Here is a 57,671-nt window from a genome sequence, read left to right as displayed (position 1 = left end):
ACATTTTAATGTCATGCTTTTTCCAGAACCAGACTCACCTAAAAAGCCTAAAATTCCTTTTTCTTGTTCAATTTTTACCTTTAATTTAAAAGAGGATAAATCTTTTTCAATATCTACATATAAACTCAATTATCTACACCTCTTTCCTATAATTTTTTGCTGAAATTCAGACCAATAATTTAATAATAAAATCATTGCTATAGATATTACTACAATAATCATAACCCACATCATAGCTTTATTCATATCTCCACCCTCAACAGCAAAAAATATAGCTATTGGCATAGTTTGAGTTTTTCCAGGTATATTACCAGCTATCATAAGTGTTGCACCAAATTCTCCAAGGGCTCTAGCAAATGACAACACCAATCCACCAATTATTCCAGGCCATGCCAATGGAACTGCAATCTTAAAAAACACTTTCCATTCATTAAGACCTAATGTTCTCGCAGCTGACAACATATTATTATCAATCTGTTCAAATGCTGACCTTGAAGTTCTGTACATCATAGGAAAAGACACCACTACTGCTGAAATTACAGTTGCTGTCCAGCTAAATATTAAAGTCTTATCAAAACTTAATAAAAATTTACCTACAAAACCATTTTTCCCACATAACAATAACAAAAAGAATCCTACAACTGTTGGTGGTAAAATTAATGGGAGTGTAAATAATCCATCTATAAGACCCTTCCACTTGCCTCTATAATTAGCCATAATATATGACACAAATATTCCTATTATAAAAGTTATTACTGTTGACAAAAAAGATGTCTTAAGTGATATCCATAAAGGTGACCAATCTGTTCCCATCTTTCCCTCCTTAATTTTAAATGGAAATAGTGAAATTAATATATCTATTAATTTCACTATTTCCATTTTATTATAATATACAATTATTTTCAATTTTCATTTATTTATATATAATTTATATTTAAATATACATACTTTATTTGTAAACTTACTCTACTTTTTTGTATCCAAATTCTTCAAAAATCTTTTGACCTGCATCACTTAACAGAAATTCTTCAAATTTCTTAGCGGCATCTGCATTTTTACTAGCTTTAATTACTGAAACTGGATATGTAATAGGTGAATGAGTTTTTTCATCTGTTTTTTCAACTACTTTTATCTTATCATTATTAACAGTATCACTAAAGTAAACGAATCCAACATCAGCATTTCCTGATTGCACCCATGCTAGAACTTCTTTTACATCCTTTGCAAATACTAATTTGTCTTTTAATTTATCTTTTAAATCCAAATTAGTTAATACTTCATCTGCATATTTACCTGCTGGAACACTTTCAGCTTCACCAACAGCAATTTTCTTTACTTTATCTGATGTTAAATCTTTCATACTAGACACATCACTATCAGCAGAAGAAATAAGAACTAAATCATTTTTTACTAAGTCTTTCATAGTATCAGAAACTAATAACTTTTCTTCATCTAAAGCTTTCATTTGTTTTTGACCTGCTGAAATAAATAAATCACATGGTGCTCCTTGTTCTATCTGTTGTTGTAATGAACCTGATGCTCCATAGTTAACTGTAAGTTTTACATTTGAATCAACTTTTTTGTACTCTTCTTCAAGCTTTGCCATTGCTTCTTTTAAACTTGCAGCAGCTGATATATTTAACTCTACTACCTCACTACTTTTATTTGTTTTTTCTTGTTTTTCATTATCTTTCTTACTTTCATTACTATTGCATCCAACTGTCCCCAAAGTTAAACATGCAACTAGCCCTAATATTCCCAATATTTTTTTCATAACAATCTCCCTTTTTGTAAATTTGATACATATTTTAACATGTTTTATTATGTTTTATCATGTTTTGTTATGTATAACTTAATTATATATACCTACTAATAAATTTTCAAGTAAATTATTTATATTACTTTTAAATATTTTTCTACATTTTTCTTTTTTTAATGTTAAAATAACCTTATATGGAGGTGTATTATGGACTCATTATCATCTTTGACGCCTGTCGAGGTAGCTGAATTATTAAAGATAACAAAAAATACTGTATATGAATTGATTAAAAGAGGTGAACTTCCTTCTTATAAAGTAGGAAAAAAAATAAGAGTTGATATTAAAGATGTTGAAGAATATATCAACAGTCAAAAGACTGGTAAAATAAAAGATACACAATTTAACAACAAAAATATATCTATAAATAATAATTTTAAAGTTATTATTTCTGGTCAAGATGTAATATTAGATATTTTAGCTAGGTCTGTTGAAAAAAAATTAGATGGAGTAAATACATTTCGCTCTTATATAGGCAGTTATAATGCTTTATACGAATTATATAATGGCAGAGTTTCTATAGCATCATCTCATCTATGGGACTTTGAAACAGATGAATATAATAGCACTTTTGTTAAAAAACTATTGCCAGGAATCCCATGTGTGCTTATAAATTTAGCTTATAGAATGCAAGGCTTTTATGTTGCTAAAGGAAATCCTAAAGAAATAAAAACTTGGGAAGATTTAACTAGACCAAACATAACTCTTGTCAATAGAGAAAAGGGTGCTGGTACTAGAGTTCTACTTGATGGTAAGCTTAGACTTCTAAATTTTAATGGTAACTATATAAAAGGTTATGAAAATGAAGAATTGTCACACCTTGGCGTTGCAAGTACTGTTTCTCGTGGAATAGCCGATGTTGGATTAGGGAATGAAAAAGCAGCATTACAAGTAAATAACATTGACTTTATTCCTCTTCACAAGGAACGTTATGATTTAGTCATAAAAAAAGAAGACTTACAAAATCTGGTTTACCAAACTATAATTAACATAATAAACTCAGCTGAATTTAAGGCTGAACTTCAAGGTATTGGTGGATATGACTTAACTGATATAGGTAAAATCATAGCAGAAGTATAGAATTAAAATCGCAATCTATTTTATAAGATTTATAATTTTTCACAAAATTTATAACTTAAGGTCAAAATAAATTGCGATTTTTTATGTGTTTTTCAAAAGATTTACCTTATTAAGTTTAACATTTAATACAAATTTCAATATAGTAAATTTTACAGTACTATTGTATTTAATAGATATTCACATAATAGTACTTTTCCTTAACATAGATTAGCATATGATGTATTCTAACAAGCAATACTCTTCCTGTATTATATATATGTGGCAATATGTATGAATTTAATACATTATATACAATATTGCTTTCTTCTTGTATTTTTTCAACTAATAAATTATTTATAAAAGTATCCTTTTCATTTTCAATAATTTTACACCAATTTATTTTAACTTTTAAGATATATCTTCCCACTAGGTATATACATTCTACAATAAATAATAAAAATACAATATAATCAGCACCTCCTACCTGATATAAACTTCCTGATACTAATGGTTTGGCAAAGAAATTATAAAAATTTAAAGTATCCCCTGTATAATCAAAAAGTATTAATAGTAATCCTAAGCCCCTTAACACTTTCATATTCAACATATCTTTATTATTTTTGTTTTTCATATATACTACCTCTCTTTTCTTTAGATTTTATTGTAATATAATACTAACTCTTTCATTTGAGGTATAAATGAATTTAATTGGTAGTTATTTTCATTTTTACTAGAAATTAATTCACATTACTAAACATTATTTATATTTCAACATAAAAATAGCTTATCTATTTTTACTAAATCCCAAAATAAATAAGCTATTAATATACAACTAATTTTTATCACTAACAACATTACTATGTGTAAATTTTAAAATTTTATTGAAGTACACTGTTTTATCATGCTCATATCCATCAACATGACCAACACCTTCTATAAGCCATATCTCTTTTTTATCATGTTTAACTAAATCACACATGTTTTGGCTGTTTCTATAATCACAAACTTTGTCTTCTGTTCCATGTATAAATAGTATAGGAACATTAGACTTTTTAACTGCCTCATCTGGTCTTACATCATTATACCAAAATCCAGATTTAAACTTATTATATAAATCTCCACATGTTATTACATAATTGACTAATATCTTTGGTATACGCTTTTCTATTACTCCCATTCTAATAGCTTCTCTCATTTCAGAATAAGGAGAATCCAGTATATAAAAATCAACTTCTTTATTTCTAGAATTTATCTCTGTATGCATAGCAGCTGTTCCTGCTCCCATAGAAAATCCATGTATTCCTAATCTTCCATCTGGAAATTTATTTTTTACAAATTTAACTAAACTATCCAAGTCATACCTTTCATAAAGACCAAATGTATAATTATCCCCTCCACTGTTACCTGTGTTTCTTTGATTATAAATTAATACATTATAACCTTTGTCTAAATATCCATATGCTACCTTTAGCATTTCATAATGACAACTTCCTATTCCATGAACAAGTATAATAGTATCTTTTGTCTTTATATTTGAGGTTATAAAAATACTTTCAAGTTTGTAATTATTAGAACTTTGTATCATCAATTCATTGGTCTTATAGTTTTTTAATTTTTCTAATGGTTTGTCTTTTCTCTCAGAAAATACTTTTATAACATCTTCTTTTTTTATTAATTGCTCTGAACCAACTGAACTATCATAAACTAATTTACCAAATATATAAGATACAATTAATAGGATTAACAGAAACACAACTGATATAATTATAACTTTATCTCTTAAATTAATATAATTTCTAAAATTATTTTTCATATTTATTTACCATACAATTTCCTAGATTATATTTTTTAAGTAATAGAATAATTACTTATATTACTCTTATGATTTCTATTATACCCATTAACATACTAAAATTACAAATTTTATTTAGTATTAATAAATTGTTATATTATATAATAAATAGTCTTAGAATTTCATTATATAATATTATTTGAATATTCTTCTATATTTTTCTTCTTCTTCTTCAGTAAATACATTAAATACAACTTTCAAGTTTTTTTCATGATTTTCTTTTAACCATAATCTAACTCTGCTTACAGCAAGATTAGCTGCTTCTTTTTTTGGATACCCAAATACACCTGTAGAAATTCCACAAAAAACAATATTTTTTATTTCTTCAATTTCTTTTATTGTGTTTAAGCATGATTTATAGCAATGAAGAAGTTGCTTTTCTTGTTCTTTACTTGGTTGACCACCAGATACAATAGGGCCAACAGTATGTACTACAAATTTTGAAGGTAGGCAATAACCTCTTGTTATTTTAGCATCTCCAGTATATTCTAAATGACCTTGTTTTTTTATTATTTTATCACAATCTTCTCTAAGTCTAGGACCTGCACATGAATGTATTTCATTATCCACACATAAATGTAATGGTTGTAAACATCCTAACAACTTATTGTTTGCAGCATTCACTATTGCATCTGCTTTTAAACTTGTTATATTACCTCTCCATATAGCAATGCCTTCCTCTACTTCTTCTATATCATTTACATCTACTAACTCTCTTTCTTCACATTCAATTAACAATAAATTATGTAACATACTAAGTATTTCTGGAGCAATTTCTTTTGGTGGATATACATTCAAAAGTCCTCTAAGTATATCTCTAGGCTTAATTTCATCGTTTGATAAATTGTATATTTTAGAAGGAACTTCTTTTGAAAAATATGCAATTAAAGTGTTTATATTTTTCTTTCTTTGTTCGTCAGTTAGAGGCTTGATACTTTTATCAAAATCCTCAAATAAATTTACATCATTAGCATAGTCTCTCCACTTCATAGCCATCTCTCCATTCTCATATTTTAGGATTGTAAAATAATTATGTATTATGTACATGTTTATTTATTTCTATAAACACTTACATAAATCCTGTTAAAAGTGTAAATTTTTTAATATTATTATATTTAAATACAAAATATAGACTATTTTAAATGCTTTATGGTATCTTATGAATAATATATTTTCCTTGTTTTTAATTTTATTAAATCCGAAAAGTAGAAATAAAAAAACCTATTTTGAGAATGATTTTAAAATTTATCCAAAAATAGGTTTTTAGTTCATAATTAATATAACTAGCCATTACTTAAAGTGACCTTATACTAAACAACTTTTAAATTTTCTTGGTATTTATCTATCTCTGATTTAGAAGAATATACAAAATGACCATCTGAAACTTCAATCCAGCTCAATGGCTTCTCACTTGAACAATCACATACATTAGAATTATACTCTACTCTATTTCTTGACTTAGCATATTTAGGGTCAGGAATAGGAATTGCAGAAAGCAAAGATTTTGTATATGGATGAATAGGATTATTATATAATTCATTTGAACTTGCTAATTCTACTAATTTACCATTATACATAACTCCTATGCGGTCACTAATATGTCTAACCATAGATAAATCATGAGCTATAAATAAACAAGTTAAATTCTTTTCTTGTTGTAATTTTTTAAATAAATTTACAATTTGTGCCTGTATAGACACATCTAAAGAAGCTATAGGTTCATCAGCTATTATAAAGTCTGGGTCTACTGAAAGAGCTCGTGCTATACCAATACGTTGTCTTTGCCCACCTGAGAAATCAGAAGGATACTTATTTGCATAACTTCTATCAAGTCCAACTAGATTTAACATCTCATATACTTTATTCATTCTCTCTGTTTTATTTTTACAGACACCTTGTATTTTCAGTGGTTCTGAAATTATATCTGCAATTGTCATACGTGGATTTAATGATGAAGTAGAATCTTGGAAAATAATCTGCATACTTTTATTTACATCTTTTTTTATAAATTTATATGTTTTTTTGTCTGATATGCAATTTCCTTTGTAAATTACTTCTCCACCAGTAGATTCATGTAATCTTATTATAGTTTTGCCAGTTGTAGATTTTCCTGAACCTGACTCTCCCACCAATCCAAATATCTCGCCTTTATATATATCGAAACTTATATCATCAACTGCTTTTACAGTAGTACTTTTATCCAAATGAAAATATTGTTTTAAGTTCTTTATTTCTAGTATTTTTTCTCTATTCATTAGAAATCACCCTTCCACAATTTACTCTAACTGGTATATCCACTTTAGGTGCATCTGGATGCAATAACCAAGTCGCTGCACTATGTGTATCATTAATTTTAAACATTGGTGGTTCTTTTTCATAATCTATTTTAAGAGCATTTTTGTTCCTTACTGCAAACGCATCTCCTTTTGGAGGATTCAATAAGTTTGGAGGCATCCCAGGTATATTATATAAATAATCGTCCTGTGAATCCAAAGTAGGTAATGAACCTAACAATCCCCAAGTATATGGATGTCTAGGGTCATAAAATATATCCTCTACTGTTCCTATTTCTACAATCTTTCCTGCATACATGACTGCAATTCTATCAGCTATGGTTGCAACTACACCTAAATCATGAGTTATAAATATTATTGATAAACCTATCTTATCTTGCAAGTCCTTTATTAAGTCAATTATTTGGGCTTGTATAGTTACATCTAGGGCTGTTGTAGGCTCGTCAGCTATCAATACTTCTGGATTACAAGCAAGTGCTATAGCTATTACTATACGTTGTCTCATTCCTCCAGAAAAATGATGTGGAAATTGTTTAAATCTCTTTTCAGGATTATCTATTCCAACCAATTCAATAAGTTCTAGAGCTCTTTTTTTAGCTTCACTTTTACTTATATCTTGATGAATCAATATAGTTTCTGATATTTGCTTTCCTATCGATATAGTTGGATTAAGAGATGTCATAGGGTCTTGAAATATCATTGATATATTCTTTCCTCTGATAGACTCCATGTCCTTCTCAAAGTTTTTAACCAGGTCATTTGATTTAAGTAAAATCTCTCCATTTTTAATATATCCATTATATGGGAGTATTCTCATCAAGCTCTTACACAATACAGATTTTCCACAACCAGATTCTCCAACTATAGCAAGTGTTTCACCTTTTTTTAAATTGAAAGATACATTTCTTACAGCCTGAACTTCTCCTTCTTCTACTTTAAAACTTACAGATAGATTATTAACCTCCAATAAATGTTCCAAAAACCATCAACCCCTATGCTATTCAAACCTTAGGGATATATTTTTATCCCTAAGGTTTCTAATTAATTTAACTATTATTCAATTGTCCAATCAGCTATGTTCCAGAATATACCTACACCATGATGGCCTAAAACTGTATCAGGTGTTAACCCTTTGATATTTGGTTTTCCAACATAGATTGCATCTATGTAAGCAATAAATGTATAAGGCATATCTTTAGTCATTTCTACTTGGAATTGTTTATATAACTTTATCTTTTCATCTTTATTTTCTGTTTCTCTTGCTTTTTGAAGTATTTTATCTATAGTAGGATTAGAGTAAGCACTATAATTTGCACCTTTATCTGTTCCAAACACTTTATATGTATGGTCATCTGGGTCAAATGGACTTCCCCAACCTATTAAATGAGCATCTTGATTAGCCCAATCTGTTTCAGTTACAACCACTGCTTTAACATCTACACCTATTTCTTTTAACTGTTGTGCGCATATTTTAGCCATATCAACTCTAACTTGGTCACTCTCACCTGCTGTTATTTCAAAAGCTAATTTAGTACCTTCTTTTTCATAAATTCCATCAGAACCTAATTTCCATCCTAGCTTTTCAATTTCTTGTTTAGCTTTTTTTGGATTATACTCAAACTTTTCTATATCAGGATTGTTATATGCTCCCATTTGTAAAGGTGAATATGCTGGCACACCATGTCCTAATAATACACTATCAACTATTGCTTTTCTATCTATTGCATAACTTAAAGCATTTGGCAATCCTTTAGTTTTTTCATCTTTAAAGAACTTAGAATTAAAATTGTATAATATACCTCTATAGTCTGCTGTTTTCATTATATTTACTTTAAAATTCTTTTCATCTTTTTCAAAGTTAGACATATCTTTAGGAGTTACTTGAGCTAAGTCTAATTCTCCTGATTTTAATTGCATTGCTTTAGCCTTATCATCTGGAACAATTTTAAATACTACTTTATCTAGACCTGGTTCTTTTACAAAATAATCACTATTTTTAACAAGTGTTATGCTTTGACCTTTGTCCCATTTTTCAAGTTTAAATGGTCCAGTTCCTATTGGTTTTTGATTAAATCCATCAGTAGCTATATCTTTACCTTCTAATGCATGTTTTGGTAATATTCCTACTGTCAAATAATCAAGCATTGCTGTATTTGGAGCTTTTAAACTAATTTTTATAGTAGTATCATTAACTACATCAATTTTTGTTATATCTTCATAATTTGATGCTATTTCAGAAGCATTGTCTGGCTTCATTATAGTTTCTATCGTAAACTTAACATCATTTGCTGTAAATTTCTCTCCATCATGCCACTTAACATCATCTCTTAAATTAAAAGTATATGTATTTGTTGCCTCATCAAATTTCCAGTCCTTTGCTAGGCAAGGAACCACTTTGTTGTTTTCATCATGAGCTGTTAATCCATTAAATATTAATGAATTTATTTCTCCATGTTCATATAGTGCAGGATTTATACTTGTATAGTCATTACTTCCATAAACAAGTACCTTTCCATCTTTAGATGTATCTGCTTTTTTATCTTTGTCTCCTCCACTAGAACAACCTGCCATTAGACTAAGTATCATTACTAAACTTAAAACTTTTAACTTCTTTAATTTCATGATGCTCCCCCTTTTGCTTTTTATAAAGTATTTTTCAAAGCTTTGACCCCATTTATTTAAATAGATATTTCAAATACCTCAGTATTTGTTTATTTAGTGCTCAAATGCTGATTTATAAATTACTGGATTTTTTATTATTATTTTTTCTTATATAATTCCCTATATTGGTTATACACACTAATGTAGTAACTAAAAATATACCCGGAATAAGTATTATCCACCATCTATTTGAAAGTAATGCTTCTTCTGATAAAGATAACATACTTCCCCAAGAAACAATTTCTATTGGTAAACCTATTCCTAAAAAACTAAGTGTTGATTCAGTCCCAATAGCTGCACCTATGTTTGTTACAACCATAAACATTATTGACGCCACAAAATTTGGAAGTAAGTGCTGTTTTAATGTATAGAAGAATCCTCCTCCCATACTTTTAGCTGCCAGTATGTATTCACTATTTCTTATTTGCCTAACCTCTGTTCTTACAATCTTAGATATATTCATCCAACTTGTTATCCCTATAACTATAGACATAGATATTGGATTTGAATTTCCAAGTATAGCCTGTACAAATATTATGATTAATATTGAAGGTATACTAAGTATAATCTCTGTAAATCTCATCATTGCATCATCTACAAGTTCAGACGCTAAACCACTTATACTACCATAAATAATCCCTATAGCAGTTGATATTATAGTAGAAAATAATCCTATAAACAAAGATATTTTTCCTCCATACCATATCATAGAATATATATCTCTACCCATTGAATCTGTTCCAAATAAAAAAGTTTTATTTGGGGCTAAGTTAGAACTTACTAAATCCATGTATGTTGGTTCATGTGTCATTATTAAAGACGAAAATACACTTCCAATAATTATAATTGATAAAATAATAATTGATATATATGGTAATTCTTTAATTTTTTTAAATAAAGTTTTCTTTGTTTTTATATATTCCTCTTCTGCTACTAAAATATAATTTTCTCCTACAATTTCAAAATCACTACATTGTGGCTTCATTAGTATCACCTCTATCATATTTCATTCTAGGGTCTATTTTATTGTTTATAATTTGAGCTAGCATATTCCCAAATACTACTAAAGCCCCTGTTATTAAACATAAAACTAATAACATATTATAATCATGATACTTTGCACTTTCAAAACAAAGAGTTCCTAACCCTGGGTAAGAAAAAACTTTTTCAACTACATAAGTTCCTCCCAATATGTGAGGTATTGAAATGGCCATTATACTGATATACGATGGCATTATATTTCTCAGGCAATGCTTAAAAACAATGGTTCTATTATTTAAACCTTTTGCTTTACATAACAATACATAATCTTCTCTTATTTCTTCTAACAATTTATTTCTTATCATATATGTGTAATACCATAAATGGCTTAATATCAGTACTGTAAGAGGTAAGATTAAATGAGACAACCTACTTAACATGCTGGTTTCTTCTCCCATTGCATAAGCACCACTGCTTGGAAGTATACTTAAGTTTATACTAAATATAAGTATAAGTACTAAAGCAACCCAAAATGATGGAATACAGTTGGTTATTGTCCCTAACTTACATATAATTCTATCAATGAGCTTATCTTCATGTAGTGTACAAAATATTCCTAACAATAAAGCTAGCACAAATGTAAGTATATACCCTGAACCACCCAGTATTATAGTATTTATATAGACATCATTTATAACAGAAGTAACATTTTGTTTATATTTAAATGAAATTCCAAATTCTCCTTTTGACGCATCCGAAATCCATTTTATATATTGACTATATATCGGTTCATTCAAGCCAAGCTTTTTCATAGCATTTTCTTTTTCTTGAGTACTCATTCTTTCTACTCCATCTCCATAGTAAGAGATTAATGGGTCCCCTGGAGCAAGTCTTGCCATGTAAAAAACAACAAAAGATAATAAAAACATTACTAAAATAAACTGCAACAACTTTTTAAGTATATCCTTTAACAAACCCCTATTCCCCCTTTGTTGCAATAAAAAAAACCACATAAAAGTAAACGTCAAGTAACGTTAAAACCTTCGTGGCTCTATTATCATTAAACAAATTAAATTTTCAATATTTATCTATGAATTAATTTTAGCATCATTTATTAACTGTGTAAACAAACTTTTTAAAAATTGTTAAAATTTCATCAAATTGTTTTATTTATACCTAAAATAAAATTTTTATGTTCTATTCTCTAGCATTTATTATGAAATTATAAATTTTTAGGTTGACTATATTGATAAATTATATTATATTAGTTTCTATGCAAACCATTTAAGAGGTGATTTTATTGAAAACTAATTATGATTGTTTTAGAATAGCTATGCTTTTAAAAGAACTCTATTCTAAAACTATGTACACAGTAGAAGAAAATTTTAAAGAAAATGGATTAACACATCAACAGATTATAGTTATAAAGCTAATAGCTCATAATCAAGAGCTTACAATATCACAATTATGTGATGAAATGTCTTTAGCTAAAGGTACAGTTTCAGGTATAATCAGCAGATTAGAACACATTGGATATGTAGAAAAATTCAAAAAATCTGAGGATAAAAGAAATACATATGTTAAGTTTACAAATACAGGGCTTGAATTTGCAACAAATTTTAAAACTAAAATGCAAGAAAGTTTTAATGATATATTTAAAAACTGTGATGAACAAGAATTAAATGACTTAGTAAAAAATCTTAGAAATATATTAACAAAAATAAAGGAGAGATAATTATGAATTCTAAATTAATACTTGCAATAGTATTTATAACTTCAGCATTAATTTTTTACACTATAGGTGTATTTGGAGAAAGAAAGGCCAAAATTTTAAAAAAGAAGCATGTAATCATATTTTGGCTTGGTTTAATATTCGATACATTAGGAACCTTTACTATGAGTAACATAGCTAATAGTAACACATTCTATGTAAAATCAGCTTTATCTCAAAGCCTTCATAGTATAACAGGCCTTCTTGCAATCGTGCTTATGCTTTTTCATGCAGGTTGGGCTACTTTTGTTCTATATAAAGATGATGAAGAAAAGAAAAAATTCTTCCATAAGTTTAGTATAGTTGTGTGGACTATATGGTTAATTCCATACTTTATAGGTATGTTTATTGGCATGGCTGGATAATGGATGTATAGTAAAATATTAAAATAAAGTGTGTAAGAAATTAAATATATACTTACACACTTTTTATATATCACATTTTGAATAACTTTTTAAATTGCGTTATGTACACTTGTGTATAAAATCTAATTTATTAGACACCTAATACTTGAGTTACTCCTGGAACTTCACTAACTAAAACATTTTCAATAATGGCTTTTATTGTCATAGTTGCTCCTGGACACCCACTACATGCACCTTGTAGTCTAACCAAAACTACCCCATTTTCATTTACATCTATAAGCTCTACATCTCCACCATCTCTTTGTAATACTGGTTTTATCTTTTCTTCAAGTACTTTTTCAATCTTTTCTTTCATAGTTATTCCCCCCAGAAATATTTTATTATCAAGATTATACCAATGGTTTAAATTTTTGTCCATCTAATGATTTATCAAATTCGGCTTTTGCTTCATCAATAATTACAGTATTCATAAACACATCATAAGCACTACAAGCCAAAACTTTAGCTGAATTTATCATGGCTGAAAATCCCATACTTGAACCTGCTGATGAACATGACTGCCAAGTATGACTTGCAACGCCAACAGGCCATGCTGCCATTGCAAATTGAGCGACTGGTATAACATAGCTTACATCTCCAACATCAGTAGAACCAGCTAGCCCTTTATCTTTGTCTCCATCAGCTATATTCTGATGTATATAACTCTCTACAATAGATTTATCATTTTGGAATGATGTTGCTACACCTAGTCTTTCCTCTCTAGTAAGGGTATCACATAATTTTTTCGCAAACGCTTCTTCTTCAGATGTAGGTTTAGGACAACCTACAAAAACCATATTATCATAAACTAAATCAGTCAGACATTGATTTGGTATATAATCATATATTCCATCTGTAACTGTATACTCCATTTCAGTTTCTGTCATCATTGCTGCTCCCTGTGCTACTTTTACTAATCTATCAAGAACATGCTCTGCATCCTTTGCTTTTTTACCTCTAATAAAATACCAGCTTTCAGCAAAACCAGGGACTACATTAGGTCTTCCTCCACCATTAGTTATAACATAGTGCATTCTTATAGAGTCAATCACATGTTCTCTCAAATAATTTGCTCCAACATTCATAATTTCAACAGCATCAAGTGCACTTCTACCATTATGTGGAGCTTGAGCTGCATGTGCTGTTATTCCTTTAAACTTGAACTTGATAGATAAGTTTGCTAGACTTCCTCCTCTCCAAGGTGCATTTATATCAAAAGGATGCCATGTAAATGCACAATCTACATCATCAAAGCATCCATTTACACACATGAAGGTCTTTCCTCCTCCTTCTTCTTCAGCAGGACAACCAAAATATTTTATTGTCCCATTAAATTTATTTTCTTCTATTAATTTTTTTATAGAAACAACTGCTCCTACACCTGCTACACCTAATAGGTTATGCCCACATCCATGACCTGATTCACCTTCTACCAATGGATTTCTTTCTGTACTCACAGATTGTGATAACTCTGGTAAAGCATCATATTCTCCAAGTATTCCAATCACTGGCTTACCTTTTCCAAAACTTGCTATAAATCCAGTGGGTAAATTTTCTACTCCTTCAATTTCAAATCCCTTTGATTTTAGGTATTCTTTTTGAATGTTACTTGCATACTTTTCTTCGAAAGCTAATTCTGGATTTTCCCATATTTTTTTAGATAAATCTATCAACTCTTCTCTTATTTCTTCAATATTATTTATGATATACTCTTTCATAATCCCCTCCAGATATATGTATTTTGATATACTTTACAGATTATATTATATACTAACATTCTATTTATTCATAATTTTTTGTTAATTAATTTGTTTCATATATTCTTCTATAGAGTGTATCTTGGCTTTATTTTGTTTCTTTACAAAGTCAATATATTCAATCTTCCATGATGTAGTTTCAGATTTCTGACTTACTGAAAATTCTAATAGATTAATTTCTTTCATTCTCATGTTTTCATAAAATACAACACTACCCAATATTGCCAATTCTAATTCACTTAATTCTGAAAATAACATTAAATACTCTTCTTCAAATAAACATTCAGCTTCCAAAATATCAATAAAATCTTTTTTTGCATTAATATTTTCCTTTATTATCTTTATTTTTTCAACTATAGATGTACTATCTAATATTTTATTAAATACCTCTCTAAACGATTCATCATCTAATTTACTTTCATCATCAATAATATAATTCTCTAAAGACTCATTTGAACTACTACTTACAATTATAATACTTTTAAAAGTATCATTCTTTATTGAACTCAACACAGATTCAATAAATATATTTCCATATCTTTTAATATATCTTATCATTACTTCATCTTCTATACTTAACCTTTTTATCAACACTTCAATTGCTTCTACAAGTAATGAAGTTATTTGTTTATTTTTTCTAATTTCTCTATTAATTTCTTCATAATCATCATAATTTAAATTATTATCCACCTGAATCAATTCAATTATATTATTTTCTTCATAATCTCTAGCTTCATCTCCAAAATTATTATTATATATGCTTTTAAATTGTCTTTCTAAAAACTCATATTCATATTCTGAAATCTCTAGTTTAGTTGCTTCATTACCTAAAATCGTAGAAAAAATACAATTATTTATAATAAGTTCAAATAAATTTATAAGTATGACATCACAATCTATTTTATAGTTCACTCCATAATCATAAAATAATTTTTCTCTATCTTTCTTTTTAAATAAATTACAAAACCTATTTTCTATATCTATACTCTCAATATAATTCTTTACATAATAGATACCTTGAACATCCATATCGTCTAATGCCAATGGGTAATCTATACTCACTGGAATGTCATGAGCCTCAAATTTTATAACATAATTTTTAAAGAAACCTGATAGTTCTATCAAAGTATCATTATAAGCTATTGAGTTAGTATCTAACTTTTTATTTATCATTAATTCATAAAAATTCTCTAATTCAATTAAATCATTTTCTAATATTTTAATACCTTCTATATACATATTTTTTATGTTTTTAGCAGTCAATTCTACAACTCTCTTTTCCAAATTTTCTAACTTATTTATATATGCATCAATAGCATACCATATTGAAATCAACAACCTTTCAGCTACTTCTGTCTTTACTGATGTACTTTGACCATTTGTATATTTTTTAATCAAATCTATAAGTATTAGAGATACTTCTTGCTGTATGCTATATACTTCTCTTTCATCTATTATTTTATAATTTAGACATTCCTTAAGCAAAGATATTGAATATTGATTTTTTATTAAATTATTTTCGTTTATATTAATATTGCTTAAATTATTTGACATAGAACTCTCTCCTATCATATATTAAGCTTCCCCAAACTTAAATTTCTTTGCAAATTCATCTGCTTCTCCTCTTACGTTATCGAGATTGCCTGAAAATTTTTCATAAAGTTCATCTAGCATTTCTATAAGCTCATCATCACATATCTTATCATCCGTTTCATTTTTTAAATAATAAAAAATTTCTTGCATATCATTAATAGCTTCTAAATAATTATCCATATTTGTAAACTGTGATTTGTATATATTTTCTATCAATTGTTTTGTGACTTTTATGTCCAACTCTATTCTGCCATATCCCTTTAAAGTATAATTTCTTGAAGTTATTATATCTTTTACATCTACTTCTGAAATAACTAAACCATACTCCTTAGATTCTTTATTAGTATCAAGTAACTCATTCTTTTCTATTTCTTTTAAACCTTGATGCATAGAACTCAAAATAATAGGTGATATCATTTAAAATTCTCCTTTTTTTATTTTTTATATTGACTTTTATACAGTTTTATGTTATATTTAAATTAATATAGACTATTTCATTTACTACTTATAATAATATTATTATAAGTAGTTTTTGTCAATTCAAAATTAACATCTCAATCAAATTTTTCAATAAAAAAATACCACCACTCAGACATATAATTTTCTATAACTACTTTTTTACAGTTATTTATAATTAAAATCTAAACAATGATATCTTTATTAATTTATTTATCTTTTTTAGCCCTACTTCTACTTTTCTTTACATTTGAACAATTTCTACAAGAAGGTGAACAATATTGAGATTTGGAATTTGTAGGAATATAAATTTTCCCACAATACTTGCATTTATTTAAAGAAGGAGGCTCACTTGTAATTGCAAACGCATATATAGTCTCAATTGCAGTCTTCAAAGAATCAAATTCCCATGCAATAGTTGGTTTATCCAATTGACTTATAGAAAACCCTATCTTCTGAGGATTAAATCCGCCAGACATAATAGTAACATTTTCAGTTAATAGATTTGATGTATTTTTATATACACAAACTTGATTAAAGTGTCTACACATATCCTTAGCAAAACTTACAATCCAGTCTAATTGTTCTGTATAAAACTTTGAAAATACTAAATCCAAAATTAATGGTCTCTTTCCAAAAAACTTAGGTGACTCTTCTCTTTTTGATACATCTATACCTCTTCTGTATTTCTTAAAATACACATCATCATCATTTGCAAATGGTATAAACATGTTTACATATTCATCAGTACTCAATATATTATCTTTTGTAATATAATTCTTTTCAATCATTAGCACTCTTTCTTCTCCAACTATGTCTCTATTATATACACTTGAATAAATCAAACCCAATAATCCATATTTTTTTACAAATTCAAGTACTTCTTTTTTTAATCTCATTTCTTTTGTCTCTTTTGGTATATCTTGCAATGCTTCTTGTCCTATACAAATTATATCTACTATTATGTCATCTGCGACATCAAATGGGTTATACATAGTAAATACAGCATCTTCAGTTGGAACTATATATAACTCATCATCTTCAGTAATTTTATATTCATAGTCACTATATCTAATCCAATCACTTGCAAAATTTCCTATTAATTCTATTTTTTTATTCATAATAATTGTCCACTCCTTTAAATGTAATATTTAAATATATTTTACTATTACATTTTTAGTTTATTCTATAATTTCTTATATGTCAACTTATCTTTTTACATTTATATCACATTTAAAATATATAGTAGGCTTATCAAGCTAAAATCCTTTACTAATATCAATTAACTCATAATTAATTTTATAAAAACTATTTACATCTGAAATTAATCTCTTTATAATTAATATGTAATATATTTTCAAATTTACATATTACAAACAAATTATGAAAAGAGGAATCTAAAGCATGGATAGAAAACGTGAATTAAAACAACTATATAAAGAAATGAAATTTGACATTGGAGTATTTATAATAAAAAGTGATATTACAAAGAAGATTTACCTAGGAAAGAGCAATGATATAAAAAGCAAATTTAACTCCCTCAAATTCCAGCTTAGTGCTGGGTCATGTATGATAAAAGATTTAAATAACGATTGGAAAAAGCATGGAAAACAAGCTTTTACATTTGAAGTCTTAGAACTTATAAAACATGATGATAACAAAACTGAAAAAGACTACTTAGAAGAACTAGATATTTTAGAGATGGTTTGGTTAGAAAAGTTAAAAGAAGATAATTCTTATGAAATTTATTCTATCTAAAAATTATGTAATATATTAAAGAAACGCATTTTATTTAAACAAAATGCGTTTCTTACATACTCTATACCACTATAAATGAATAATATACTAATTTTACAATATACATATTCGTTTTACTAACAACATTATATTACTTTTTTACAGCATTTAAACACTGCTCTATAATATTCTTATCGCTTATACCTATTGCTGTTACTTTATTAGCTCTCTTTAATACACTCTTATCACTTTTATTTGAAACTAATACAACAGGAGCATTTTTTGCAAGTGGTGATGCAACTAGAGTATAAACCAAATCATCTCCACTTGTTACATAAAATTCTTTTGCTCCATTATAGAACTTTTCAATTACATTTTTATTAGTTTGGTATCTATCAACACCACCAATTCTAGTTGCTCTATATCTATTCACTATGTAATCGCTTAATGTAGACTCTCCTCCAATAGCATATACTGGAACAGAAGAAACACCAAATAATGGGTCTAAATCTGTATCTTCTTCTGCTGAAGCTATATCTTTTGTCAATATTATAGGAGAACCATCTCTATACGCAACAGATGCAACATTCACTGCATCAGCTTCATCTTTAAATCCATTTACTAAAAACATCTTATCACTACTCTTGATTTTTTCTATTTCACCTGCAATTTTATAACTTGTATCTACTCTATCTACTCCATCAATTCTTATAACTTGCATTCTTCTCATAAGTAACATTTTTTCTACATCTTTACTTATAGTATTCTCTCCACCTATTACATATATCTTAGTAACTCTATTTAATCTTTGCAATGTTGCCTCTGGTATATCATTCTTATTAGTTAATAAAATAGCTGCATTATTTACTCCTGCAAGACCACTAGCAGCGATACCATCTACCATAGTAGAATCAGAGTTAATCAAAACTGCTGTTGTAAAATCTTGCTTATCTGAAATAAGCCCAGCTGTCTCATATTTATCTACCCCTTGAATATTTTCAATCTTATCTAACGCATTTATTGATACTGGAAAACTAACACTTAATAATAATGCTGAAATACCTAACGCTAATATCTTTTTACTAAACCTCATAAATTACCTCCCTAAAAACAAGTATATTTATTACTAGTATAATATAAAATCACCTAAAAATAGTATAAAAATAGTTACATTTTTTATAAATTAAATAATATTAAATCAAACATGCTTCATCCATTAAAATGACTTCGTTCATTCTATGGACTAATCCATCCCAAGTTTTTTTAGACATATCTATAGATATCCTCTCATTTGAGTGATTCAATAAAGATTGTATTCTAGTATCTATGGAAGTATACAGATTCTTCTCAAAGATATACAACTCTTCCTCTTTTGGAATACCTTCTTTCTGCATAAAAGGTAGAGGAATATACTCTATCTTTCCTGAGTTATTAATCTCACTCCCAATCCATTCTTTAACACCAAGAATATCAGTAGTAATCACATCTGTCCCACAAGATAAAGCTTCTAAAACAACAACTGGTAATCCTTCATAAAACGATGGTAACACAAATATTTGTGACATATTAAATAACTCAGCTAAATCTCTCTGTTCTAATTTTCCTAGGAAATTCATCTTAAATGGAGACTTATCTGCAAGTTTAACTATCTCGTTATATGATTCAATATCACTTCCAGTACCTGCAAAATCAACTTCTATTAAATCTTTATTATATTTTAATTTAGATATAGCTTTTATAAATGGAATTAGTCCCTTTGATTTGCATATCTTACCTGCAAATACTATTTTTATTTTATCATCTTTTCTTTTATAGTGTTTATTATAAAATATATCATCATTATAACCACTGCCAATTACAACTACTTTACTTTCACTTATTCCAAAAGTCCTTACAATATCATATTTTTGATTCTCATGAAGAGCAAATATTAAATCCAGTTTCTTTATATTTGATATTATGTATTCTTTTTCTAAATCAATAGTATTTAGTTGCCTTAAACAAGTTCCATGGCAAATAGACATTACCTTTATATCTTTTACAATCTCTCTAACAAATGCAGTTAATAGATACAAATGATGGCATATTATAATATCTGGTTTAAAATCGTTCATAACCTTATCTATATTTACTTTAAACCGATTTTTTAATCTATTTATCATTTCTATATTTAAATCTCTATATCTTGTACTTTCATATGGCATAGAATCACTCATGCCTACAACAGGAAAATTTAATTCTCCACAATTATACTTTACTGGATAAAAGCTTACATCATCTGGAAAACAATTTACATCATCATTCACATCTATCCCCGCAATTACAGCCTGCCTATAACCTACCTTTTCAAAACCTTTTATCATACCAGATAAATATATCCCACTACCTGTACTATTTGGTTTTTGTGTTATTATATGAAGAATTTTCATTTTTCACCTACCTCCTTTCTAAAATTAAATAGTTCCATAAGGTTTAATCATTATATATATCCAAATATAAGCAAGATGAATCATCTTTTACTTTAAATCGTGGAACTTTAACTGCTTTATAATCATTATCCTCAAAATCTCTTACCTTATTGTGTATATATCCTATACCAAATTTTTCTGCTATACGTATTAATTCTTCTTCTTTTATGAGATTATATCTGTCACATGCACTTGTAAAACCATCACTTGTCAACATCAATTGAAAATCTTTTTTTATTTCAAGGTATCCATATATAGAATTTTTTACAGCTTCCTCATCAAAATCCAATATCCAATATCCATCTTTTGTATTTTTCTTCAATCTATTACTTACTATTGTATCCATAACACTAGCTTTAATCTCATCAAATGTCATTTCTTCCAAGTTAGGAAGTTTACTCATCTCGTCAAATACGATATTATCAAACTTACAAATGCTTCTATCCTTTATAACTTTTGAATCACCATTTTTAATGAACAATGCACAATCTCCTAATAAAAAATACTCTACCTTATTTTCATGGAATTTTACAATAGCTATAGAACTCGATGGCAAATCTAATTTTTCTACCTTTATCCCATTTAACCTTAGCTCATACTCTTTTTTTACCTCTATTATTCCACTATTAACAATACTCTTTAATGATTCTTCTCTACTTATATTTTTATATAGATACCTATTCCACCACTGAACATACCATCTCGCATCACTTTCATTTGATATTAAGTTTTTTCCATTAAGTCCTGTAGCACCGTCTAAAACCCATGCACCGAATGGATTTATACCAACTACATCTTCATTAAATTTAGCTGTCCCTTGACTACACAATAGGCTATAGTCTCTTATATTTAAAGCCATATCAACCTCCAAATTGAATATCTAAAAATAAAGTTCTATTTAAAATTATACAGTAAATAAAAAAATCTACAACAAAACTTGTTGTAGATTTTAATTTAATTTATATTTACTTTATCTTTTAATGATGGAATAATCTATTTTTAGTAAAAGCCATAACTATATTGTATTTATTACAAGTTAATATAACATTGTCATCACGAATAGAACCACCTGGTTGTGCTATAAAGCTTACTCCACTTCTTTTTGCTCTTTCTATATTATCTCCAAATGGGAAAAACGCATCTGAACCAAGTGCTACTCCTGTTAAAGTTTTAAGCCATGCTCTTTTTCCTTCTCCAGTTAAAGGCTCTGGTTTTTCTTCAAATAAATTTTGCCATATACCATCAGCAAGCACATCCATATAGTCATCAGAAAGATATACATCAATAGTATTGTCTCTATCTGGACGACCTATATTCTTTTTAAATTTCAAATTTAATACTTTAGGATGTTGACGAAGGTACCAAATATCAGCTTTATTACCTGCAAGTCTAGTACAATGAATACGTGATTGTTGACCTGCACCTACTCCTATTACTTGTCCATCTTTAGCATAACAAACAGAATTTGATTGTGTATATTTCAATGTTATCAGAGCTATAATTAAATCACGTTTTGCATTATCTGTAAAAATTTTATTATCAGTTGGAATATCTTTTAATAAGTCTTCATTTATTAATATTTCATTTCTACCTTGCTCAAAAGTAATTCCATAAACATCCTTTGTCTCAATAGGCTCAGGAGTATAATTTTCGTCTATTTTTACAATATTATAGTTTCCTTTACGCTTTCCTTTTAATATCTCAAGAGCTTCATCTGTATATCCTGGAGCTATCACACCATCAGAAACTTCTCTTGCTATAATAGTTGCAGTTTCTTTATCACATACATCTGAAAGTGCTATAAAATCACCATAAGAAGACATTCTATCTGCTCCTCTTGCCATTGCATAAGCACAAGCTAATGGAGAAAGCTCTAAATCATCAACAAAATATATTTGCTTTAAAGTATCTGATAAAGGCACTCCTACTGCTGCACCTGCTGGACTAACATGTTTAAATGAAGTTGCTGCTGGAAGACCTGTAGCTTCTTTTAATTCTTTTACAAGCTGCCAACTATTAAATGCATCTAAAAAATTTATGTATCCAGGCTTCCCATTTAACACTTCTATAGGAAGTTCTCCATTTTTCATATAAATCTTTGATGGTTTTTGATTTGGATTACAGCCATATTTTAGTTCTAGTTCTCTTGCCATATACTCATCCCTCTCTATAATAAATTAATCATAAATTTGATTAATTCCATATTAATTAAATTATTCGTACTAATAAAATTATATGGCATATTTATCCATTAATCAACTATATTTTTTAGAACTCCTATCCCTTCGACTTTACATTCAACTACATCACCATGTTTTAGATATACTTGAGGATTCATTCCCATAGCTACACCAGCTGGAGTTCCAGTTGAAATTATATCTCCTGGCTTTAGAGTCATTCCTCTTGATAAGTCACTTATTACAGTAGGGATATCAAATATAAAGTATTCTGTATTAGAATTCTGTCTTACTTCTCCATTTACTACACTGCTTATATCCAGTTTTAAAGGATGCTCAAATTCTTCTTTATGTACTATGCAAGGTCCCATAGATGTATGTGTATCTAAGCTTTTACCTCTAAACCATTGAACATGTTTATCTTGAAGTGCTCTTTCACTTATATCATTTACTATTGTATATCCAAATATATGTTCATAGGCATCTTCTTTTGATATGTTTATACCCTCTTTACCTATAATTACTGCAAGTTCTGATTCATAATCCAACTTTTCTACCAAATCTCCATGTAAGCTTATCTTATCATCCACTCCAATTATTTTGTCTGCTCTCTTAGAAAAATAAATTGGATAATCTGGCATAACTACATTTTTTATAACTCCATCTGGGATTTCGTTAACATGGTCTCTATAATTAAGACCTAAACATATTATATCTTTTTTAGGTCTTACAATTGGAGAACATAATTTCACTTCTTCTAATTTATAACACTTCATATTTTCAAATGAATTCTTTTTTATTTTTTCTAACTCTTCTGTAGATACGTTTTCGATAAAATCATTCATATCTGTATATAATCTACTTAATCCTAAGCTATTTATTTCATATATACTATTTGTTTCTGAATTAAGTACACCTATTTTTTCTTCATTGCTACTACAAAAAGTCACAAATTTCATTTTTATTCCTCCATTCAATAAGTTGATTAATATTGTTTAATTTTTATTAGTTTATATAAATTGTAATAGATAATATTTATATGTCAATATATATTTATGTATTTTAGAAATATTCAAATAATTTCATGAAATTTATTAAATATTTTTGCACAATTTCCCTATAAAAGGTAAATAAAATAAGGTTGATTTAAAATTAAATTTAAATCAACCTTATAAAACAGCTACTTTATTTAATTAAATTATCTGTCTAACAAATATAGCAAATAGACTTCTCAATAGTACACAAATACCTACGTCTTTGAATCTTGACTTAACAATCCCAAGTACAATACCAAAAACAGTACCTATCATGATTTTTGAAATAATTACTTCAAATGTATAACTAGAATTATTATACAAAATTATGTAATTTCTTACAACATCTATATACCCTATATTATAAATACCAGATAATATAGATGTTATACATATAATTTTACTCTTTGACTTTATAAAATTACTTAGATAATTCCACAGATACTCTCTAAAAAACAACTCTTCAAATACAGGAACTATCAATACAGACAAAATCATCATAGTTATGTTAAAGAATAAATAGCCTTCTCTGCAATAGGTTGAAACTATTGCTAAAGATAAAACTACTATAAGAAATATTAGCTTAAATTTTTTAATAAGTAGATTATTTTTATTTTCTTTAAAAGCTTCTGTTATTTTTCTATTTCTTATTTTGTTATACAAAGAATTATCATTTAAAAATAAAATTAATGATAAACCAACTAATGTAAAAGAAATTAAGTTTATAATATTAAAATTTTCAAGAGTAAATTCAAATTGACTTAGAAGTACATAATTCAAAATCATCCTCAATATTTGAACTATAAACATCAATAAAATAGAATCTATTATACATTTTTTATAACTATACTTCATCCCAATTTAAATCACCCCATGTATATGCTAATCGTAAAGTCCATTTAATACTCTACTTACAGTTGCTTTACTCCAACTTGTTTCATTTGAAATTTCTTTATAGCTTAAACCATCTCTTCTTAAAGTCTTTATATTATTTATATCATCATCAGTAATTTGCTTTTCTTTTGGCTTAAGGCTATTTTTATAACTTCTTAGTCTATCCAATTCAGATTTCAAACTTTCTACCTCAAACTGTTTTTTTTGAAGTTTACTCTCATAAGAATCTCTCATTTCATTAAATTCTTTAATGTAGTTTACTTTCCAGTCCTCATCAATTTTTGTTTTAAATATACCCATATTTTAACCTCCTTAAATTTTGTTACTCAAGTTATGTATCGATTATAAACATTAATTTCTATATTTATCTCTAAAATCCTTGTACATAACCACTAGATAAGTTAGTAAAATTCAGATATATTTTTACAATTTTAAGTATATATTAACAATATCAAAAAATATAATGTCTTAATACAACGTATTATACATTAAAAGTTATTAAAATGAACCTTTTCATACTCCAAATCAGAGTCGCAGTATGCTTTCTTTTCTTCATCAGGATATCCTATAGAAATTATACATTCCACACTGTACTTATCAGGTACTTTTAACTCTTCTCTAATATATTTATCCGCTTCCATATTATCATCATGCATCCTATTTCTTACTTGCACCCAACAAGAACCTAATCCTAATTCATGAGCTTGAAGTTGTATATATGAAGCAGCAATACTTGCATCCTCTATCCAAGCATCATTTTTTTCTTTATCTGCAATAATCACAATAGCTAAAGGTGCATTTTTTAAGAAAAATCCACCACCTTTAGTTCTGCATTGAGACAAGTTAACTAGCTTTTCTTTATCATTTACCACTATAAATTCCCATGTTCTAAGACCTTTTGATGATGGTGCTAAAAGAGCAGCTTTTAATATTTTATCTAGCTTTTCTTTTTCTACTTCAATATTTTTATACTTTCTAATGCTTCTTCTTCTCTTTAGAAGTTCTATCATCTAAACCATCCCTTTCATAATATCACACACTAAGTCCATATAACATGCCTATTGGCATTGAAAATATGTCATCTATTCCCTGTATGATAAATACTTTTTATAATATTTTATCATAACAATAGAAAGATTTCTCTTTTCCTAAGAAACTCATTTCACCAATTTTAATAAAACCACACTTTGTAAGAAGTGCATTCATTTTTGAATTTATTGAATATGTATCGCTCTTTAAATATGATACACTATTTTCCTCAGCTAATTTTTCCGCAAAGTCAACTAATTTAGATGCTATTCCTTTCTTTCTAAAACTTGGATTTACAGCCATTCTATGTATTACCATAGCTTTTTTATCAGAAGACCAGTTTAAATCTACATATTCCTTTGGCTCCTCATAGTTAAGACATATAAATCCAGCTACTTCTCCATCTATTTCTTCTACATATAAATCTTGTTTCTTAATATCTGAAACAAAGTCTTTATCTGATGGATAATTTTCATCCCATTGTGTATTATTATACTCTTTCATTTCTTCTACTGTTGCTTTTATAATTTTCACAATTTTTTCTAAATCATTCATATTTGCTTTTCTAATCATAAAAATATCTCCTTATATTAATTTTCTATCTCTTCACTTTAAACCATTCTTTTTCCACATTTTTGCTCATTTTTTCTAATGCTTTAGTTGCTACTTGCTTTTCTTCATCTGTAAAATCCTTAAAACACATCTCTATACTCCTATTTTCTTCTTCAATTATCAACTCATAAACTTCTAAAGATTTATCAGTAGGAGTTAAATTATAGCCTCTTTTATCAAACTCATCTTGCTTTTTATCTACATACCCCGCTTTTATTAATTTCTGTATCGCTTTAGTTGTTGTTGCTTTGTCTACCTTCAACATATTTGATAATTCAACAAGGTTTATACCAGGATTTTCACATATTCGTGTCAAAAATGTAAATTGTCCTTTTTGCAACTTTAATTCCTTGTACTTTATATCATTGATAGAATTTACTGCTCTAGATAAAGCCCCCACTTCTCTTAATATATTACTGTCTAAACTCTTAATCAAACACACCTCCAGTCAATGTTTTTGTTTTTAGTTGAATGTTCAACTTTAATCAAATATTACCATATATTGGTTGAATGTTCAATTAAAAAAAACAAATTTTTTAATATTATTATTTCTATTTATTAAATAATGACAAACTTAAAAGCTGTTAATCGTCTCTAAAACAATTAACAGCTTTCTTTTAATCTACGTTATATTTTTATTATAAACATCATCTATCCAATATATTTACATACTTCATCTGCGAACTCTGTTGTTGATGCTGAGCCACCTAAATCCACAGTTAATTTACTTCCATCAAGAAATACCTTTTCTAAAGCTGTTTCTATCTTTTGTGCACTTTCATATTCACCTAAATATCTAAGCATCATTACTGATGATTGAATAAGTGCTGTTGGATTAGCTTTATTTTGACCAGCTATTTGTGGAGCACTTCCATGAACAGCTTCAAATATAGCACAATCCTTACCAATATTTGCACTTGGAATTATACCTAGACCTCCAACAAGACCAGCTCCTAAATCAGATAGTATATCTCCATAAAGATTTGGCATTACCATTACATCGTAATTTTCTGGATTTAAAACCAAGTTCATAGCTGCTGCATCTACAATCAAATCATCATATTCTATATCATGTTTTGATGCAACTTCTCTAAACACATCTAAGAACAATCCATCAGACATTTTCATTATATTTGCCTTATGTATAGCTGTAACTTTTTTTCTCTTATTGTCTTTAACATAATTACATGCGAAATCAACTATTCTTTCACTTGCACCTCTTGTTATTATCTTTATACTTTCAGCTGCATAGTCGCCTATCTTATGCTCTATTCCAGCATACAAGTCTTCTGTATTTTCCCTTACAACTACTAAATCAACATCTTCATATCTTGATTTTATTCCTTTAAAGCTTTTAATTGGTCTTAAATTAACATATAAATCTAATGCCTGTCTTAGAGTTACATTCACACTTCTAAATCCCTTCCCTACAGGAGTAGTGATTGGACCTTTTATAGCTATTTTGTTCTTTTTTATACTCTCTATAATATATTCAGGAAGAGGAGTACCATATTCTTCAATAACAGCCTCTCCTGCATTAACTTCTTCCCATTCTATTTCTACCCCAGTAGCTTCTACTACCTTTTTCATAGCTTTCGCAACTTCTGGTCCTATTCCATCTCCTGGTATAAGTGTCACTTTATACATTAAATATTCCCTCTTTTCATACTAATTAGCTTGATTTTTAGTGTAATTTAATTTTCCACCAGCTTTTAATACATCAACTTCTTTTGCTGATAATTCTACCTTAACTTTAAAAGAAGTTCCTTTAGTTATATTCTTAACTTCCAAAATTCCATCCCCTAGATTATCCAAAATATTTGGTATCTCTAAATTATCTAAAAGAGATAAGTTATCATAATCTTTTTCATCACAAAACTCCATTGGAATTATACCACTATTTATTAAATTAGCTTTGTGGATTCTTGCAAAGCTCTTTACTATTACACCTTTTACACCTAAATATAATGGTGCTAAAGCAGCATGCTCTCTACTTGAACCTTGCCCATAATTATCTCCACCAACTATAAATCCACCACTATTGTCTTTTGCTCTTTGAGGAAACTCAGTATCTACAGTGTTAAAACAATAGTTTGCAAGATATGGTATATTACTTCTGAAAGGAAGTAACTTAGCATTTGATGGCATTATATGGTCAGTAGTTATATTATCTTCTGTCTTTAATATAATTTTTCCATCTATAGACTGACTTAGCTCTGTATTAAGAGGGAAAGGTTTTATATTAGGACCTCTAACTACTTCTACATCACTTCCCACATCAGCAGGTTTTATTATCATGCTATCATCAATTAAAAACTCGTTTACATCTAAGTTTGTAAATTTAACATCAAATTCTCTTGGGTCTGTAAGCTCTCCCTTTATTGCACTTACTGCTGCTACTTCTGGGCTCACTAAATATACTTGAGCTGATAAAGTTCCACTTCTTCCATAGAAATTTCTATTAAAAGTTCTTAAAGATACAGAATCAGTACCTGGAGATTGACCCATACCTATACATGGACCACAAGAATTTTCTAATATTCTAGCTCCAGCACTTATTATATCTGCCAAAGCTCCATTTCTAGCAATCATCTCCATAACTTGTCTTGAACCTGGTGCTATTACCAAACTCACATTCTTATGTACCTTATTTCCTTTTAGGATTTGAGCTACTTTCATTAAGTCTTCATAAGAAGAGTTCGTACAACTTCCTATTGCAACTTGGTCTATTTTTATTTTTCCTATATTCTCAACTTCATCTACATTATCTGGGCTATGAGGTTTCGCAGCTAATGGTTTCAATTCATCTAAGTTTATAGTAATCTCTTCATCATAAACTGCATCTGCATCTGGTTTTAGCTCTATCCATGCATCTTCTCTTCCTTGACTCTTGAAGAATTCTAGTGTTTTATCATCACTTGGGAAGATTGAAGTAGTTGCTCCAAGTTCAGCTCCCATATTTGTTATTGTAGCTCTTTGTGGAACAGATAAGCTTTTTACACCTTCTCCACCATATTCATAAACTTTACCTACTCCACCTTTTACAGTTTGTTTTCTCAACACTTCTAATATTATATCTTTTGAAGATACCATATTATTTAGTTTTCCAACTAGATTCACCTTACAGACTTTTGGTGCTTTTATATAGTATGCTCCTCCTGCCATAGCAAGAGCAACATCTAACCCACCAGCTCCAATAGCCATCATGCCCACACCTCCAGCAGTAGGTGTGTGGCTATCAGAACCTAAAAGTGTATCTCCTGGTGTTGAAAATCTTTCTAAAAATACTTGATGACAAATGCCATTCCCTGGTTTAGAGAAATAAACTCCATATTTATCTGCCACTGTTTGTATATATTTATGGTCATCTGCATTTTCAAATCCTTGTTGTAACATATTATGATCTACAAATGCCACACTTCTTTTAGTTTTTACTTTATCTATTCCCATAGCTTCTAATTGAAGATATGTCATTGTTCCAGTAGAATCTTGTGTTAAAGTCTGGTCTATTTTTATACCAATTGAATTACCCGCAACGGCTTCTCCATCTACTATATGTTTTTTAATTATTTTATAAACTATATTATCTCCCATATTTTCCTCCTAAACAATTATACCTTAAATATATGAACCTCTAACTGCTTCTTCCTCTGTTGTTTCCTTCTCATGTGCTAGTATATCACAATATAATTGAAGAATTTCTTTATCCATTAAACTTCTTTTTAATCTTATTGATGTAGCTCTTATAGCATTTAATAGCTTGGTAGCGTTTTCTGGAGAAATATACATTTCGTATTCACTCAACTTGTTTATAACTGCAGCTCTTCCTGAATGTTTACCTATTACTATTTTTCTTTCAAGATTTACTTCACTTGGGTCAAATGGCTCATAGTTATGTGGGTCTTTTAAAGCTCCATCTGCATGTATACCAGATTCATGTATAAACATATTGTCTCCAACTACTGCCTTCCATGTAGGAAGAATTCTTCCTGATGCCTGTGCCACATACTCACATATTCCTCTGAATTTTCTAGTATCTATATTATTTAAATCACATTTATAAACACACTTAAGTGCCATTAAAACTTCTTCTAATGCTGCATTTCCTGCTCTTTCACCTAATCCATTTACTGTAACACCAACATAATTTGCTCCTGCTGCTATTCCTGCAAGTGCATTTGCAGTTGCCATTCCAAAGTCATTATGTGTATGCATTTCTATGTCAAAATTAGTTCTTTCATAAAGAGTTTCTATTGCATTCTTTATAGAAAAAGGATTCATAACTCCTACTGTATCACAATATCTAAATCTATCTGCCCCTGCTTGTTTTCCAACTTTTATAAATTCAGTTAAGAAGTCTATATCTGCTCTTGAAGCATCTTCTCCATTTACTGAAACATATAATCCATTTTGCTTTGCAAATTCAACTGTTTTAGCCATATTTTCTAAAACCCAACCTCTAGAAGTTCTCAATTTATTTTCTATATGAATGTCAGATACTGATATTGATATAGCTACTGCATCAACACCACAAGAAATAGATTCTTCAACATCTTTTATTACTGCTCTATTCCAAGCCATTATATCTGATTTTAAATTTCTACTACATATGTGCTTTATTACGTTTTTTTCATCTCCACCCATAGTAGGTATCCCAACTTCGATTTGGTCCACACCTAGGTCACTTAACATTTCAGCAATCATTATTTTTTCTCTATTCGCAAATACAACCCCAGCTGTTTGCTCTCCGTCTCTTAAAGTAGTATCTACTATTTTTATTTCCTTTGCTCTATCTTTTGATATAATGCACATATTAATGCCCCCCTTAGTATACTTTTAATTTTAAAAACATTCGCTTTTATTTTTCATTGATACCTCTAACTTATGATTATTTTTTTATTTTTTATTCATTTTAATTTCATTTGCAATTTATTTTTTTGCCTTTTCATATCTTGTAATCTATTATATTACTTTATATCATTTATTGCACTATATTTTTTCTTTTTTGTGAAAACTTCTTAAAAATGAAAGTTATTATGTTTTTCTTGCATTTTAATTTAATTTTTAAATAGGTTTATTTTCAAAAAACCTTTAAAAATAAACCCCTAAAATTCCTACTAAAATTTAATTTAAACTACATTCCATTTTAAAGTATCTGCATATATTTCTAAACTATATAAATAATAATCAAAAAAATTACTAAAAATACTTACAAATATGATATTATTAATTGATTAATAAAAAAGAAAATTTTTCATGAAAGGTAAGATAATAATGGATTTTAAAAGCTTAGGGATTAGTGAAAATACAATAAATATTCTAGAGAAATCAGGAATAACAACACCTACACCTATACAAAAAGAAAGTATTCAATTGATAAAGGAAGGAAAAGATGTCATAGCAGAGGCTCAAACTGGCACAGGAAAAACACTTGCTTTTTTGCTTCCGATATTTGAAAATATATCATTAGATATAAATGATATACAAGTCCTTATACTCTCTCCAACAAGAGAGTTAGCTATTCAAATAACAGAAGAAGCTATGAAACTTAAAGAGTCTAAAGATGTAAATATTCTAGCAGCTTATGGAGGAAAGGATATTGGCTCTCAAATAAAAAAACTAAAAGGAAATATCCATATGATTATAGCTACACCAGGTAGACTTTTAGACCATCTAAATAGAAAAACGATTGACCTTAGTAAGTTAAAAACCTTTGTTTTAGATGAAGCAGACCAAATGTTGCTTATGGGATTTAAAAATGAAGTTGAAGCTATTTTAAAAGAAACTTCAAACAAAAAGCAAACATTATGCTTTTCTGCAACTATGAATTCTCAAGTAAAAAAATTAGCTTATAGATATACAAAGAATCCAGTTATAGTTTCTATTCAAAAAAAAGAAATTACTCTTAATAATATAAAACAAGAAGTTGTAGAAACTACAGATAGAAAAAAATTGGACGCCTTATGTAAAGTTTTAGATGAAGATAATCCTTTTATGGCTATAATATTTTGTAGAACTAAAAGGAGAGTTGACAATCTTGAAGAAGCTCTTGCTATAAGAGGATACAACTGTCAAAAACTGCATAGTGATATTGCTCAATCAAAACGAGAAAGAATAATGAAATCATTTAGAAATTTAGATATACAATACTTAATAGCTACAGATGTTGCTTCTCGTGGTCTTGATATATCAGGAGTAAGTCATATATATAATTATGATTTACCAGAAACATCAGAAGACTATATTCATCGTATTGGTAGAACTGGTAGAGCTGGTGAAGAAGGTTATACATGTGCTTTTATTGACCCTAAAAATGAAAGAATGTTAAGTGAAATAGAGACAGCTATAGAATCTAAAATTAGTAGAAGAATTATAGAATTGTAATTTATAAATTAGTTAAAATACCAATGGTATATAAACACTATAATACATAGAAAGTAGATATCAACCTTTTCTTTATCATGATACTATTTTATATTGTATAAAAAAGCTGTAACCTTTACGATTACAGCTTTTTATGTATATTATTATCTCTATATTACTTGTTTCCAAGTTATTTGATATTAAATTTTGCAAATAATCTCAATAAATATATTCAACTACTCTTTATAAGATTCTCTTTAACAATATTTTTGCTCTCTCATCTACTTCTGCTTCACATTCCCATTTAGTTGGATTTTCAGCAATTCTCTTAAGAAAAGGAATTATTGGTTTAAGATTTTCATCTGCGAACAGTGGCAAAAGACATGAAATTATCCAGTATTTCCAGTCATCATCTTCCTGTATAAGAACATCTATTACTAATGGAGTAATTAACTCTTGATGTAGAGCTAAAACATGTAAAACTTCTTTTGCAACAGGCCAGTTATAATCTTGCATCCATTCCAATAATCTATAACAAATTGGTCTTATGTCCTCATCAGATAATAATTTTAGTTTTTCGATATTACTATTATCAAATTTGTCTTTAGGGAGCAATTCTTCAATATTTTCCATAACTTAAGTCTCCTAATAAATAGATTGTATTTACTATCTATTCCAAATTTTAATTTATCATTTTATTTTACAACCCTATTTTATCATATCTAAATAATAATATACTTTATTTTTATTTAACTATATTTTTATCTTATTAATTAAATTATCTCTTATATTTGAAACACTACTCATTCTATAAATTTTCAATATTTTCGTTTAATTCAGCTGGCCATTTGGCTTCTGGATGTTCCTTTGCGAATTTCTTATTCTTATAATGACCTAGTGTAAGGAAAGGAATTACTATAGTGAATAGACCTAAATAACCACAATATCCATATCCATATTTAACTATATTACTTAATCCTGTAAGAGATATAAGCATTGACACTACCATTATTGCACAGGCTGTAAATACCCTTCTCTTCATTTTTGAAGAAAGAAAAGAAAGTCCTTTATGGTCTTCAAATCTATTTACAAGACCAAATATAGTAGTTACTCCTGTAGACATTAAGCAAAGGAATAATGCAACATTATAAATTATATATATAGTATTATTTCCAGATTGACTTGCAACATAAAGAGTAGGAAGTGTTGTTTGCCCTGCAGCAGTAAATTCTTTATACCACCCCATTAACATAGTTACAGCAAGTCCTAATGCAACTGCATTCATGATAAATGAAACCACCATTGCTTTAGTAGCTTCTTTTGAGTTTTTAAGAAGTGGTCTTGAACATCCTGCAAGTGTTGGTATAACAACTGACTGAAAACCTGCATAAATAAAAGTATTGAGTATTGGCTTGATATATCCTGGTGTGAAACTAGTTCTATTTGATAATATTCCTGTTATTTCTGGTACCTTAGCTTTTATCCCTACGATAAAAATAGTAAGTGTACATATTAGTATTGCTATTGTCATTGCTGTAGCTGCTTTAGATACAATCATAGCTCCAAATATAGTAAAGGCAAGAAGCACAATTCCTATAATAAATACAGATACAAAATAATTCATACCTATGCTTTGGAATACTGCTGCTGCACCTGCTATAACAGCACTTACAGCTATTAAAACCATCAGATAATAGTATATTTCCCATATTATTTCAAGTTTTGGATATGGACTCCAAAGTTCACAAAATAAATCCTTATAATTCCTACAATTATTATTATTATACATTATAATAACTTCTCTCATAGTAGCAGTAAGTATAATCATTGCTAAAACTGCCATAAGTGGTGCTGTCCATCCATACTGCACATAATACTGAGTTTCTTGATTCCCTGTAGCAAACCCTCCTCCAGCATGAGAGCTAAAAAGAACGCTTGCAACTCCAAAAATAGCTAAAATAGAGCCTGTTGCTTTTGCTTTTTTTACATTTTTTTGCATGAAACCATCCTCCCCTAAAAATGATAACGAAAGTTTATATTTTAACACTTTCTTGATAAAACAATAACATTTTTGTTTAGTAAATTCAACTTGATTTTTCAATAAAGTAACATTTTTAGTTTATTTTTCCTCTTGTATTAAATAATTTTAATATATTTATTTTATTTTTTAACTTGCATTTAAATTTTTTTATTTTTATGAAATAGCTTTTTTAGTGTTAAATTTTATACAATATATTATTTATTATTATTAAACTGTTATATAATAATTACTATGGTATATTAACTTTGCTATAGTATCATATTCATTGGAATTATCGAGACTAATAAGAATAACCAATATCACTTTTAAAACAATATAGCATAAATAAACAAATTTGCTTTATTTATTATTTGTTCTACCATTATTAATACATGATAAAATTGTTTGTTAATGAAAATATACTCTCATTAAAAATAATTTCTTTTACAATATTTCATATAATACTCTATTAATTTCTTTTACAATAAATATCATAAAAAAAGAGTTGTCTCAAAATTGATTTTTTATAATCAAATTTTAAGTTCAACTCATTTTAAATATCAACCTAAATCTTATATATTTAAAATCAACCCTACTCCAACTTCATTTATATTTAAAGTCTCATTCATCTTAGCTTTTACCTTAAAAGAAACACAGTGGCAAGGGTACAACATTCTTATTCTTTCTTTCTCTAAATACTGAATTGTACTATCTAACCTATTACCCAATTCAAAAAGATGAAAACCTCCTAATATACCAATTACTCTATAATCTCCACATATTTTTTTAGCATACTCTACTATATTACAAATTCCACTATGAGAGCATCCTGTAATAATAAAAAGTCCTTTATTAGTTTTACAGACTATCGCAGAATCATCTAAAACATAATCATCTTCCCACAAATCTCCTACTTTATATTTGCCCATTTTAGCTCTTTTTTCAAAACTATGTACAGTAGGTATTTCACCCAAAAATATACAATTCTCACTTATGTTAAAAGGTTTATCTTGAGGATTGTACATAAAAATTTGTTTAATTTCATCAACAAAAAATGGAGCACCTATATTCTCATCGCCTTCTTTTTTAGGTATAAAACAATTAGGATGTGCAACAAGTTCGACTTTAGATAAATTATACTTATTTTTCAAAAACTTAATACCTCTTGTGTGGTCATTATGTCCATGAGAAAAAACAACATGAGTCAAATTGCCTAAATCTATATCTAGTTTTTCAGCATTTGATACAAATACATCTGAATATCCTGAATCAAATAAAATCCTATTGCCATCAATTTCAATATAGTAGCTTACTGCTGGCTCTCCAACAAAATATTTATCAATATATGTATTATTATCAACGAGAACTTGTATCTTTAATCTTTCCATGATAATCACCCCTTAAATTATTATTTAGTTTAATAGTACGATATCCCAAAATATTTTACAATTTAATATTTTTAATTTTCACAATAATAAGGAGAACCTTACAAAGTAAAATTCTCCTTACATAAACTAACTTAACTATTATTTTTATAAATATCCATCCCTTAAGATTTTTAAGCTTAAAATTTACACATGTTGTATATTTGTATAATTTGATATTTCAGAGTTAACTGTGTATAAATCATCAATGCTTAAATCATGTATATCCTTATGCCCAGAAACTCTAGCAAAAGTCTTAAGTTCCTCTAAACTCACGTTTAAGAAGTTTGCCACTCTATTAGCACTATTTTCTATATGTAATCTTTTTCTTAATTCTTCATCTTGAGTTGCTACTCCTACAGGGCACTTACCAGAACCACATATACGATATTGTTGACATGCAGCTGCCATAAGAGCAGAACTTGCAATAGCAATTGCATCAGCTCCCATAGCTAATGCCTTAACAAAATCAGTGGATACACGAAGTCCACCTGTTATAACTAAATCTATATCTAATTCATGTGTATCTATATACTTTCTAGCACGATGAAGAGCAAATATTGTTGGAATTGAAGTTGCATCTTTAAGCAATTTTGGACTTGCTCCAGTAGCTCCACCACGACCATCAATAGTCACAAAATCAGGTTTAGCATAAGCTATAAATTCCATATCCTTTTCAATATGTCCTGCTGAGATTTTAACACCAATTGGACGTCCTTCTGAAACTTCTCTAAGCTCATCTACTAGTTTCTTTAAATCTTCCTTAGATTGTATTTCCTCAAAACAAGATGGACTTATTACATCTTGACCTACAGGCTTATTTCTTACCTTCGCTATCTCTTCAGTAACTTTTTCACCAGGAAGATGACCTCCCATACCAGGTTTTGTTCCTTGCCCAATTTTTATCTCTATAGCATCAGAATTTTTAAGGTTTTCTTCTGTAACACTATATTTATTTGGTACATATTCAAAGATATATTTGTATGAAGCTTCTTTTTCTTCTGGTAATATACCGCCTTCTCCACTACACATAGCTGTCTTATTTTTAGCTGCACCTTTTGCTAAAGCTATTTTTAATTCTTTAGATAAAGCTCCAAATGACATGTGGGAAATATAAACAGGATTTTCTATAACCATAGGTTTTTTTGCTTTTTTTCCTATTATTGTTGTCGTATTTACTTCATCATGCTCATTTAAAGGTAATGGATTTAATTGAGCACCCATGATTAAAATATCATCCCAAGAAATTACTGGTAGTTTAGTTCTCATAGGTTCTATTATAGACTTCCCTGTAACGGCCATTTCGTGGATTATGTCCATATGTTTCTCAACTTCATCATCTCTTCTTAAATATGTATTTAGGTAGTTTAAATCACCTGTTTTTTCGCTAGTTACTTCAACTTCATTTTCATCTATATCTTCTGTTCCCTTTTCATCTTCTTCATAGTAAACAGTACTTATCTTTCCAAAATAACTACGACCTTTTGTACATACAGGGCATTCCCAGTCTTCACTTAATTCGTCCCAAGTTTTATCATTCTTAGATTCATCATAAATATATCCACAAACACTACATTTATAAATTGACATATTATTTTCTCCTTATATTATATTGACATTAAATAAAACTAAAACTTGAATTTATATAAATTTATAGGAGGCTATTTGTACAAAATACATTTATAGCCTCCCCCTTTAAATTAAATTTATTTAAATATTACAGTTCCGCCTTCCATAATCCATGTAAATTACAGTAAGCATATGCAGAAATTACTTTATCATCATCATTCAAAGCAAATTTAACTATAGGTTCTCCATCTACTGCTAGACATTTACGTTGACCACCTTGCTCAGTCATAAGATATACCCATGCTATATGGTGTTCTTTAGTCATTGGATGAGCAACACTACTTATTTTTACAGTAACATTATTTCCATCTACTTCAATCACAGGTACATGCTTTTCAACTGCTGCATCTGTTGTATTAGGAACAAGCTCTTTCATAGGCTTTCCACAACAGAAAACAGGTACACCACTATTTTGTATCATTCCTATAAGGTTTCCACAAGTCTCACATATAAAAAATTTTTGTTCACTACACATAAACTCACCTCATTAATTATTTTTTAGAATTTGAAAGTTAACCTACTTGGCTACACTTTTCACAATTATTACAAATCCCTTTAAAACTTATGTTATAAGATGTTATCTTTATGTCTGTTTCCTCTGCTATTGATTCTTTTAAATTATTAAGAACATCAGATTCTAAATCGTACACCTCTCCACATACTTCACATACGATATGATAGTGATTATCTATTCTACCATCAAATCTATCTGGATTTCCTGGAATACTAACCTTTCTTATAAAGCCATGTTCTGTTAGCTGAGCTAAATTTCTATACACAGTTCCTAAGCTTAAATTTGGATTATCCTTTTTTAAATTTTCATATAGATAATCCGCAGTAGGGTGAACCGGATTATTTAATATTTCATTTAAAATCAGTTCTCTTTGTTTAGAAAATTTCATAGTTAACATTCCTTTTTAATAATAATTTTTAATAGTTTTCAGCTTTTATATTGAAGTAAGCCTTTGGATGGTCACATACTGGGCATTTTTCTGGTGCTTCAGTACCTACATAAACATGACCACAGTTTTGACATTGCCAAACAACTTCTTCATCTCTCTTAAAGATTTTTCCTTCATTTAAGTTTTCTAAAAGCTTTAAGTATCTTTCTTCGTGCTCTTTCTCTATTCTTCCAACAGCTTCAAATAAATAAGCTATCTTATCAAATCCTTCTTCTTTAGCTTCTTTAGCAAATTTTGCATACATGTCAGTCCATTCATAGTTTTCACCTGCTGCTGCATCTTTTAAATTTTCTTCTGTTGAAGGCATACCATCATGTAAAAGTTTAAACCATAACTTAGCATGTTCTTTTTCATTGTTAGCAGTTTCTTCAAATATAGCAGCTATTTGATTATAACCTTCTTTTTTAGCTTTTGAAGCATAATATGTATATTTATTTCTTGCCTCTGATTCTCCTGCAAATCCTGCCATTAAATTTTTTTCTGTTTTAGTTCCTTTTAAATTCATAATTAATTCCTCCCTTTTTTAATAATAGTAATGATTACTATTTCTATATTTATATAATATATTAATTTCCACATTTTGTCAACTATATATAATATTCTTTTTTTTATTTAAATATTCTTATTTTCTAATATATTATTTAAAAACTGTATTATATAGTTATCCTTTACCCATAGAATTGTTTTTGTCTATAATCTTTAATCATCTTATGATATAAATACATTTAAAAATTATATTATATATTTAATGAACTACTCATCCTGTCTATTTTTATATAAAAATAAAGAGATAGTGACTAGTCACTATCTCTTTAAATAATATCATTATTAAAATTTAGTTAATTCTTATTTTAGTTATAACATTACTAATAGGCTAAAATATTTTAACAATTTTCATCTAATTCTCCTAGAATCTTATGAATATGACCAATGTACAATCATTCGGTTATTTCAACATGATTAAACTTCTACTTTATCTTAAATCTATTTATAATAAAAAGGTATCGCCCTATTATTAGTGCGACACCCACGATTAATTTAAGTCTATTAAAATTTCACTTACTATAGATTTAGCATCTTCTATTATATACTTCGGATCAACTTCATAAAATTCTCTATCTATAAATCTGTCAATCTTATCTATACTTTCTATTGAATCACTTGTAACAAATAATACAATAGATGCATCTTCTATATCATAAATGGAAAGTTCATTTTTTATATTATCATTCTCTTGAATTTCATAAACTAAATCAAACCCTAAATCATTTGCAGCTTCCTTAAGAGAATTTAAACTTCTTTCACTTTCACAAACTGCTACTATCTTTTTATTCATATTTCAAATACCTCACTAATTCTACTCCGGTACAATCATTACTATACACTTTGCTTGTTTAACTACACTTGCTGTTACTGAACCTATAATTCTTGTAAGACCTTTTTTAGTAGATTTTGTCATAACTATAAAATCTACATTATCTTCTTTTGCTTTTCTAATTATTTCATCTCCTGGATATCCAAAAGTAAAGTGTACTTTAACATCATACTCACCCATTATCTCTGCTGCTTTATCCAGGATTCTTCTTCCTAAGTTCTCAGAATTCTTTATTTCTTCAGCCAGGGATATGCCATCAATAAATACTAGTTCTTTTACATTCATTATTTCTACTTCGACTTCATCTTTTTTGAATATTCCTTGTATAAATTCCAAAGAATGCATACTTCTCTCTGTCCCATCAATTGGTACTAATATTTTCTTTTTATTCATGTCACATCTTCCTTTCTTACTTTAAAATAATTAAGTAAAATATATATTCTAAGTTATAAAAATATATAATAAATCTTTACTTTAGGAATTAATATTAATAATATGTATAATAATTTTAATATTTGTTATTGTGTTAATTTTATAATAAATAGTTAACAGTGTCAATAAACAAAATTGTAATTAAAAAAATAAAGGATGTTAGTCTACAAGTGCATTCTGTCTCAATAGATTTTTCAAAACGTCTTCTGGAACTGGCTTAGAAAAATAATAACCTTGTAAATATTCACACTCCATATCAGCTAAATCTTCAGCACATTTAGCAGTCTCAACTCCTTCTGCTACAGCCTTCATATTCAATTTATTTATAAGAGCTATAATAGTTTCAACTGTAAGCTTGTGCCTATCATCTTCATTCATAGACCAAATCAGACTCTTATCTAACTTAATTATTGAGAATGGCAAAGAAAGCATATTAGTAACTCCAGAATACGCAATTCCAAAGTCATCAAGTGAGAACTTAGCTCCTAAATTAATCAATCTCTCCATTGTTTCTTTAATTATATTAAAAGAACCTAATGCCACAGTCTCTGTAATTTCAAGTTTAAACTTAGTTGGTGATACATTGTATTTATCCATAAGATAAAGTAAGTCATCAGCCAAGTTTTTTTGCATACATTGCACTACAGAAAGATTAACAGCTATATTATCTAATTTCAAATCTTCAAAATCATCACTAGCTATAAATTTACATACCTTCTCAAAAACTACTAAACCAATTGAGTTAATCAAACCTGTTTGTTCTGCAATTGTTATAAATTCATCAGGAGGTATAAATCCTAAGTCTTTATGCTCCATCCTAAGTAATGCTTCAGCTGAAGTAAATCTACCTCTACTATTAGAAAATATTGGCTGATAATACACTTCAAATCCATCATTTTCTAATGCCTCTTTTAAACAATTTTTAATTACATGTTTTTTCTTTATCTTCTCACTTATAGAGGCATCTGCGTAAATAACATGTTTTGACTCAGAACGTTTTGCTTCATGTATAGAGAAATCTATAGCCACTATGACATCCTCTGTTGTTTCAGCATTTTCGGGATAATAAACGACAGCAATACTTGTTGCCAAATTAAAGTTTATCTCTTCTACTAACCAAGGCTTTTTGAATCTTTCTTCTATTTTTTTAATAATATCCTCTGGCTCTATACCTAGTTGACTATTTACAACAATAGAAAATATATCTCCTCCTATTCTGTATACATGATTTACATCATGTATATGAATCAAATATTTTCCAACCTCTTTTAATGCAATATCCCCATTTTTATTCCCAAAAGTTTCATTCATAAATTTAAAGTCATCAAGTGCAATTGTAATAATAAATCCTGATTGTTCAGTATTGATATTTAAATCCAACTCTTGAATAAAAGATTGTCTATTGAGTACACCTGTAAGGTCATCAATAATAAGACCTCGATTCTGCATAGAAAGATATGTCAAAAGTAAACTACATGCACATGCAGCTCCTGTAAGAAGATACTGTAAAAAGATTGCCTGTAATATAATTGCTACAACTGAAACTATAAGAAAACCTCTAATAGCCCATATTTTTGATTCATGCATTGCTTTTCTATATTTAAAAGACAAAAATGCTGAATATATTGCATAAAAGAAAAAAGATGCAAAAGTTGCAACATATCCATAACCTCGTATATAACCTGTTTCTTTTGACAATCCAAATAGAATATGTGTAAAAGGATTTGTGATAGATAAGATTATACAAATTATGAGTGGTATAGATAAAAATAATAATCTTTTTTTCATATACCTTATATCTTGATAAATAATAGCCATAACATAAAACGATACAAGTGCTGCTGGTATTGGCAACAATAATAAATATACTTGGTTTAATAAAGCAGTAGTAAAAATCGGAATTTCATCTACATTATTTAGACAAAATGAGCCTAAAATATTTGAAATTATAAATAAAAATGAGAATACTAAAAGTGCACAATATATTTTGTTTTGTAACGTAGGTATAAATTTACTTCTAAAAAAATATACCATTAAAAAAATGACTATAATTGCAGAAAAAATTTCATATTCTATATGCCATACCATAAACTTCCCTCACTATTAATGTTTAATTTTAATTATTTTAATAATATAATTAATTTATAATTATATTATAATTTATTTGAGTAATTTTATGGAAAAATTTTTATTTTATAACTTTTACACCAAATCCCCACTAAAAATCTAAATTTATTATAATTCTTATTGCGCATATAGAAATTAAGCGAATAGTTCTTTTGCTTTAGTAGCAATTCTCTCACCAAATATTACTGCCTTCTCATTTTGTACTTCTGGTCCTTCAACTGAATGTACATGACCTAAATGGATAAATGGTTTCCCTAAAGAGCCTCCTCCAGAGTACACAAGCATACCTTTTACCATCAAGTGACCTACTATAGTAAGTATAGCAACATCTGGACCTCCACAAACATAGTCACATGTAGCAAAAACAGCCCCTAATTTTCCAGCTAAGTTGATTTTTCTTGAATCTTCATCAAACCATTTTTTTACTTCCCAAGTTGTATTTGCTAAATAAGTTGGTGTTCCAAATATTACTGCCTTACTTTCACTTAAATACTCTGAGTCAATATTGTCAAATCTCATGAGTTTAACTTCTACTCCATCCACTTTTTTAGCTCCATCTTCTATCAGTTTAGCTACCTTTTCTGTGTTTCCACTTCTTGTTTGATATAATATAGTAATCTTCAACTTTAATTCCCCCTTATTTAATAAAAATAATTTATTATATGTCAAATTATAGCACTAATTTTGCTATACTACAAAGAACTAGTCGATTATTTTTTTATTAACTATTCAATTAAAAAAATACCTAAATTTATTGCTTTAAAAGATACCTAAACTCACTTTTAACTTACTTATTTCAATTTCAACTATGTCTGATATATCTTGGAATGACATTCCCCTATCATAAAGTTTTCCTGCAATTTTGATTTTTGCATTTTCTTCTCCCTTTTTAATCAATGCTCTGTTTTCTTTTTCTATTACATTTCTAACATATCGTTTTGCAAAGGGCTCATTATTATCACATAAAATTTTATATTTTTCTTTATTTTCTTTTACAAAACTAAGTGCTCTTTTATCTTGTTTTATAGCTTCTGTACAAATTTCTTCTGTTTGCTCTTTTACAAATTTTAATGCCAATCCATATTGTCTTACCGCCTTTAAACATATACCAATAGTTTGTTCCTTTACAAATTCTAGTGCCATTCCATTTTGTCTTACTGCTCTTAGGCAAATCGTCTCTGTTTGCTCTTTTACAAATTTCAAATCAAGTCCATTCTGTCTCACTGCTTCCATACATATTTCCTCTGTTTGATTTTCTACCCATTTTAGATTATAACTACAATGCTTAACTGCTTCCATGCATATTTTTTCTGTTTGTTTTTTTACCCTAGCTAACCCAAATTCGCTATTTCTTACTGCTTCTATGCAGATTTCTTCTGTTTGCTCTTTTACATATTCCAATGCAGCACCATTTTTTTCAACAGCTCTTAAGCATAATTCTTCTGTTTGGTTTTCTATGTATTTTAATGCGGTTCCATCTTGATTAATGGCTAACATACAAATTTCTTCTGTTGGCTCTTCCACAAATTCTAGCATTCTCCAATCTTGTTTAACTGCCTCTATACATATTTTTTCTGTTTGATTTTGAACACATTTTATTGCATTACAATTTTGTCTAACGGCTTCTAAACATATATCTTCTGTTTGATTTTTTATGTATATTAAATTCAATCCATTTTTTCTTACTATTTCTAAATATTCATCTTCTGTCTTATTATCAAAATCATCATTATCTATTGATTCAAATATATCATTTTTATTTTCTTGCATATTCTAAATTCACCCCTTATAAATTTTATAAAATTCAATAAATTTACTCTCATTTTTATTCTATCAAAGAATATAAAAATTTTTGAGTCTTGTTTTTTTTTGCATAATCATTTGTATGTTAAAAAATAAATTAATTGCTTTAATTCCAGTATACAATACCCAAAATATGTGGTATATTTTAACTATAATATATTTTTATATATTATTGTCAGAATATTTAAAGTTAAATTTATATAGAATATTTTTATTTATATATCACTTATGTTTGGATATATTTTTCTTTTTTCTTTTTTAGTTTTCGGGTTAGTAAGGGGTTAGTAATTTGGGTTTTCATAGGATATTATTTTTACAATTAGTTTTATTTTATCTAATTTATATATCTTATCATTAATAAAACTAAATATGATTTAAATAATTCCTTGAGATAAATTTAATAAAACTTAGAATCCTTGTCTAAGCTTAAAATACTAAAATTATTGGGAGGATATAAATGATGGACCAAATTAAACGCTTACAGGAATTGCAACAAAAATCATACTTGACTAAAGAAGAATTTGAGGAATTAAAAAACAGCACATATATTGAAAAATTTGAATTAAGAGATGAATGTGATAACTCTTATATTTATACATTTTATACTAATGACAAATGTAATGATATAAAATTTATAAAGTCACAATTTATTGTTACACTTATAAAAGGCGGTTTCTTATGTGAGTGTGGCGGTGTATTTAGACAAAAGAAAATAGTTGATGAATATGATTACGGATATAATGCTATATATAGATGTGATTCTTGTGGAAAAGAACTTGATAAAGAAGTAGAAAATTATGATTAAATAACAACCTATTCAAAATAGCTTTTGTAAATACTAGATAAAAGTCACTCTGAATTTGAACTATAACCCTCTTAGGAGACAGTTAAAATATGTAAATCTGTCTAAAACTAGGAGGGTTTTGTTATGCCTAAAATAATTGAATCATATTTAAAGATTAAAATTACTTTAATTCAATTTCGTACTTTTTTATTTTCTTATATAAAAGACTTTTATGTATCCCCATAACCTCTGCTGCCTTAGAACATTTCCAATTATACTTTGTTAACACATCAATAATTAAGCTCTTCTCATAATTCTCCACCATTTCATGAATTGAGCAGTTACTATCCACATTACATTGAGCTACTCTGCTGATATTATCCATTTTAGATGGAAGGTCACACATCATAATGACCATATCATCACTTACAGCATAAGCACTTTTTATTACATTTTGTAGTTCTCTTATATTTCCTGGCCAAATATAGTTAATAAAACAATTTTTAACCTTATCACTTAAAACCTTCAATTCCTTATATTCAACATTTAATTTATTTAATATATAATTTGCTAACAATAAAATATCATCTTGTCTGTCCTTTAATTCCATCATATGAATATTTATTACATTTAACCTATAGTATAAATCTTCTCTAAATAATCCCTCTTCAACCATCTTACTTAAATTCTTTCTTGTAGCAGAGATTACTCTTACATCTATTTTTATAGTTTTAAGACCTCCAACTGGTTCTATCTCATTTTCCTGAAGAACTCTTAAAAGTTTTGCTTGCATGGTCAAAGGCATATCACCTATTTCATCCAAGAAGATTGTACCATTATTTGCAACTAGAAATTTACCTTTTTTGCCTCCTTTTTTTGCTCCTGTAAAAGCACCTTCATCATACCCAAACAACTCTGATTCCAATAATTCTTCTGGTATTGCAGCACAGTTTATACTAACCATAGGTTTGTCTGCTCTACTGCTATTATTATGAATTGCTCTAGCAAATACTTCTTTGCCTGTACCTGTTTCCCCCGTTAAAAGTACTGAGAAGTTTGTTTTAGAAGCTTTCATACCTGTTTTCTTAAGTTCTATGAAATCTCTATTTTCACCTATGAGTTTATCAAAACTACATTTATCCTTAAACTGCTCTTTGTAATATTGGAGTTCCATATATTCCGACATTAACTTTTTAGCTACATCAAATGATTGTAATCTAAATTTAACTTGAGCTACCCCTGCAACTACTTCGCCCCTGTCATTTTCTACATAAGATCTGCTTACTATTACACTTTTTTCTTTTGTTTCTCCACCTGAGTAATGGTGTATAGCTCCTTCTTCACAATATTTATCTCTCATAACATCTAACATTTTTGTATTTGGTATAATACTTTGTATATTGTGTCCTATTATATCTTCTTTTGCTTTCCCTAAGAAATCACAATATTTATCATTAATATCTATGATTACTCCATATTTATCTACAACAATAAAACCATCATCAGTCATGGATAATACTCTTGCAAATATATCCTTATACCAGTGCTCTTTCATTGTTTCATCCCTCCACTATAACCTTCAGCAAAAATAATAAGTCTTACAATACAATATTATAAGACTTACCATTCTATATATTCAATGTTTTCTAAAAGTTACCTATTTAATGATTCTATTATTTCAGGTATAATCTCATATAAATCCCCTACAATTCCATAGTCGCATATATTGAAAATAGGTGCTTTTGAATCTTTATTTATGGCAACTATATATTTAGAGTCACTCATCCCTGCTAAGTGTTGTATTGCTCCAGATATACCACATGCAATATACAACTCAGGTCTAACAGTAGTTCCTGTTTGCCCAACTTGATGAGAATGCTCTATCCACCCTGAATCTACTGCTGCTCTTGAAGCTCCAATCTCTGCTCCTAATTTATCAGCCAATTCTTTTATTAGTTCAAATCCTTCTGACCTCTTTAATCCTCTTCCTCCCGAAACTATTATTCTAGCATCAGTTAGATTTATAGATTTCTTTCCTTGGGGAAGTATTTCTAATAATCTAGTTCTAATCATTTTTTCAGTAAGTCCTGGATTAACAACCTCTAAAACTCCAGTTTCTGATTCAGTTCTTATAGCTTTTGCCATAACCCCTGGGCGAACAGTTGACATCTGTGGTCTATTTTTAGGACAAACAATAGTAGCCATTAGATTTCCACCAAATGCTGGTCTTGTTTGTAATAACTTATTATCTGCTGAATCTATTTCAAGTTTTGTACAGTCAGCAGTTAGACCTGTTCCAACTTTACCTGCAATTCTAGGTGCAATATCTCTTCCTATAGAAGTAGCTCCAACTAATACAACCTCTGGCTTTTTTGCTTCAATTAAACCTGCAATTGAAATTGCATATCCATCAGTTGTAAAATCTTTAAGAAGAGGGTCGTTGATATAATATGCTTTATCAACACTATAGTGAAGTAATTCCTTTACTTCTTTCTCTACTTCATATCCAGCTATTACAACTGCAAGCTCTTTTCCTAATTGGTCAGCAAGTTTTCTTCCCTCACCAATAAGTTCTATAGTAACAGGATTAATTTTACCTTCCCTTTGCTCTCCTATTACCCAAACTCCATTATAATCATTTAAATTTATACTTTGATTAACTTTTGCTCTCATCATATTAACACTCCTATACTAGTTTCAAATCGAATAATATTTCTATTAACTTTTCAGCTTTTTCTTTCTTATTTATACCTTCGATTATTTCATTATGTTTATCTTTAACTGGTACAAACGACTTGTAAACATTTGTAGGTGAACCCTTTAATCCAATTTGAGTTGTATCAACATCTAAGTCTGAAAGTGTTAACACAGTAATTTTTTCATCTCCATTATTGTAAGCTTCTAAGATTCCTTTAACACTTGGATATCTTGGATTATTTAACTCTTTTATAGCAGTTAATAAAACTGGCATCTCTGATTCTATTAAATAATCTCCTGTCTCTGTATAACGAGTTACTAGTAGTTTATCATCTTTAACCTTTACTTCTTTTGCATATGTAACCTGTGGTACCCCCAAAAATTCTGCAACCTCTGGTCCAACCTGAGCTGTATCTCCATCTATAGCTTGTCTTCCACAGAATATCACATCATAATTTCCAACCTTCTCTATAGCCGCAGCAATAATTGTAGATGTAGCCCAAGTATCTGAACCACCAAAAGCTCTATCTGAAATTAAATATGCCTCATCAGCCCCCATTGCCAAAGCTTCTTTTAAAGCACTTTTAGCTTGAGGAGGTCCCATACTTATAACTTTAATAACTGCTCCCAGTTCATCTTTTATTTTTAAAGCTTCTTCCAAAGCATTTCTGTCATCTGGATTGATTATACTTGGTACACCATCTCTTATTAGGGTACCTGTCTCTTTATTTATTTTAACTTCATTAGTATCTGGAACTTGCTTTAAACAAACAATTATATTCATACTCTTCCTCCTATCCTAGTACTGCTCTTGAAATAACAACCTTGTGTATTTCTGAAGTACCTTCATAAATTTCTGTTATCTTAGCATCTCTGTACATTCTTTCTAATGGATAATCTTTCATATATCCATATCCTCCATGGATTTGAAGAGCTAGGTTTGTAACTTCTCTTGCAGTACGTGATGCATTGTATTTTGCCATGGCAGCTTCTTTAGTGTGTTTTTCTCCTCTAGCCTTCAAGTCTGCAGCATAATATACTAACAACTTTGCTGATTCCACCATAGTAGCCATATCTGCTATATACCATTGAATACCTTGTAAAGCTGAAATTGGCTTACCAAATTGAACTCTTTCTTTAGAATATTTGATACTTTCTTCTAAAGCACCTTCAGCAATTCCTACAGCTTGAGCTCCAACTCCAATTCTTGCCCCATCTAGACAAGTCATAGCTATATTAAAGCCTTTTCCTTCTTTTCCTAATAGGTTACACTTTGGAACCCTACAGTTATCAAATATTAACTCTGCCGTTTCTGAACCATGAATGCCCATTTTTTCTTCAATTTTTCCTATTGAAAAACCTGGAGTACCTTTGTCAACTATGATAGCAGACATTCCCTTTATTCCCTTTGATGGTTCTGTCAATGCAAATATTATTAATGATTCTGCTTGACCTCCACCAGAAATAAAGCACTTAGTCCCATTTAAAACATATTCATCTGTTGTTTCATCAATAATTGCAGTTGTTGCAGCTCTTGCGGCATCTGAACCAGCATTAGGCTCAGTTAAAGCAAAAGCTCCTACACACCCGCCTTCAGCCATCATTGGAAGGTATTTCTTCTTTTGTTCTTCCGTACCAAATTTCAAAATAGCTTGAGCATATATTGTATGTATTGATAATATTGCTGCAGATGATGCACATTTTTTGGCAACCTCATTAACTACAATTACCTTTTCTATATCTGCTCCACCAGAACCACCATATTCCACAGGTGTACCAATACCATTAAATCCTATTTTAGCCATTTTGCTAAAAAGTTCTCTTGGGAAAATGCCAGTTTTATCTGTTTCTGCAGCTATTGGTGCTATTTCATTCTCTGCAAATTCTTTTGCTACTCTTTGAAGCATTAATTGTGCTTCTGTTAATCTAAAATCCATAAAATTTCCTCCTATTTATTAACATACTTCATATGTACCTTTATTAATTGCTACAATTCCAGACTCAATTAGAACTTCTATATCAGAATCACTGTATCCAAGTTCTCTCAATATCTCATCTGAATGTTCTCCTATAAGTGGAGCATCGCAAGTCATATTAACTTCAATATTTCCAAACTTAACTGGAGTAGATGCAAGCATTGTTTTATTTCCATTTTTACTTGTATGTTCATATATATAGTTATTAGCAATAGCCTGTTCATCAGTTACTACATCATTAACATGTTGAATTCTTTCATGAGCTATATCAGCATTAGTAAGTTTTTCCACCATCTCATTTTGAGTAAATTTTGCAAATTCAACATCTAAAATATTAATAAGCTCTGTAGCATTTTTCTTACTTTCTATTGAAGATGCAAATTTTTCTTCTTTTATCAAATCTTCTCTTCCGAATAATCTGCAAAGTTCCTCAAAATATCTTTCATGCTCTAGGATACTTAAAAATATCCACTTTCCATCCTTACAACGATAGGAGTTTATTACTGGAGAAATAGCATTCTTTCTAGTTTTTGGATACTCATCACTAAACTGTGTAGATGCTAGTAAAGATGAGGCATTCCATATTGCTTGTCCAAATAAGGATGCCATTACCTTTTGACCTTTTCCAGTCTTAGCTTGGTGGTATAAGGCTGCACATATACCTCCAGATAAACTACAAGAAGTTGTGGCATCTCCAAAAGCTATAGGTGGGTTTATTGGGCTTGTATCCTTCTCTGCTATATCAAGCATAGCTCCACTCCTTGCCCAAAATGCAACTGTATCAAATCCTGCATTATCCTTAGCAGGTCCAAAATCTCCAAAACCATTTATTTGTCCCCAAATAAGATGTGGATGTTTTTTACTTAATGATTCATAGTCGAGGCCTAGCCTTTTTAATGCCCCTGTTCTATAGCTTGATACAAACACATTTGCTTCACTTAAAAGCTTATCCATAATTTCAATTCCAGCTTCACTCTTAAGATTTATAGACAGGCCTCTTTTATTTGAATTATATGTACTGTAAAAAGGATTATTATAATCATCTATTGGCATTGTCATTGTTGCCCCTGTCTTTCTTCCTGGGTCTCCAAAACTTGGCTCTACCTTAATAACATCAGCACCCCAGTCAGCTAATATTTTAGAAGTTCCTGGACCTGCTACAAAATATGTTAAGTCAATCACCTTAACACCTTCTAATGGTTTATTTAACACTTTCAATTCCTCCTTATACTGTCAATTTGGTATTTTAAATATTGTATTTATAGTATTAAAGCATAAAATTTATTGTGCATATTTTGAAAATTAATCTTACAATATCAAAATATAATTTATATTTTTTCTGTTATGGTAATCCTGGGAACATCGTAAACATAAGAACTGCTACTACAGTTCCAATAATTGGAGTTAAAACAGTTACCCAGAATATTGGCATATAAGCATCCTTATGTGACTCTTTACATAGACCATTTGTTACAGTAACAATATATCCGTTATGAGGAAGTGAATCTAATGCTGCTGATGAAATTGCCATAGTTCTAGTTAATGCCGCCGCAGAGACTCCCTTAGCTAAAAACACTGGTCCAAGAAGTGGAGCTGCAATTCCAAGTCCACCTGAAGCTGAACCACATATACCTGCAATTACTGTAGTCCCAACTGCAGCGCCTGCAATAGGAGGTCCAGGAATACTAGTCATGGCATTAACTATAAAGTCAAAACCAACTGCTGATTTTACAACTGAGCCAAATGCGACTACAGCACAAGTATTACATATTGCTACTACTGTAGTTTTACATGCATCACCAACATGTCCAACGATTTTGGAATTATCTTGATATTTATTTAACAATAAATATACTAATAAAGCTCCAATGAATACTCCTACCTCAATTGGTACTATTGCTTGTCCATTAATTTTCACATTAATTATTAATATTGATACTATTAATGGAATTAACGCAATTATACCATTAGGACCATTTCCTCTCTTAGAATTAGTTGCCGCTACTTCATCAAATATATCTGATTCATGTGCTATAAAATGACCACCATTAGCCTTTTCTTTTGAAACCATTCTATATAAAATGAAGCTTCCAACTACAAACATTACTGCACATGATATAAATCCATTCACTGCACCAGCCATAATATCTGTTCCTAATGTTGAAGCTGGAACAATATTATGAATCTGAGGTGCTCCTGGTGCAACCATAGCAAAAGTTGAACATCCAAAAGTCAAGGCTGCTGGTATAAATCGTCGTGGCAAATCAGCTTCTTTAAAAATTTCTAAAGCTATTGGAAATACTGCAAAACTTACAACGAAAACACTTACTCCTCCATATGCTAATATTCCACAAGCTATTGGAATAGAAAGCAATGCTTTATCCTTCCCAATACATTTTACAATCATCTTAGCAATAGATTTCGCTCCACCAGTAATCTCCATTATTTTTCCCATTAAGGTACCTGTTAGGAAAATAAAGAAGTTTGCCTGAAGAAATCCAACAAATCCTGTCATATAATCCACCTTAAGTGCATTATATACATTTAAATTTCCTGTTATAGCAACTAGTAGTGAACATACAATTGCTATTATAAAAATATTTACTCCCTTCATAACCATTACAACTAGAAGGGATAGGGCTATAATAATCCCTACTAAACTTATAATTACTCCCGCATTCATAAATTAACTCCTTTTAAAATTAAACTATATGTATTTTTTCACGAAATTTAGATTTTGAATATTTTCTACATTTGTTTCAATTTAGTTATAATAGCTACTTATTTTCAAAAACTGGTTTTCTCTTCTCTATAAAAGCATCCATTCCCTCTTGTTTATCTCTTGTAGCAAAAGTTAAACCTGCGATATCCTTCTCTAGTTCAAGAGCATTTTTTAAATCCATATCTATCCCCTTATTAATAACAACTTTTGCATATCTTATTGCTATTGGTGCTTTTTCAACGATTTGGTTCATCATCTTCATTGCCTCTTCTAAAAGTACATCACTTGGAACTACTTTATTAACAAGACCAATTGATTTGGCCTCTTCTGCATTTACTTGCCTTCCTGTAAAAATTAATTCCTTGGCTATCCCAGTTCCAACAAGTCTTGATAATCTTTGAGTTCCGCCAAAACATGGAATAACTCCTAAATTAACTTCTGGTTGTCCAAATACAGCTTTTTCTGATGCAATTCTAATGTCACAACTCATAGCAAGTTCACATCCACCACCTAATGCATATCCATTAACTGCTGCTATTACTATTTTCTCAATGGCTTCAATTTTATCAAAAATTCCTTGGGCATAACCTGCATACTTTCTGCCTTCTTCACTTTTATAGTTTTGCATCTGACGTATATCAGCTCCAGCTACAAAAACTTTCCCCTCTCCAGTAATAATAACTCCTAATATTTCCTCTTTTTCTGATACTACATCAATAACTTGAGATAATTCTCTAAGCGTGTCATTATTAAGAGCATTTAAAGCCTTAGGTCTATTTATAGTAATAATACAGACTTTATCCTTAAGTTCCACCTTAAGATTTTTTAAGCTTTCCATTTCAAATCCCATCGTATTCCCCCCATTATATATTGTTATTTTTTCTACATTTCTTGTTAATATATATTAGCAAGTTCTAAGCCACTTATATTAAATTTCATTATTTTTGTTAAAAAATTGTTTTTTTAATGAAATAAACAAAATATACATAAATTTCACTAAATTTTTAATAGTTTTTAACTTTAAACATGCTAAAATTATAATTCATTAAAGAATTTTTCTTCAATAAAATCCATAAAACAATATTTTTGTCTCATTTTCGAGAAAATACCCGAAAAATCTAGTCTCACTTTTGAGAATATAGTCTCATTTTTGATATTTTACTATATATTTATCCCAATAATATAGATTTCTTAACAAAAATAGAAAAAGCTACAAAGACTTAATGTCTAAATAGCTTTTTCTATCTTAAATACTACTGCTAATTTTAGATTTAACTTACAATGTTGATTTAATCATTTCTTGATATTATTCTAAAATCTTTATGTATATTCATAAATACCTTAACAATAGATACATTGAATTGTTTTATAATTTCATTAATATTATCTCTATGCTTTTCTCTAAAATTAAATAACTCCACTCTCCTTTAAATCATTTATTTTTTCACTATCAAAACCAAGCCAACTACTATAAACCTCTTCATTATTTTCTCCTAAAGATGGTGCTGGTATATTAATTTGAGATTTTGTTGTCATCAGCTTAACTGGATTTCCATTGACTCTCATATCTCCTATAATAGGATGTTTCATGTCTACAATCATTTCCCTTGCTTTTGCAATGTGTTCATCTGTTGTGACATTGCCAAGATTATAAATAGGTGCAGCAGGAACTCCAGCCTCTGAGATTAAATCAACTGCTTCTTTTATTGTATATTTAACAGACCATTTTTCTATTTCTGGTTTAAGAGCCTTATGATGTTCACAACGATTAAGATTTGTTTTAAATCTTTCATCTGTTAAAAGCTCCTCTCTAAAAAGTACTTTTTTACACAATTTTTCAAACAATTTGTCATTACCACAGCCTATTACAAAGTTACCATCACTTGCCTTAAAAGAATCATAAGGATAAGCAGAAGCATATCTATTTCCCATAAGTTCAGGCTGACCTGAATCAAAATATCTTTGTATACCAGTCTCAAGAGATGATACAACTGAATCAACGAGGGAAATATCTACTCTTTGTCCTTTTCCAAATATCTTTCTAGCATTAAGTGCCATAAGTATACCAATAGTTAAATTCATACCTCCTAAGACATCTCCCATAGCATTTCCTACTCTTGTTGGTTCTCCTCCTTCATTTCCTGTTATACTCATAAGTCCACCCATTGCTTGTGCAATAATATCATATCCTGGACGCTCTGAATATGGACCATAACATCCAAAACCTGACACAGCTCCATAAATTATTTGATTATTAACTTTAGACAATTCATCATAACCAAGTCCTAACTTTTCCATTACACCTGGTCTATAATTTTCCACCACGACATCAGCCTCTTTTACCATTTCTAAGAATATATTTTTACCTTCTTCTGATTTAAGATTTAAAGTCACACCTTTCTTATTTCTATTTATATTTGCATAATACAAACTTTCTCCATTTACAAAAGGTCCAAATTTTCTTGTATCATCACCTTTTTTTGGTACTTCTATTTTTATGACCTGTGCCCCAAAATCAGCCAACATCATTGTACAATATGGTCCTGCAAGGACTCTAGTAAGGTCAAGTACTTTTATATTGCTTAATGCTCCTTTTTTCATATCTATACCTCCAATTTATATTATATTACTCAATATTAAAAATTAAGTTTAATAACAAATTCCTCAATTATTGAAATTAATGCATTATATGTGCTATTACATTAAAGAATAAAACTGATACTACTGCAATAACCAGTAATCCAACTGCACTCATAATGAAAAGTTGAACAAACACCTTATTTTGTTCTTCTTTATTGAAATCTTTCTTACTTGACCCCATTGCTGCTAGAATCAATGCACCACCAGTAGAAAGTGGACTTACTCCAGCAAGAGAACCTCCTACACCGACTGCTGCAATAAGTGCTATTGGGTCTACTCCTCCAACTGATTTAGCTATATCAACACACATAGGCATCATAGTTGGATACACTACTGCTAATGCTGAACTTACCATAGACATAAGTCCTGCTGAAATACTCATAATTGGAGTAGCTGTTTTACTATTCATTAATGATGATAATGCATTACTCATCAAGTCAATACCTCCTGCTGCATCTACAATTGTCATCATTGCTCCCACTCCAAGTACCATTACTATTGTACTCCATGGAATTGCCTTAATACATTCTCCATCTTCAGCGATATTGAAAAGAAGAAGTACAGCTGAAACTGAAAAAGCAGCAAGCCCAACATTCATATCGAAAAATATAATAAAAGCAATCATGACTACTATACTTATAAGAGAAATTATTTGCTTTACATTAAACTTTTCTATACTCTTACTATCTATAATATTTATAGGTTTTTTAAGTTTATATCCTTTAAAAATTATGAACAATACTATTGAAAATACAATCGTTGATAAGGTCTGACATGCTAAAATAGTAGGCATAACATTTTCAATTCCGACATTCCCTGCAACAGTTGTTATGATTTGACCTTCAGGAGTAATAGGTGTCATACGACCTGCCATTAATCCACATTCGCCTATAAGTGCAAGCATTACAGGATTATAACCAACAGTTATTGCTACTGGAACAGCCATTGCTGGAATTATCGCAAGTGCTGGAATTGCACCTGGACCTACACCTGCAACAATAAATCCTGCAATAAAAACTGCTATTGGAATAAGCCAAACTCGCTTACCAGAAATAGCAACTATTTTTTCTGCAACTAATTTTAATGCTCCAGTTGAATTTACTATTGCAAAAAGTAGTGTTATTCCAACAAGTGTTGTAAACATTGAGTTACTTATTGCTCCATAAAGCTCTTTTTCATCCATACCAAATATTCTAACTGCTATCACACCAACAGCTAAAGCTAAAATACCCGCATTATTCTTACGTACAAAGGCTAGTACAATAACACCTAAAAACAAAATTAAAGCTATAATATCCATATTATCCTCCCCAAATCAGTTATTTTTTTAATACCCATTTTATTAATTAAGATAATTGACAACTAGAAATTCCAGATTTTATATTTACATGATGACCGCTATATACTCCCTCTACAAAACTCTTTTGATACTTAGATAAGTCGAGAAGTTTGTTAAAATCTACTCCTGTGTCATATCCCATACGCTCAAGCATATACACCAAATCTTCAGTTGCAGTATTACCAGATGCACCAGGTGCAAAAGGGCATCCTCCTAAACCACCAAGTGTAGATTGAACAGTAGTAATACCAGACTCAATAGCAGCAAGAGTATTAACCATCCCCATATTTCTAGTATCATGTATATGTACCTGCAATCTACATTCTGGTAATGCATCAACTAATGCACAAATAGTCTCTCTAACTTGTTTAGGGTCAGCAATACCGATAGTATCAGCTAAGTTCATCTCTCTGACACCGTTTTCCCAAAGGCATTTGCTAAATGCTACCACATCCTCTATCTTTGGTATTCCTTCAAAAGGGCATCCAAACACTGTAGCTATTCCAACACATATATTCATTTCAGGATAAGAATCTATTATTTTTTTGAGTTCAGCAATAGATTCTTCATGAGTTCGATTTATATTTTTCTTATTATGCGTTTCACTCAAGGAGATAACATAAGATATATCTCTTATTCCACTATCCCATGCAAGCTTAGCACCATATAAATTTGGAACTAATGCATAAAGCTTTACATCAGGATAATTTTTTACACAGTAGGTTGCTATTTCTTTTGCATCCTTCATCTGAGGAATGGCTTTTGGACTTACAAATGAACTAA

The 57,671-nt window shown here is 29.0% G+C and carries 58 protein-coding genes (2 of these 58 only partly in view); 6 read left to right on the top strand and 52 right to left on the bottom strand.

The features are described from left to right. The 3 genes from ACTG47_RS04625 to modA all read right to left on the bottom strand — a co-directional run. Positions 1 to 129: the beginning of a sulfate/molybdate ABC transporter ATP-binding protein gene (locus tag ACTG47_RS04625; RefSeq protein WP_479926286.1), read on the bottom strand. The gene continues 948 nt to the left of window position 1, outside the view; the window shows 129 of its 1,077 coding nt (coding positions 1–129); it begins with the start codon at positions 127 to 129; the stop codon falls past the left edge of the window. Continuing rightward, positions 130 to 813, bottom strand: coding sequence for a molybdate ABC transporter permease subunit (modB, locus tag ACTG47_RS04620; protein WP_169468581.1), 684 nt, complete (start codon positions 811 to 813; stop codon positions 130 to 132). 148 nt (positions 814 to 961) lie between these two features. Beyond that, positions 962 to 1,774 carry a molybdate ABC transporter substrate-binding protein gene (gene modA, locus ACTG47_RS04615; protein ID WP_479926285.1) on the bottom strand — a complete coding sequence of 271 codons (813 nt, stop codon included), beginning with the start codon at positions 1,772 to 1,774 and terminating at the stop codon, positions 962 to 964. 192 nt (positions 1,775 to 1,966) lie between these two features. Here modA and ACTG47_RS04610 point away from each other — a divergent pair, with 192 nt between their 5' ends. Further along, positions 1,967 to 2,896, top strand: coding sequence for a substrate-binding domain-containing protein (locus ACTG47_RS04610; RefSeq protein ID WP_479926284.1), 930 nt, complete (start codon positions 1,967 to 1,969; stop codon positions 2,894 to 2,896). Between the two features lie 166 nt (positions 2,897 to 3,062). Here ACTG47_RS04610 and ACTG47_RS04605 read toward each other — a convergent pair whose 3' ends face one another. From ACTG47_RS04605 to ACTG47_RS04570, 8 genes are all read right to left on the bottom strand, one after another. Then, entirely contained in the window at positions 3,063 to 3,506 is a 444-nt protein-coding gene (locus ACTG47_RS04605) for a hypothetical protein (RefSeq protein WP_479926283.1), read from the bottom strand. Between the two features lie 201 nt (positions 3,507 to 3,707). Then, positions 3,708 to 4,688: an alpha/beta hydrolase gene (locus ACTG47_RS04600; RefSeq protein ID WP_479926282.1), complete on the bottom strand. Its 981-nt coding sequence runs from the start codon at positions 4,686 to 4,688 to the stop codon at positions 3,708 to 3,710. Positions 4,689 to 4,862: 174 nt separating this feature from the next. Then, the gene (locus ACTG47_RS04595) at positions 4,863 to 5,717 is read right to left on the bottom strand and encodes a protein-ADP-ribose hydrolase (protein ID WP_479926281.1); all 855 of its coding nucleotides are present in this window, start codon (positions 5,715 to 5,717) and stop codon (positions 4,863 to 4,865) included. A gap of 320 nt (positions 5,718 to 6,037) precedes the next feature. Further along, a complete protein-coding gene (locus ACTG47_RS04590; RefSeq protein WP_169468594.1) occupies positions 6,038 to 6,982 on the bottom strand; it encodes an ABC transporter ATP-binding protein in 945 nt (314 codons plus the stop codon). Continuing rightward, entirely contained in the window at positions 6,975 to 8,000 is a 1,026-nt protein-coding gene (locus tag ACTG47_RS04585) for an ABC transporter ATP-binding protein (RefSeq protein WP_479926280.1), read from the bottom strand. The genes ACTG47_RS04590 and ACTG47_RS04585 overlap by 8 nt, the downstream gene beginning before the upstream one ends. A 74-nt stretch (positions 8,001 to 8,074) precedes the next feature. Then, on the bottom strand, positions 8,075 to 9,643 hold the full coding sequence (locus ACTG47_RS04580; RefSeq protein WP_479926279.1) for an ABC transporter substrate-binding protein: 1,569 nt from the start codon (positions 9,641 to 9,643) through the stop codon (positions 8,075 to 8,077). A 112-nt stretch (positions 9,644 to 9,755) separates the two neighbouring features. After that, on the bottom strand, positions 9,756 to 10,667 hold the full coding sequence (locus tag ACTG47_RS04575) for an ABC transporter permease (RefSeq protein ID WP_479926278.1): 912 nt from the start codon (positions 10,665 to 10,667) through the stop codon (positions 9,756 to 9,758). Beyond that, a complete protein-coding gene (locus ACTG47_RS04570) occupies positions 10,651 to 11,637 on the bottom strand; it encodes an ABC transporter permease (RefSeq protein ID WP_479926277.1) in 987 nt (328 codons plus the stop codon). The genes ACTG47_RS04575 and ACTG47_RS04570 overlap by 17 nt, the downstream gene beginning before the upstream one ends. 326 nt (positions 11,638 to 11,963) lie before the next feature. Between ACTG47_RS04570 and ACTG47_RS04565 the strand changes: the two genes are divergently transcribed. Both ACTG47_RS04565 and ACTG47_RS04560 read left to right on the top strand, forming a co-directional pair. Next, the gene (locus ACTG47_RS04565; RefSeq protein ID WP_479926276.1) at positions 11,964 to 12,398 is read left to right on the top strand and encodes a MarR family winged helix-turn-helix transcriptional regulator; all 435 of its coding nucleotides are present in this window, start codon (positions 11,964 to 11,966) and stop codon (positions 12,396 to 12,398) included. 2 nt (positions 12,399 to 12,400) lie between these two features. Further along, complete coding sequence (locus tag ACTG47_RS04560) at positions 12,401 to 12,799, top strand: HsmA family protein (protein ID WP_169468606.1); 399 nt, start codon at positions 12,401 to 12,403, stop codon at positions 12,797 to 12,799. Between the two features lie 130 nt (positions 12,800 to 12,929). Here the strand turns inward: ACTG47_RS04560 and ACTG47_RS04555 are convergent, their stop codons facing one another. The 5 genes from ACTG47_RS04555 to ACTG47_RS04535 all read right to left on the bottom strand — a co-directional run bounded on the left by ACTG47_RS04555 (position 12,930) and on the right by ACTG47_RS04535 (position 17,765). Beyond that, positions 12,930 to 13,154, bottom strand: coding sequence for a NifU family protein (locus ACTG47_RS04555; RefSeq protein WP_169468608.1), 225 nt, complete (start codon positions 13,152 to 13,154; stop codon positions 12,930 to 12,932). Positions 13,155 to 13,188: 34 nt separating this feature from the next. Beyond that, a complete protein-coding gene (locus tag ACTG47_RS04550) occupies positions 13,189 to 14,556 on the bottom strand; it encodes a M20 family metallopeptidase (protein WP_479926275.1) in 1,368 nt (455 codons plus the stop codon). An 81-nt stretch (positions 14,557 to 14,637) separates the two neighbouring features. Beyond that, positions 14,638 to 16,149 (bottom strand): DUF6179 domain-containing protein, encoded by a 1,512-nt coding sequence (locus ACTG47_RS04545; protein WP_479926274.1) that lies wholly within the window; start codon positions 16,147 to 16,149, stop codon positions 14,638 to 14,640. 21 nt (positions 16,150 to 16,170) lie between these two features. After that, complete coding sequence (locus ACTG47_RS04540) at positions 16,171 to 16,605, bottom strand: DUF6323 family protein (RefSeq protein ID WP_479926273.1); 435 nt, start codon at positions 16,603 to 16,605, stop codon at positions 16,171 to 16,173. Between the two features lie 248 nt (positions 16,606 to 16,853). After that, positions 16,854 to 17,765 (bottom strand): CGNR zinc finger domain-containing protein, encoded by a 912-nt coding sequence (locus ACTG47_RS04535; RefSeq protein WP_479926272.1) that lies wholly within the window; start codon positions 17,763 to 17,765, stop codon positions 16,854 to 16,856. A 283-nt stretch (positions 17,766 to 18,048) separates the two neighbouring features. Here ACTG47_RS04535 and ACTG47_RS04530 point away from each other — a divergent pair, with 283 nt between their 5' ends. Then, positions 18,049 to 18,402 carry a GIY-YIG nuclease family protein gene (locus ACTG47_RS04530; RefSeq protein ID WP_479926271.1) on the top strand — a complete coding sequence of 118 codons (354 nt, stop codon included), beginning with the start codon at positions 18,049 to 18,051 and terminating at the stop codon, positions 18,400 to 18,402. Between the two features lie 130 nt (positions 18,403 to 18,532). Here the strand turns inward: ACTG47_RS04530 and ACTG47_RS04525 are convergent, their stop codons facing one another. The 13 genes from ACTG47_RS04525 to nifV form a co-directional block, all read right to left on the bottom strand. Next, on the bottom strand, positions 18,533 to 19,474 hold the full coding sequence (locus ACTG47_RS04525) for a cell wall-binding repeat-containing protein (protein ID WP_479926270.1): 942 nt from the start codon (positions 19,472 to 19,474) through the stop codon (positions 18,533 to 18,535). Between the two features lie 100 nt (positions 19,475 to 19,574). Then, the gene (locus ACTG47_RS04520; protein WP_479926269.1) at positions 19,575 to 20,810 is read right to left on the bottom strand and encodes a glycosyltransferase family 4 protein; all 1,236 of its coding nucleotides are present in this window, start codon (positions 20,808 to 20,810) and stop codon (positions 19,575 to 19,577) included. A gap of 43 nt (positions 20,811 to 20,853) precedes the next feature. Continuing rightward, positions 20,854 to 21,708, bottom strand: coding sequence for a hypothetical protein (locus ACTG47_RS04515; protein WP_054269462.1), 855 nt, complete (start codon positions 21,706 to 21,708; stop codon positions 20,854 to 20,856). A 118-nt stretch (positions 21,709 to 21,826) separates the two neighbouring features. Further along, positions 21,827 to 23,002 (bottom strand): phosphoribosylaminoimidazolecarboxamide formyltransferase, encoded by a 1,176-nt coding sequence (locus tag ACTG47_RS04510; protein WP_169468622.1) that lies wholly within the window; start codon positions 23,000 to 23,002, stop codon positions 21,827 to 21,829. 98 nt (positions 23,003 to 23,100) lie between these two features. Further along, complete coding sequence (locus ACTG47_RS04505) at positions 23,101 to 23,985, bottom strand: fumarylacetoacetate hydrolase family protein (protein WP_479926268.1); 885 nt, start codon at positions 23,983 to 23,985, stop codon at positions 23,101 to 23,103. A 234-nt stretch (positions 23,986 to 24,219) separates the two neighbouring features. Further along, positions 24,220 to 24,915: a CPBP family intramembrane glutamic endopeptidase gene (locus ACTG47_RS04500; protein ID WP_479926267.1), complete on the bottom strand. Its 696-nt coding sequence runs from the start codon at positions 24,913 to 24,915 to the stop codon at positions 24,220 to 24,222. Between the two features lie 27 nt (positions 24,916 to 24,942). Next, positions 24,943 to 25,254, bottom strand: a complete 312-nt coding sequence (locus tag ACTG47_RS04495) for a helix-turn-helix domain-containing protein (RefSeq protein WP_169468626.1) — start codon at positions 25,252 to 25,254, stop codon at positions 24,943 to 24,945. A gap of 188 nt (positions 25,255 to 25,442) precedes the next feature. After that, positions 25,443 to 25,964, bottom strand: coding sequence for a nitroreductase family protein (locus ACTG47_RS04490; RefSeq protein WP_479926266.1), 522 nt, complete (start codon positions 25,962 to 25,964; stop codon positions 25,443 to 25,445). Positions 25,965 to 26,061: 97 nt separating this feature from the next. Next, positions 26,062 to 26,556: a GNAT family N-acetyltransferase gene (locus tag ACTG47_RS04485; protein ID WP_479926265.1), complete on the bottom strand. Its 495-nt coding sequence runs from the start codon at positions 26,554 to 26,556 to the stop codon at positions 26,062 to 26,064. 25 nt (positions 26,557 to 26,581) lie between these two features. Continuing rightward, positions 26,582 to 27,031 carry a MarR family transcriptional regulator gene (locus ACTG47_RS04480; protein WP_169468632.1) on the bottom strand — a complete coding sequence of 150 codons (450 nt, stop codon included), beginning with the start codon at positions 27,029 to 27,031 and terminating at the stop codon, positions 26,582 to 26,584. Between the two features lie 215 nt (positions 27,032 to 27,246). Next, the gene (locus tag ACTG47_RS04475; protein ID WP_479926264.1) at positions 27,247 to 28,242 is read right to left on the bottom strand and encodes an isocitrate/isopropylmalate dehydrogenase family protein; all 996 of its coding nucleotides are present in this window, start codon (positions 28,240 to 28,242) and stop codon (positions 27,247 to 27,249) included. 21 nt (positions 28,243 to 28,263) lie between these two features. Then, positions 28,264 to 30,189 carry an aconitate hydratase gene (locus ACTG47_RS04470; RefSeq protein ID WP_479926263.1) on the bottom strand — a complete coding sequence of 642 codons (1,926 nt, stop codon included), beginning with the start codon at positions 30,187 to 30,189 and terminating at the stop codon, positions 28,264 to 28,266. Positions 30,190 to 30,213: 24 nt separating this feature from the next. After that, the gene (gene nifV / locus ACTG47_RS04465; protein WP_479926262.1) at positions 30,214 to 31,407 is read right to left on the bottom strand and encodes a homocitrate synthase; all 1,194 of its coding nucleotides are present in this window, start codon (positions 31,405 to 31,407) and stop codon (positions 30,214 to 30,216) included. Between the two features lie 444 nt (positions 31,408 to 31,851). On the opposite strand from nifV, the gene ACTG47_RS04460 reads away from it, so the two are divergent. After that, on the top strand, positions 31,852 to 32,979 hold the full coding sequence (locus ACTG47_RS04460) for a DEAD/DEAH box helicase (protein WP_479926261.1): 1,128 nt from the start codon (positions 31,852 to 31,854) through the stop codon (positions 32,977 to 32,979). Positions 32,980 to 33,201: 222 nt separating this feature from the next. Here the strand turns inward: ACTG47_RS04460 and ACTG47_RS04455 are convergent, their stop codons facing one another. From ACTG47_RS04455 to ACTG47_RS04400, 12 genes are all read right to left on the bottom strand, one after another. Beyond that, positions 33,202 to 33,591, bottom strand: coding sequence for a DUF5071 domain-containing protein (locus tag ACTG47_RS04455; protein WP_479926260.1), 390 nt, complete (start codon positions 33,589 to 33,591; stop codon positions 33,202 to 33,204). 175 nt (positions 33,592 to 33,766) lie between these two features. Further along, on the bottom strand, positions 33,767 to 34,957 hold the full coding sequence (locus ACTG47_RS04450) for a hypothetical protein (protein ID WP_169468642.1): 1,191 nt from the start codon (positions 34,955 to 34,957) through the stop codon (positions 33,767 to 33,769). A gap of 593 nt (positions 34,958 to 35,550) precedes the next feature. Continuing rightward, the gene (locus tag ACTG47_RS04445) at positions 35,551 to 36,366 is read right to left on the bottom strand and encodes an MBL fold metallo-hydrolase (RefSeq protein WP_479926259.1); all 816 of its coding nucleotides are present in this window, start codon (positions 36,364 to 36,366) and stop codon (positions 35,551 to 35,553) included. Positions 36,367 to 36,549: 183 nt separating this feature from the next. Further along, positions 36,550 to 37,992: a glutamate synthase-related protein gene (locus tag ACTG47_RS04440; RefSeq protein ID WP_479926258.1), complete on the bottom strand. Its 1,443-nt coding sequence runs from the start codon at positions 37,990 to 37,992 to the stop codon at positions 36,550 to 36,552. Between the two features lie 127 nt (positions 37,993 to 38,119). Continuing rightward, complete coding sequence (locus ACTG47_RS04435; protein WP_169468649.1) at positions 38,120 to 38,506, bottom strand: desulfoferrodoxin family protein; 387 nt, start codon at positions 38,504 to 38,506, stop codon at positions 38,120 to 38,122. Positions 38,507 to 38,543: 37 nt separating this feature from the next. After that, positions 38,544 to 38,933, bottom strand: coding sequence for a Fur family transcriptional regulator (locus ACTG47_RS04430; RefSeq protein WP_169468651.1), 390 nt, complete (start codon positions 38,931 to 38,933; stop codon positions 38,544 to 38,546). A 28-nt stretch (positions 38,934 to 38,961) separates the two neighbouring features. Then, positions 38,962 to 39,498, bottom strand: coding sequence for a rubrerythrin (rbr, locus tag ACTG47_RS04425; protein WP_479926257.1), 537 nt, complete (start codon positions 39,496 to 39,498; stop codon positions 38,962 to 38,964). Positions 39,499 to 40,026: 528 nt separating this feature from the next. After that, positions 40,027 to 40,329: a PTS Lactose/Cellobiose specific IIB subunit gene (locus ACTG47_RS04420; protein ID WP_021383628.1), complete on the bottom strand. Its 303-nt coding sequence runs from the start codon at positions 40,327 to 40,329 to the stop codon at positions 40,027 to 40,029. A gap of 21 nt (positions 40,330 to 40,350) precedes the next feature. Further along, on the bottom strand, positions 40,351 to 40,761 hold the full coding sequence (locus ACTG47_RS04415; protein WP_054269444.1) for a universal stress protein: 411 nt from the start codon (positions 40,759 to 40,761) through the stop codon (positions 40,351 to 40,353). Between the two features lie 198 nt (positions 40,762 to 40,959). Further along, positions 40,960 to 42,888: an EAL domain-containing protein gene (locus ACTG47_RS04410; protein WP_479926256.1), complete on the bottom strand. Its 1,929-nt coding sequence runs from the start codon at positions 42,886 to 42,888 to the stop codon at positions 40,960 to 40,962. 174 nt (positions 42,889 to 43,062) lie between these two features. Then, a complete protein-coding gene (locus tag ACTG47_RS04405; protein ID WP_479926255.1) occupies positions 43,063 to 43,551 on the bottom strand; it encodes a flavodoxin family protein in 489 nt (162 codons plus the stop codon). Positions 43,552 to 43,686: 135 nt separating this feature from the next. Then, on the bottom strand, positions 43,687 to 44,697 hold the full coding sequence (locus ACTG47_RS04400) for a DUF4116 domain-containing protein (protein ID WP_479926254.1): 1,011 nt from the start codon (positions 44,695 to 44,697) through the stop codon (positions 43,687 to 43,689). A gap of 490 nt (positions 44,698 to 45,187) precedes the next feature. On the opposite strand from ACTG47_RS04400, the gene ACTG47_RS04395 reads away from it, so the two are divergent. Continuing rightward, on the top strand, positions 45,188 to 45,535 hold the full coding sequence (locus ACTG47_RS04395; RefSeq protein ID WP_254176375.1) for a hypothetical protein: 348 nt from the start codon (positions 45,188 to 45,190) through the stop codon (positions 45,533 to 45,535). Positions 45,536 to 45,695: 160 nt separating this feature from the next. Here ACTG47_RS04395 and ACTG47_RS04390 read toward each other — a convergent pair whose 3' ends face one another. The 11 genes from ACTG47_RS04390 to ACTG47_RS04340 all read right to left on the bottom strand — a co-directional run. Next, on the bottom strand, positions 45,696 to 47,069 hold the full coding sequence (locus ACTG47_RS04390) for a sigma-54 interaction domain-containing protein (RefSeq protein WP_479926253.1): 1,374 nt from the start codon (positions 47,067 to 47,069) through the stop codon (positions 45,696 to 45,698). Positions 47,070 to 47,167: 98 nt separating this feature from the next. Beyond that, complete coding sequence (locus ACTG47_RS04385; RefSeq protein ID WP_479927064.1) at positions 47,168 to 48,187, bottom strand: electron transfer flavoprotein subunit alpha/FixB family protein; 1,020 nt, start codon at positions 48,185 to 48,187, stop codon at positions 47,168 to 47,170. 13 nt (positions 48,188 to 48,200) lie between these two features. After that, on the bottom strand, positions 48,201 to 48,995 hold the full coding sequence (locus tag ACTG47_RS04380) for an electron transfer flavoprotein subunit beta (protein WP_479926252.1): 795 nt from the start codon (positions 48,993 to 48,995) through the stop codon (positions 48,201 to 48,203). Positions 48,996 to 49,005: 10 nt separating this feature from the next. Beyond that, on the bottom strand, positions 49,006 to 50,148 hold the full coding sequence (acrC, locus tag ACTG47_RS04375; protein ID WP_479926251.1) for an acryloyl-CoA reductase: 1,143 nt from the start codon (positions 50,146 to 50,148) through the stop codon (positions 49,006 to 49,008). Positions 50,149 to 50,166: 18 nt separating this feature from the next. After that, positions 50,167 to 51,399, bottom strand: a complete 1,233-nt coding sequence (locus ACTG47_RS04370) for a CaiB/BaiF CoA transferase family protein (protein ID WP_479926250.1) — start codon at positions 51,397 to 51,399, stop codon at positions 50,167 to 50,169. 130 nt (positions 51,400 to 51,529) lie between these two features. Next, positions 51,530 to 52,870 (bottom strand): GntP family permease, encoded by a 1,341-nt coding sequence (locus ACTG47_RS04365; protein WP_479926249.1) that lies wholly within the window; start codon positions 52,868 to 52,870, stop codon positions 51,530 to 51,532. Positions 52,871 to 52,964: 94 nt separating this feature from the next. Then, positions 52,965 to 53,759, bottom strand: coding sequence for an enoyl-CoA hydratase-related protein (locus ACTG47_RS04360; protein ID WP_479926248.1), 795 nt, complete (start codon positions 53,757 to 53,759; stop codon positions 52,965 to 52,967). Positions 53,760 to 54,198: 439 nt separating this feature from the next. Next, the gene (locus ACTG47_RS04355; RefSeq protein WP_479926247.1) at positions 54,199 to 54,330 is read right to left on the bottom strand and encodes a hypothetical protein; all 132 of its coding nucleotides are present in this window, start codon (positions 54,328 to 54,330) and stop codon (positions 54,199 to 54,201) included. After that, positions 54,317 to 55,510 (bottom strand): CaiB/BaiF CoA transferase family protein, encoded by a 1,194-nt coding sequence (locus ACTG47_RS04350; protein ID WP_479926246.1) that lies wholly within the window; start codon positions 55,508 to 55,510, stop codon positions 54,317 to 54,319. The genes ACTG47_RS04355 and ACTG47_RS04350 overlap by 14 nt, the downstream gene beginning before the upstream one ends. A 76-nt stretch (positions 55,511 to 55,586) precedes the next feature. Then, the gene (locus tag ACTG47_RS04345; RefSeq protein ID WP_169468675.1) at positions 55,587 to 56,849 is read right to left on the bottom strand and encodes an SLC13 family permease; all 1,263 of its coding nucleotides are present in this window, start codon (positions 56,847 to 56,849) and stop codon (positions 55,587 to 55,589) included. 46 nt (positions 56,850 to 56,895) lie between these two features. After that, positions 56,896 to 57,671: the 3' portion of a hydroxymethylglutaryl-CoA lyase gene (locus ACTG47_RS04340; protein WP_479926245.1), read on the bottom strand. 130 nt of this gene lie beyond the right edge of the window; the window shows 776 of its 906 coding nt (coding positions 131–906); its start codon lies beyond the right edge, outside the window; the stop codon is at positions 56,896 to 56,898.

Source organism: Clostridioides sp. LIBA-6622 (assembly GCF_056716095.1).
This window is presented reverse-complemented; position numbering and strand designations above follow the sequence as displayed.

What these genes read in the sequence shown, in the direction of transcription:
- ACTG47_RS04420 (WP_021383628.1), bottom strand. Translation starts at nt 40,329, where the DNA reads ATGAATAAAAAGATAGTAGCAGTTTGTGAAAGTGAAAGAAGTTTAAAT.
- nifV (WP_479926262.1), bottom strand. Translation starts at nt 31,407, where the DNA reads ATGTGCATTATATCAAAAGATAGAGCAAAGGAAATAAAAATAGTAGAT.
- ACTG47_RS04485 (WP_479926265.1), bottom strand. Translation starts at nt 26,556, where the DNA reads ATGATTAGAAAAGCAAATATGAATGATTTAGAAAAAATTGTGAAAATT.
- modB (WP_169468581.1), bottom strand. Translation starts at nt 813, where the DNA reads ATGGGAACAGATTGGTCACCTTTATGGATATCACTTAAGACATCTTTT.
- ACTG47_RS04350 (WP_479926246.1), bottom strand. Translation starts at nt 55,510, where the DNA reads ATGAAAAAAGGAGCATTAAGCAATATAAAAGTACTTGACCTTACTAGA.
- ACTG47_RS04605 (WP_479926283.1), bottom strand. Translation starts at nt 3,506, where the DNA reads ATGAAAAACAAAAATAATAAAGATATGTTGAATATGAAAGTGTTAAGG.
- ACTG47_RS04455 (WP_479926260.1), bottom strand. Translation starts at nt 33,591, where the DNA reads ATGGAAAATATTGAAGAATTGCTCCCTAAAGACAAATTTGATAATAGT.
- ACTG47_RS04345 (WP_169468675.1), bottom strand. Translation starts at nt 56,849, where the DNA reads ATGGATATTATAGCTTTAATTTTGTTTTTAGGTGTTATTGTACTAGCC.
- ACTG47_RS04510 (WP_169468622.1), bottom strand. Translation starts at nt 23,002, where the DNA reads ATGGCAAGAGAACTAGAACTAAAATATGGCTGTAATCCAAATCAAAAA.
- ACTG47_RS04495 (WP_169468626.1), bottom strand. Translation starts at nt 25,254, where the DNA reads ATGGGTATATTTAAAACAAAAATTGATGAGGACTGGAAAGTAAACTAC.
- ACTG47_RS04515 (WP_054269462.1), bottom strand. Translation starts at nt 21,708, where the DNA reads ATGGCTTTAAATATAAGAGACTATAGCCTATTGTGTAGTCAAGGGACA.
- ACTG47_RS04550 (WP_479926275.1), bottom strand. Translation starts at nt 14,556, where the DNA reads ATGAAAGAGTATATCATAAATAATATTGAAGAAATAAGAGAAGAGTTG.
- ACTG47_RS04545 (WP_479926274.1), bottom strand. Translation starts at nt 16,149, where the DNA reads ATGTCAAATAATTTAAGCAATATTAATATAAACGAAAATAATTTAATA.
- ACTG47_RS04415 (WP_054269444.1), bottom strand. Translation starts at nt 40,761, where the DNA reads ATGAATAAAAAGAAAATATTAGTACCAATTGATGGGACAGAGAGAAGT.
- ACTG47_RS04490 (WP_479926266.1), bottom strand. Translation starts at nt 25,964, where the DNA reads ATGATAGAACTTCTAAAGAGAAGAAGAAGCATTAGAAAGTATAAAAAT.
- ACTG47_RS04390 (WP_479926253.1), bottom strand. Translation starts at nt 47,069, where the DNA reads ATGAAAGAGCACTGGTATAAGGATATATTTGCAAGAGTATTATCCATG.
- ACTG47_RS04520 (WP_479926269.1), bottom strand. Translation starts at nt 20,810, where the DNA reads ATGAAAATTCTTCATATAATAACACAAAAACCAAATAGTACAGGTAGT.
- ACTG47_RS04590 (WP_169468594.1), bottom strand. Translation starts at nt 6,982, where the DNA reads ATGAATAGAGAAAAAATACTAGAAATAAAGAACTTAAAACAATATTTT.
- ACTG47_RS04580 (WP_479926279.1), bottom strand. Translation starts at nt 9,643, where the DNA reads ATGAAATTAAAGAAGTTAAAAGTTTTAAGTTTAGTAATGATACTTAGT.
- ACTG47_RS04360 (WP_479926248.1), bottom strand. Translation starts at nt 53,759, where the DNA reads ATGGGATTTGAAATGGAAAGCTTAAAAAATCTTAAGGTGGAACTTAAG.
- ACTG47_RS04445 (WP_479926259.1), bottom strand. Translation starts at nt 36,366, where the DNA reads ATGGAAAGATTAAAGATACAAGTTCTCGTTGATAATAATACATATATT.
- ACTG47_RS04460 (WP_479926261.1), top strand. Translation starts at nt 31,852, where the DNA reads ATGAAAGGTAAGATAATAATGGATTTTAAAAGCTTAGGGATTAGTGAA.
- ACTG47_RS04385 (WP_479927064.1), bottom strand. Translation starts at nt 48,187, where the DNA reads ATGAGAGCAAAAGTTAATCAAAGTATAAATTTAAATGATTATAATGGA.
- ACTG47_RS04365 (WP_479926249.1), bottom strand. Translation starts at nt 52,870, where the DNA reads ATGAATGCGGGAGTAATTATAAGTTTAGTAGGGATTATTATAGCCCTA.
- ACTG47_RS04450 (WP_169468642.1), bottom strand. Translation starts at nt 34,957, where the DNA reads ATGCAAAAAAATGTAAAAAAAGCAAAAGCAACAGGCTCTATTTTAGCT.
- ACTG47_RS04440 (WP_479926258.1), bottom strand. Translation starts at nt 37,992, where the DNA reads ATGTCAATTTATAAATGTAGTGTTTGTGGATATATTTATGATGAATCT.
- ACTG47_RS04525 (WP_479926270.1), bottom strand. Translation starts at nt 19,474, where the DNA reads ATGAGGTTTAGTAAAAAGATATTAGCGTTAGGTATTTCAGCATTATTA.
- ACTG47_RS04400 (WP_479926254.1), bottom strand. Translation starts at nt 44,697, where the DNA reads ATGCAAGAAAATAAAAATGATATATTTGAATCAATAGATAATGATGAT.
- ACTG47_RS04435 (WP_169468649.1), bottom strand. Translation starts at nt 38,506, where the DNA reads ATGTGTAGTGAACAAAAATTTTTTATATGTGAGACTTGTGGAAACCTT.
- ACTG47_RS04395 (WP_254176375.1), top strand. Translation starts at nt 45,188, where the DNA reads ATGATGGACCAAATTAAACGCTTACAGGAATTGCAACAAAAATCATAC.
- ACTG47_RS04555 (WP_169468608.1), bottom strand. Translation starts at nt 13,154, where the DNA reads ATGAAAGAAAAGATTGAAAAAGTACTTGAAGAAAAGATAAAACCAGTA.
- ACTG47_RS04540 (WP_479926273.1), bottom strand. Translation starts at nt 16,605, where the DNA reads ATGATATCACCTATTATTTTGAGTTCTATGCATCAAGGTTTAAAAGAA.
- ACTG47_RS04535 (WP_479926272.1), bottom strand. Translation starts at nt 17,765, where the DNA reads ATGAATAAAAAAATAGAATTAATAGGAAATTTTGCAAGTGATTGGATT.
- acrC (WP_479926251.1), bottom strand. Translation starts at nt 50,148, where the DNA reads ATGGATTTTAGATTAACAGAAGCACAATTAATGCTTCAAAGAGTAGCA.
- ACTG47_RS04505 (WP_479926268.1), bottom strand. Translation starts at nt 23,985, where the DNA reads ATGAAATTTGTGACTTTTTGTAGTAGCAATGAAGAAAAAATAGGTGTA.
- ACTG47_RS04610 (WP_479926284.1), top strand. Translation starts at nt 1,967, where the DNA reads ATGGACTCATTATCATCTTTGACGCCTGTCGAGGTAGCTGAATTATTA.
- ACTG47_RS04575 (WP_479926278.1), bottom strand. Translation starts at nt 10,667, where the DNA reads ATGAAGCCACAATGTAGTGATTTTGAAATTGTAGGAGAAAATTATATT.
- ACTG47_RS04380 (WP_479926252.1), bottom strand. Translation starts at nt 48,995, where the DNA reads ATGAATATAATTGTTTGTTTAAAGCAAGTTCCAGATACTAATGAAGTT.
- ACTG47_RS04560 (WP_169468606.1), top strand. Translation starts at nt 12,401, where the DNA reads ATGAATTCTAAATTAATACTTGCAATAGTATTTATAACTTCAGCATTA.
- ACTG47_RS04530 (WP_479926271.1), top strand. Translation starts at nt 18,049, where the DNA reads ATGGATAGAAAACGTGAATTAAAACAACTATATAAAGAAATGAAATTT.
- ACTG47_RS04410 (WP_479926256.1), bottom strand. Translation starts at nt 42,888, where the DNA reads ATGGTATGGCATATAGAATATGAAATTTTTTCTGCAATTATAGTCATT.
- ACTG47_RS04470 (WP_479926263.1), bottom strand. Translation starts at nt 30,189, where the DNA reads ATGGGAGATAATATAGTTTATAAAATAATTAAAAAACATATAGTAGAT.
- ACTG47_RS04500 (WP_479926267.1), bottom strand. Translation starts at nt 24,915, where the DNA reads ATGAAGTATAGTTATAAAAAATGTATAATAGATTCTATTTTATTGATG.
- rbr (WP_479926257.1), bottom strand. Translation starts at nt 39,498, where the DNA reads ATGAATTTAAAAGGAACTAAAACAGAAAAAAATTTAATGGCAGGATTT.
- ACTG47_RS04600 (WP_479926282.1), bottom strand. Translation starts at nt 4,688, where the DNA reads ATGAAAAATAATTTTAGAAATTATATTAATTTAAGAGATAAAGTTATA.
- modA (WP_479926285.1), bottom strand. Translation starts at nt 1,774, where the DNA reads ATGAAAAAAATATTGGGAATATTAGGGCTAGTTGCATGTTTAACTTTG.
- ACTG47_RS04475 (WP_479926264.1), bottom strand. Translation starts at nt 28,242, where the DNA reads ATGTATAAAGTGACACTTATACCAGGAGATGGAATAGGACCAGAAGTT.
- ACTG47_RS04595 (WP_479926281.1), bottom strand. Translation starts at nt 5,717, where the DNA reads ATGAAGTGGAGAGACTATGCTAATGATGTAAATTTATTTGAGGATTTT.
- ACTG47_RS04430 (WP_169468651.1), bottom strand. Translation starts at nt 38,933, where the DNA reads ATGAAATTTTCTAAACAAAGAGAACTGATTTTAAATGAAATATTAAAT.